Annotated in this window: 34 protein-coding genes and 1 pseudogene (1 of these 35 running past the window's edge); 17 read left to right on the top strand and 18 right to left on the bottom strand. The window is 70.6% G+C overall.

All coding sequences use genetic code 11. The features are described from left to right. The 3 genes from G4D86_RS42445 to G4D86_RS42435 form a co-directional block, all read right to left on the bottom strand. Positions 1 to 5,483, bottom strand: part of the annotated coding region (locus tag G4D86_RS42445) for a non-ribosomal peptide synthetase (RefSeq protein WP_164000318.1) (this coding region is incomplete at its 3' end). 833 nt of the annotated region lie to the left of the window's left edge; 5,483 of its 6,316 annotated nt are in view. A 4-nt stretch (positions 5,484 to 5,487) separates the two neighbouring features. Further along, positions 5,488 to 6,723 carry an MFS transporter gene (locus G4D86_RS42440; RefSeq protein ID WP_164000315.1) on the bottom strand — a complete coding sequence of 412 codons (1,236 nt, stop codon included), beginning with the start codon at positions 6,721 to 6,723 and terminating at the stop codon, positions 5,488 to 5,490. Between the two features lie 107 nt (positions 6,724 to 6,830). Continuing rightward, a complete protein-coding gene (locus tag G4D86_RS42435; protein ID WP_164000313.1) occupies positions 6,831 to 7,493 on the bottom strand; it encodes an iron-containing redox enzyme family protein in 663 nt (220 codons plus the stop codon). A gap of 176 nt (positions 7,494 to 7,669) precedes the next feature. On the opposite strand from G4D86_RS42435, the gene G4D86_RS42430 reads away from it, so the two are divergent. The 4 genes from G4D86_RS42430 to G4D86_RS42415 all read left to right on the top strand — a co-directional run bounded on the left by G4D86_RS42430 (position 7,670) and on the right by G4D86_RS42415 (position 13,694). Continuing rightward, a complete protein-coding gene (locus G4D86_RS42430; RefSeq protein ID WP_240360799.1) occupies positions 7,670 to 10,231 on the top strand; it encodes a carbohydrate binding family 9 domain-containing protein in 2,562 nt (853 codons plus the stop codon). A gap of 24 nt (positions 10,232 to 10,255) precedes the next feature. Continuing rightward, positions 10,256 to 11,407: an acyl-CoA dehydrogenase family protein gene (locus G4D86_RS42425; protein ID WP_164000311.1), complete on the top strand. Its 1,152-nt coding sequence runs from the start codon at positions 10,256 to 10,258 to the stop codon at positions 11,405 to 11,407. 182 nt (positions 11,408 to 11,589) lie between these two features. Beyond that, positions 11,590 to 12,666 carry an amidinotransferase gene (locus tag G4D86_RS54015; protein WP_164000309.1) on the top strand — a complete coding sequence of 359 codons (1,077 nt, stop codon included), beginning with the start codon at positions 11,590 to 11,592 and terminating at the stop codon, positions 12,664 to 12,666. Between the two features lie 29 nt (positions 12,667 to 12,695). Next, the gene (locus G4D86_RS42415; RefSeq protein WP_164000307.1) at positions 12,696 to 13,694 is read left to right on the top strand and encodes a fatty acid desaturase family protein; all 999 of its coding nucleotides are present in this window, start codon (positions 12,696 to 12,698) and stop codon (positions 13,692 to 13,694) included. 18 nt (positions 13,695 to 13,712) lie between these two features. Here the strand turns inward: G4D86_RS42415 and G4D86_RS42410 are convergent, their stop codons facing one another. The 3 genes from G4D86_RS42410 to G4D86_RS42400 form a co-directional block, all read right to left on the bottom strand. Then, positions 13,713 to 13,976, bottom strand: a complete 264-nt coding sequence (locus G4D86_RS42410; RefSeq protein ID WP_164000305.1) for a phosphopantetheine-binding protein — start codon at positions 13,974 to 13,976, stop codon at positions 13,713 to 13,715. A 123-nt stretch (positions 13,977 to 14,099) separates the two neighbouring features. After that, the gene (gene mgtA / locus G4D86_RS42405) at positions 14,100 to 17,582 is read right to left on the bottom strand and encodes a magnesium-translocating P-type ATPase (protein ID WP_205520268.1); all 3,483 of its coding nucleotides are present in this window, start codon (positions 17,580 to 17,582) and stop codon (positions 14,100 to 14,102) included. An 11-nt stretch (positions 17,583 to 17,593) separates the two neighbouring features. Continuing rightward, positions 17,594 to 18,955 carry a cytochrome-c peroxidase gene (locus tag G4D86_RS42400; RefSeq protein WP_164000303.1) on the bottom strand — a complete coding sequence of 454 codons (1,362 nt, stop codon included), beginning with the start codon at positions 18,953 to 18,955 and terminating at the stop codon, positions 17,594 to 17,596. Positions 18,956 to 19,324: 369 nt separating this feature from the next. Here G4D86_RS42400 and G4D86_RS42395 point away from each other — a divergent pair, with 369 nt between their 5' ends. The 3 genes and pseudogenes from G4D86_RS42395 to G4D86_RS54390 form a co-directional block, all read left to right on the top strand. Next, positions 19,325 to 20,404: an ornithine cyclodeaminase family protein gene (locus G4D86_RS42395; protein ID WP_240360792.1), complete on the top strand. Its 1,080-nt coding sequence runs from the start codon at positions 19,325 to 19,327 to the stop codon at positions 20,402 to 20,404. A 99-nt stretch (positions 20,405 to 20,503) separates the two neighbouring features. Continuing rightward, positions 20,504 to 30,877: a non-ribosomal peptide synthetase gene (locus G4D86_RS42390; protein ID WP_164000301.1), complete on the top strand. Its 10,374-nt coding sequence runs from the start codon at positions 20,504 to 20,506 to the stop codon at positions 30,875 to 30,877. 546 nt (positions 30,878 to 31,423) lie between these two features. Next, positions 31,424 to 31,528, top strand: a pseudogene (locus tag G4D86_RS54390) (hypothetical protein); the annotation flags it as partial. 32 nt (positions 31,529 to 31,560) lie between these two features. Here the strand turns inward: G4D86_RS54390 and G4D86_RS42380 are convergent. The 9 genes from G4D86_RS42380 to G4D86_RS42340 form a co-directional block, all read right to left on the bottom strand. Then, positions 31,561 to 31,920, bottom strand: a complete 360-nt coding sequence (locus G4D86_RS42380) for a hypothetical protein (RefSeq protein WP_164000299.1) — start codon at positions 31,918 to 31,920, stop codon at positions 31,561 to 31,563. A gap of 232 nt (positions 31,921 to 32,152) precedes the next feature. After that, positions 32,153 to 33,121 (bottom strand): SAM-dependent methyltransferase, encoded by a 969-nt coding sequence (locus G4D86_RS42375; RefSeq protein ID WP_164000296.1) that lies wholly within the window; start codon positions 33,119 to 33,121, stop codon positions 32,153 to 32,155. A 211-nt stretch (positions 33,122 to 33,332) separates the two neighbouring features. After that, positions 33,333 to 34,253: a transporter gene (locus G4D86_RS42370; protein ID WP_164000295.1), complete on the bottom strand. Its 921-nt coding sequence runs from the start codon at positions 34,251 to 34,253 to the stop codon at positions 33,333 to 33,335. 43 nt (positions 34,254 to 34,296) lie between these two features. Beyond that, positions 34,297 to 35,385 carry a branched-chain amino acid ABC transporter permease gene (locus G4D86_RS42365; RefSeq protein ID WP_164000293.1) on the bottom strand — a complete coding sequence of 363 codons (1,089 nt, stop codon included), beginning with the start codon at positions 35,383 to 35,385 and terminating at the stop codon, positions 34,297 to 34,299. 19 nt (positions 35,386 to 35,404) lie between these two features. Further along, complete coding sequence (locus G4D86_RS42360) at positions 35,405 to 36,298, bottom strand: branched-chain amino acid ABC transporter permease (RefSeq protein ID WP_164000291.1); 894 nt, start codon at positions 36,296 to 36,298, stop codon at positions 35,405 to 35,407. After that, on the bottom strand, positions 36,295 to 38,115 hold the full coding sequence (locus G4D86_RS42355; protein WP_164000289.1) for an AMP-dependent synthetase/ligase: 1,821 nt from the start codon (positions 38,113 to 38,115) through the stop codon (positions 36,295 to 36,297). The genes G4D86_RS42360 and G4D86_RS42355 overlap by 4 nt, the downstream gene beginning before the upstream one ends. Beyond that, positions 38,112 to 38,882 carry an ABC transporter ATP-binding protein gene (locus G4D86_RS42350; RefSeq protein ID WP_164000287.1) on the bottom strand — a complete coding sequence of 257 codons (771 nt, stop codon included), beginning with the start codon at positions 38,880 to 38,882 and terminating at the stop codon, positions 38,112 to 38,114. The genes G4D86_RS42355 and G4D86_RS42350 overlap by 4 nt, the downstream gene beginning before the upstream one ends. An 11-nt stretch (positions 38,883 to 38,893) precedes the next feature. Next, complete coding sequence (locus tag G4D86_RS42345; protein WP_164000285.1) at positions 38,894 to 39,700, bottom strand: ABC transporter ATP-binding protein; 807 nt, start codon at positions 39,698 to 39,700, stop codon at positions 38,894 to 38,896. Continuing rightward, complete coding sequence (locus tag G4D86_RS42340) at positions 39,687 to 40,985, bottom strand: ABC transporter substrate-binding protein (protein ID WP_164000283.1); 1,299 nt, start codon at positions 40,983 to 40,985, stop codon at positions 39,687 to 39,689. The genes G4D86_RS42345 and G4D86_RS42340 overlap by 14 nt, the downstream gene beginning before the upstream one ends. 225 nt (positions 40,986 to 41,210) lie before the next feature. Here G4D86_RS42340 and G4D86_RS42335 point away from each other — a divergent pair, with 225 nt between their 5' ends. From G4D86_RS42335 to G4D86_RS42320, 4 genes are all read left to right on the top strand, one after another. Then, positions 41,211 to 42,806 (top strand): acyl-CoA carboxylase subunit beta, encoded by a 1,596-nt coding sequence (locus G4D86_RS42335; RefSeq protein ID WP_164000281.1) that lies wholly within the window; start codon positions 41,211 to 41,213, stop codon positions 42,804 to 42,806. Between the two features lie 132 nt (positions 42,807 to 42,938). Further along, positions 42,939 to 44,795 carry a bifunctional acetyl-CoA hydrolase/transferase family protein/GNAT family N-acetyltransferase gene (locus G4D86_RS42330; protein WP_164000279.1) on the top strand — a complete coding sequence of 619 codons (1,857 nt, stop codon included), beginning with the start codon at positions 42,939 to 42,941 and terminating at the stop codon, positions 44,793 to 44,795. Next, positions 44,792 to 47,587, top strand: a complete 2,796-nt coding sequence (locus G4D86_RS42325) for a cation-translocating P-type ATPase (protein WP_164000276.1) — start codon at positions 44,792 to 44,794, stop codon at positions 47,585 to 47,587. Before G4D86_RS42330 ends, G4D86_RS42325 begins: the two co-directional genes overlap by 4 nt. Positions 47,588 to 47,744: 157 nt before the next feature. Next, positions 47,745 to 48,311, top strand: a complete 567-nt coding sequence (locus tag G4D86_RS42320) for a ferritin-like domain-containing protein (RefSeq protein ID WP_164000274.1) — start codon at positions 47,745 to 47,747, stop codon at positions 48,309 to 48,311. On the opposite strand, the gene G4D86_RS42315 is transcribed toward G4D86_RS42320, so the two are convergent. Then, complete coding sequence (locus G4D86_RS42315; protein ID WP_205520264.1) at positions 48,301 to 49,125, bottom strand: SRPBCC family protein; 825 nt, start codon at positions 49,123 to 49,125, stop codon at positions 48,301 to 48,303. The two genes, G4D86_RS42320 and G4D86_RS42315, sit on opposite strands and share 11 nt — an antisense overlap. 120 nt (positions 49,126 to 49,245) lie before the next feature. Between G4D86_RS42315 and G4D86_RS42310 the strand changes: the two genes are divergently transcribed. The 4 genes from G4D86_RS42310 (at position 49,246) to G4D86_RS42295 (ending at position 52,577) form a co-directional block, all read left to right on the top strand. Next, entirely contained in the window at positions 49,246 to 49,476 is a 231-nt protein-coding gene (locus G4D86_RS42310; RefSeq protein ID WP_164000272.1) for a CBS domain-containing protein, read from the top strand. Positions 49,477 to 49,518: 42 nt separating this feature from the next. After that, the gene (locus tag G4D86_RS42305; RefSeq protein WP_164000270.1) at positions 49,519 to 51,126 is read left to right on the top strand and encodes a phytoene desaturase family protein; all 1,608 of its coding nucleotides are present in this window, start codon (positions 49,519 to 49,521) and stop codon (positions 51,124 to 51,126) included. A gap of 78 nt (positions 51,127 to 51,204) precedes the next feature. Continuing rightward, a complete protein-coding gene (locus G4D86_RS42300; protein ID WP_164000268.1) occupies positions 51,205 to 52,056 on the top strand; it encodes a caspase family protein in 852 nt (283 codons plus the stop codon). Then, on the top strand, positions 52,056 to 52,577 hold the full coding sequence (locus G4D86_RS42295) for a hypothetical protein (protein WP_164000266.1): 522 nt from the start codon (positions 52,056 to 52,058) through the stop codon (positions 52,575 to 52,577). Before G4D86_RS42300 ends, G4D86_RS42295 begins: the two co-directional genes overlap by 1 nt. A 655-nt stretch (positions 52,578 to 53,232) precedes the next feature. On the opposite strand, the gene G4D86_RS42290 is transcribed toward G4D86_RS42295, so the two are convergent. Together G4D86_RS42290 and G4D86_RS42285 are read right to left on the bottom strand one after the other, a co-directional pair. After that, a complete protein-coding gene (locus G4D86_RS42290) occupies positions 53,233 to 55,335 on the bottom strand; it encodes a recombinase family protein (protein WP_164000264.1) in 2,103 nt (700 codons plus the stop codon). Beyond that, positions 55,322 to 55,507: a hypothetical protein gene (locus tag G4D86_RS42285; protein ID WP_164000262.1), complete on the bottom strand. Its 186-nt coding sequence runs from the start codon at positions 55,505 to 55,507 to the stop codon at positions 55,322 to 55,324. The genes G4D86_RS42290 and G4D86_RS42285 overlap by 14 nt, the downstream gene beginning before the upstream one ends. Positions 55,508 to 55,840: 333 nt before the next feature. On the opposite strand from G4D86_RS42285, the gene G4D86_RS42280 reads away from it, so the two are divergent. Together G4D86_RS42280 and G4D86_RS42275 are read left to right on the top strand one after the other, a co-directional pair. Further along, positions 55,841 to 56,431: a hypothetical protein gene (locus G4D86_RS42280; protein WP_164000260.1), complete on the top strand. Its 591-nt coding sequence runs from the start codon at positions 55,841 to 55,843 to the stop codon at positions 56,429 to 56,431. After that, positions 56,428 to 57,087 (top strand): hypothetical protein, encoded by a 660-nt coding sequence (locus G4D86_RS42275; protein WP_164000258.1) that lies wholly within the window; start codon positions 56,428 to 56,430, stop codon positions 57,085 to 57,087. Before G4D86_RS42280 ends, G4D86_RS42275 begins: the two co-directional genes overlap by 4 nt. The last annotated feature ends 584 nt before the right edge of the window (positions 57,088 to 57,671 follow it).

Below are 57,671 nucleotides of genomic sequence, written 5' to 3'. Positions count from 1 at the left end.
GGCACCTTCTCTCCACCGATGCCCACCACGCGCACCGATGGCGGCAGGCGCACCACGCCGCTGGTCAGCGAGGCCGTCAGCTCCGCCCAGAAAGCCGTGGGCAGGAAGAGCACGGTGAGGCCCCACTGCTCGCAGCGCTCGCAGAAGGCCGCCGGGTCCAGCATCGCCTCCGTCCGCAGCACCACCGTCCCGCCCGTGAGCAGGGCCGGGAAGATCTCCTCCACGCTCTGGTCGAAGCTGAGCGTGGAGAACTGGAGCACCCGGTCCGCGGGCGTCAGCCCGTAGATGCGCGCGTTGCCGAGCGCATAGGCCGACACCGCGCGGTGCGGCGTCATCACAGCCTTGGGCCGGCCCGTCGAGCCGGAGGTGTAGATGAGGTACGCGAGCGCCGCAGCCGGCACCGGCCGGCCCGGATTCGTGTCCACCTCACGCGCCATGTCGGCGCGGTTCGCCTCGACGTCGAGCACTTCGACGTCCAGCGCGCCTGTCCGGGCCAGCACCCCCGCGTGGGTGAGCAGTCGCGTGGCGCCCGAGTCCGACAGCATGTACTCCAGCCGCTCCCGGGGATACGCCGGGTCCAGCGGCAGGTACGCCGCGCCCGCCTTCAGCACGCCCAGCAGGGCCACCATCGCGTCCAGCGAGCGCTCCAGCAGTACGCCGACGATGTCCCCCATGCGCACGCCCCGACGGAGCAGGTGGTGCGCGAGCTGGTTCGCCCGGACATTCAGCTCTCTGTACGTGAGCCGTCCCGCCTCGGAGTCGAGCGCCACCGCGTCCGGCGTGCGCGCCGCCTGCGCCTCGAAGAGCGCGTGGAGGCACGATGCGCCAGCCACCTCCGTCCCGGGGGCGTTCCACGCGGCCAGCATCCGTCGCCGCTCTGCCTCCGTCAGCAGCGGGAGCGAGGACAGGCGCCGCGCCGGCTCCGCGCAGGCGGCCTCCAGCAGGCGCGCGTGGTGCGCCGCCATGCGGGCCACCGTCGCCTCGTCGAAGAGGTCGGAGTTGTATTCCCAGAAGCCCATCCAGCCCCGCGCCGTCTCGCGCATGTAGAGCGTGAGGTCGAACGTGGCGACGCCGGGGTCGATGTCCAGCAACCCCAGCGACAGCCCGGGCAGCGTCACCGTGGGTGGCGCGTCTTGAAGGACGAACATCACCTGGAACAACGGCGAGCGGCTCAAGTCGCGCACGGGCTGCACCGCGTCCACCAGCTTCTCGAAGGGCACGTCCTGGTGCGCGAAGGCCCCGAGGCTCGTCTCGCGCACCCGGCCCAGCCACTCGCGGAAGCTCGGGTCGTCGGAGGCATCCAGCCGGAGTGCCAACGTGTTGACGAAGAAGCCGACCAGGTCCTCCAGTTCGCGCTGCGTGCGGCCGGCGATGGGCGTGCCCACGACGAGGTCCGACTGGCCGCTGTAGCGAGCCAGCAGCGCGTGGAAGGACGCCAGCAGCAGCATGAACGGCGTGACGTCCTCGCTCCGGCACAGCTCTCGGATGGAATCCGACAGCGCCTCCGGCAGCGGCACCTGCATCAGCGCGCCCTTGAAGCCCTGCACCGGAGGACGGGGCCGGTCCGTCGGCAGCTCCAGCAGGGCCGGTGCGCCCGCGAGCTGGCCCTTCCACCAGGACAGCTGCGCGTCCAGCACCTCGCCGCGCAGCCAGTCCCGCTGCCAGCGCGCGAAGTCCGCGTACTGCACCGGGAGTGGCGCCAACGTAGCCGCTTCGCCCGCGAGCGCCGCCGTGTAGAGCGCCTTCAGCTCTCGCAGCAGCACGCCGAGCGACCAGCCGTCACACACGATGTGGTGCATGACGAGCAGCAGCACGTGCTCGCCCTCCGCCGCGCGCAGCAGCGTCGCGCGCACCAGCGGGCCCACCGCGAGGTCGAAGGGGCGTTGGGCCTCTTCGCGTGCGCGCCGCGCGAGCGTGGCCTGGCGCGCATCATCCGGCAGCGCCGCCACGTCCTCCACCGCCAGCCGCAGCACGGGCTCCGGTGCGATGCGCTGCACCGGCCGGCCTTCCACCTGCACGAAGGTCGTCCGCAGCACCTCGTGCCGCCGGGTCAGCTCGCGCAGGCCCTGCTCCAGCGCGGCGACGTCCAGCCGACCCTCCAGCCGGAAGACGAAGGGGACGTTGTACGAGAAGCCACCAGCGTCCAACTGCGCGATGAACCACAGCCGCTGCTGGGAGAAGGACAGGGGCAGCTCGCCGTCCCTCGGCGTGGGCTCGAGCGGCGGCGGCCGCGCGGCTGTCGTGCCCCGTGGCATCGCGTCCAGCCGCTCCGCCAGTTCCGCCACCGTGGGAGCCTCGAAGAGCACCCGCACCGGGAACTCCACGCCCAGCGCCGCGCGCAGGCGTGAGGCCACCTGCGTGGCCAGGAGCGAATGGCCGCCCCGCTCGAAGAAGTGGTCATTCGCGCCCACGCGCGGCAGCTTCAGCAGCGGCGCCCAGATGTCCGCCACCAGCGCTTCCGTCGGCGTCCGGGGCTCGACGTACGCTTCCTGCGCCTCCTGGCCAGGGTCCGGCAGGGCCTTGCGGTCCGCCTTGCCGCTGGGCGTCAGCGGTAGCGCGTCCAGGTGCACCCATGCGGTAGGCACCATGTACTCGGGCAGCCGCTCCTTGAGGAACGCCTTCAGCGCGTCCGTCTCCGGCGTCTCGCCCTCCACGCCCACGACCCAGGCCACCAGTCGCTTCTCGCCCGGGCCCTGCTCGCGCGCGGCGACGACGCAGTCGCGCACGGCGGGGTGCTTGGCCAGCGTGGCCTCGATTTCGCCCAGTTCGATGCGGAAGCCGCGCACCTTCACCTGGGTGTCGCGGCGTCCGAGGAACTCAATGGCCCCGTCGGCGCGGTAGCGGGCCTGGTCGCCCGTGCGGTACATGCGCGCGCCGGGCCGGGTGCCGAACGGGTCCGGGATGAAGCGCTCCACGGTGAGGTCCGGCCGTCCCCAGTAACCGCGCGCCACCTGGAGGCCGCCGATGTACAGCTCGCCGGGGACTCCTACGGGTACGGGCTGCAGGTGCGAGTCGAGCAGGTGGATGCTCGCGTTGGCGATGGGCGTGCCGATGAGGGGCAGGTCGGGCCACGGCTCGGGGTCTCCGGAGAGGACGCAGAGGGTGGCGAGGTGAGTCTCCGTCGGGCCGTACTGGTTGTGCAGCACGGCGCCGGGCAGCCGCTTCATCAACAGGCGCAGGGCCGGGGTGATGCGAAGCTGCTCGCCGGCGGTGATGATTTCCTTGAGGTGACGGGGCACCAGGCCGTCCTGCTCGGAGACCTCGGCGAGGTTCTGAAGGGCGACGAAGGGAAGGAACATTCGTTCCACGCCGCGGGCGTCCATCAGCTCCAAGAGGGCGTGAGCGTCGCGGCGGACGTCCTCGGAGATGAGCACCAGCTCACCGCCGCCGGCCCAGGTGGCGAGCATCTCCTGAAAGGAGACGTCGAAGCTGAAGGCGGAGAACTGGAGGGTGCGGCCTGAGGGGACGGAGGAACTCTGCCGCTGGAAGTGGATGAGGTTGACGAGAGCGGCGTGGTGCATGGCGACGCCCTTGGGGGCGCCGGTGGAGCCAGAGGTGAAGATGACGTAGGTGAGCGACTCCGGCCCCGCGGTGGGCACCGGGTCCGCGTCAGGCTCATGAGCGAAGGCGTTGGCGTCGTCGAGGATGAGCGCGGTGGCGGTATGGGACGGCAGCACGAGCTGGAGGTGGCGCTGGGTGAGCAGCACCCGAGCACCGGACACCTCGAGCATGGCGGCGAGGCGCTCAGCGGGGTAGGCGGGGTCCAGGGGGACGTAGGCGCCGCCGGCCTTGAGGGTGGCGAGGACGGCGAGGGGGAGGTGGAGCGAGCGGTCCACGCAGATGGCGACGCGCTCGTCAGGCCCGACGCCGAGGGCACGCAGGTGGTGGGCGAGTTGGTTGGCGCGGCGGTTCAGCTCACCGTACGTGAGGCGCGCGTCACCGAAGCTGGCGGCGATGGCGTCGGGCTGGCGTACGGCCTGCGCCTCGAAGAGGGCGTGCACGGTGCGCAGGGCGGGGTAGGGGACCGCCGTGTCGTTCCACTCGCGCAGTAGCTGGTGCCGCTCGACGTCCGTCAGCAGCGGCAGCCGCGACAGCGTCTCCATGGGGTTGGCGCAGGCGGCCTCCAGCAGGCGCGTGTAGTGCGCCGCCAAGCGGAGGATGGTCGCCTCGTCGAAGAGGTCGCGGTTGTACTCCCAGCGACACACCCAGCCACCTGGGTCTTCGTAGAAGAAGAGGGTGATGTCGAAGCGCGCAACGCCGGGCTCGTAGGTGACTTCCTCCACGGTGACGCCCGGCCACTTCAGCACCGCCAGCGGCGTGCTCACGTGGACGAACATCACCTGGAACAGCGGCGAGCGGCTCGCGTCCCGCACGGGCACGAGCGCGTCCACCAACTGCTCGAAGGGCATGTCCGGGCGGGCGAATGCGCCGAGGCACCCCTCGCGCGTGCGGCGCAGCAGCTCCAGGAAGGACAGGTCTCCTGACGCGTCCAGCCGCAGCGCCAGTGTGTTGGCGAAGAAGCCGATGAGCTTCTCCACCTCGCGCCGGCCGCGTCCCGCGAAGGGCGTGCCCACGACGAGGTCGGACTGCCCGCTGTAGCGCGAGAGCAGCGCCCCGAAGCCCGCCAGCATCGCCATGTACGGCGTGACGCCCGCCTTGCGCGCCAGCTCGCGCACGGCCGCTGGTAGCGTCGCGGGCAGGGGCACCGGGAGGATGACCCCGCGGAACGTCTGCGCCGGGGGACGCGGCCTGTCCGTCGGCAGCTCCAGCACGGGCGGCGCACCGGCGAGCCGCTCCGTCCACCACGCGCGTTGGGCCTCCAGCGCTTCACCCTGGAGCCACTCCCGCTGCCAGTGCGCGAAGTCCGCGTACTGCACCGGCAGCGCCGGCAGCCGGGGCTCCTCGCCGCGCGAGTGCGCGAGGTAGAGCGTGTTCAGCTCGCTCGCCATCCAGTAGAACGACACCGCGTCGCAGACGATGTGGTGCGTGACGAAGAGCAACACGTGGTCTTCGTCCGCCACGCGCAGCAGCGTCGCGCGCACCAGCGGGCCCGCCTCCAGGTCGAACGGGTGGCGCGCCTCCTCCTCCGCGCGCCGCCGCACGGCCTCCTCGCGCGTTTCCTCGGACCGCGGCTCCAGCTCCTCCACGGACAGGGGCAGCGCCAGTGTCGGGGTGGTGCGCTGCACGGGCTGGCCATTCACCTCGGAGAACGTGGTCCGCAGCGCCTCGTGCCGCTGGACGACATCCGCCAGGGCGCGACGCAGCGCGGGCACGTCCAGCGGGCCCTTGAGCCGGACGAAGAAGTGGACGTTGTACGTGGCCGCGCTGCCCTCGAGCTGCGCGAGGAACCACAGCCGCTGCTGCATGAAGGACAGCGGCAACATCTCCGTCCGCGAGACGGGGACGAGGGGCGGACGCTTGCGCCCCGGAAGGGCTTCCGGTTTCGCCCCCTGGGACTCGGGGGCGCGCTCGTGCTGGCTCATGGTGTCAGGTCTCCAGGACGGCGAAGGCGCGCGGACGGAGCGAGCGCAGCATCACCGCGAGGACGAAGAAGGAAAGCGCCGCGATCGCGGTGACCAGGCGCACGCCCAGCCGGTCCGCCAGCGCGCCCTGCAGCCACACGCCCGCGGTGAAGCCGGCGTAGAGCAACATGCCGCTGAGGCTGGCGATGCGGGCCCGCAGCTCGCCCGGCACGCGCGACTGGCAGAGGGTGGCCAGCCCCGTGTTCGTCAGCATGTAGAGGCTGCCCAGCCCCAGCACGGCGACGACGGCGAAGGGCAGCGAGGGCGACAGCCAGTACGCCGCCGCCATGAGGCCGATGAGCAGCAGGCACCACTCGAGCAGGCGCCCACGCCCGAAGCGGTCCGCCAGCGAGCCCGCCGCGAGCGCGGCGAGAAGCGAGCCCGTCCCCTGCGCTCCGACGAGCAACGACGTGGCGCCCGCGTCCAGGTTGAGGACTCGGATGGCCATCACCGGTGCCAGCGCGGTGAAGGGCGCGATGCAGAACGCGACGGCCAGCGTGCCCAGCAGCGCCAGCGCGATGCCCGGCTCCTCACGCGCCACCTTCACGCCCTGGGCGATTCCCGCCCACAGACTCTCGGAGCGTGGGGCCTCGGCGGGCGCCACGCCGCGCACGAAGGCCAGCGCCACCAGCACCGCGAGGAAGGAGAGGGCATTGACGAGCAGCGCCCACTCCACGCCCGCCAGCGACACCACCGCCGCGCCCAGCGCCGGGCCGCAGATGCGCCCCACGTTGTACTGCGCGGAGTCCAGGCTCAGCGCGCTGTGCAGGTCCTCCTTCGGCACCACGCTGGCGATGAGCGCGGTGAAGGCCGGCAGGAAGAGGCTGGTGACACAGCCATTCAGGAACGAGACGGCCGCCACCGCCCCCACCGTGAGGTTGCCGGTGAAGGCGAGCGTCGCCAGGGTGCCGGCCAGCAGGAACTCCAGCGCCGTCCCCAGCGCGACGTAGCGGCGCCGGTCGAACCGGTCCGCCAGCGCCCCACCGAACGGCGACAGGACGATGGCGGGGAGGAACGTCAGCGCGGCGATTCCTCCCGTCCACTCCGCACGGCCCGTGACTTTCGTCACGTAGACGCCCAGCGCCAGCACCTCCATCCAGGTGCCGATGTTGGAGAGCGCCGCACCGGACAGGATGAGGGCGAAGTCCCGGTGCCTCAGGGCGCGGAGCGAGGAGAGACGCGACAGTCGGAGCGCGGACACGGTGGCCCCGTTCTACCTCACCCCGGGACGGCCTGCCCGGGGCTTCCAGGGTTGTAACATCTCACCGCTGTTCCCCGGACTGTCAGTCATTGACGCATCGCGCGACATCAGGCGACGCGGTTGTGCAGCTCCTCGAAGAAGCCGACCCACAGCGTCCAGATTTCCTCGGCGCCGCGGACGATGGTGGCCATCTCGTCGTCCGTGTACTGGAGGCCCACGGTGTGGCCCGCCGTCTCGACGTGGTCCGGCTCCTGCTTCACGTGGATGTCCACCCACGGCAGCGACTTGAGGCCGGTGGTGCGGCGCAGCAGCTTGCCCAGCTTCGCCACCATGGTGAGGTCCGCCACCTCCGTGCCGTAGAGGAAGCCCAGGCCGATGAGGTAGTCGTCCGTGGAGCGCTTGTAGCCGTCGATGAGGCGCTTGGTCGCGGGCGTCATCTCCGCCTCGGACACCGCCGCGCGCGCCAGGCCCGCGTCCGTCATCGTCGTGATGAACAGGCGCTCGTGCGCGTTCGCCGGGTCCCCCTCGCCGACCTCCTGGTCGAGGATGTGGGACACAGCCGTCTTCATCTCGAGCTGCGGACACGCGGCGAGCAGCCGGCCGAGGAAGTTGGGAAAGTAGTGCATCGGGTGCCACCACTGCCCGAGCACCGTCTCCGCATGGTCCTTCGACAGCGCGCGCTCATCCACCATCTGGAAGAAGCGATGCTTGAGCAGCTGCTCGCGGTTGGAATTCTTGTTCAGCGCCGCCTCGATGGATTGGTTCCGCATGGCGTCTCCAGGGCTTTGAGGTCCGCAGTCTCAACGGCGCGACATCGTAGTCCTTGAAAATGGAGAAAACAATGTCAGGCCAGTGATTGCTGCTTACCGTGATATCAGAATTAGACCCGCTTTGCGTGTGCGACAAGAGAGCTGGTATCAATCCGCCCATGTTGTCTCATTTGAGGGTGACCGCAGCGCTGCTGTTGGCGCTGTGTGGGTCGGGGGCCTGGGCCGCGCTGGAGGGCCCTGGTCGGGAGCAGTTCCTCCGCGCGGCGCGCACGCCGGGCGCCATCGTCGTGGACGGGAAGCTGGATGAGGCGGTGTGGGGCACGGCGCCCGTGTTCGACGGCTTCGTGCAGCGCTTCCCCAAGGCGGGCGCCACGCCCACCGAGCGCACCGAGCTGCGCGTCCTCTACGACGACGACACACTGTACGTCGGGGTCTACGCGCACGACTCGGAGCCGGCGCTCATCGACTACCGGCTGGGTCGGCGTGACAGCCTTCCCCGCGCGGACAGCGTCCACCTGCTCATCGACTCGGCGCATGACCACCGCACGGCCATGGTGTTCTCGCTGAGCGCCAGCGGCGTGCAGAGCGACGGCCTCTACTTCGACGACCGCAACTACACGCAGAACTGGGACGGCGTCTGGGACGCGGCGGCGGGCCGCGCGCCGGACGGCTGGGTGGCCGAGTACGCCATTCCCCTCTCGCTGCTGCCGTTTCCCCAGGCGCAGGTGCAGACGTGGGGCTTCTCCGTGCGCCGCGACATCGGCCGGAAGAACGAAGAAATCGAGTCGGTGGAGAACCCGCGCACCACCAACGCGGTGGCGTCGCGACTGGGGCACCTCACCGGGATGGAAGCGCTGCGCCCACACGCGCGCTGGGAGGTGCGGCCCTACCTGGCGGCTCGCGGGGTGATGCGGCCGCAGTTCTCCTCGCCCAACCAGCCCACGCCGCGGCTGCTCAGCCCGGTGCTGGACGTGGGGCTGGATGCGAAGGCGGCCGTCACCAGTGACTTGACGCTGAGCGCCACGCTCAACCCCGACTTCGGCGAGGTGGAGGCGGACCAGCTCCTGCTCAACCTCAGCACCTTCGAGGCCTTCTACCCGGAGCGTCGGCCCTTCTTCACGCAGGGTCTGGAGCTGTTCGAGCCGGTGGGCATGACGTCGGACACGGCGCCGATGACGCTCTTCTACTCGCGGCGCATCGGCCTCGCGACGCCCATCCTCGGCGCGGCGAAGATGACGGGCACGGTGGGCAAGGGTGTGCAGGTGGGCGTCATGGAGGCGCTCGTCACCTCTCCCTGGCAGGAGCGGGACGAGACGACTCCTGACCGCGGGCTGCACCTGGACGCGAGCCGGCCGCTGCACCTGGGCCCGGGCGTGGAGCTGCCCGGTTCTCCCACGGCCACCACCAACTTCCTGGTGGTGATGGCGCGCACGAAGGTGGGGACGAGCTCTCGCGTGGGCGGCTCGATTGCCTCGGCGCAGCCCTTCGAGGGGACGTGCCGGCCGGAGGACCTGGCCCCCACCTCGGGGCCGCCGCCGGCGTCGTGCACGGCGCTGGGCTCGCTGGCGGGCGCGCTGGACTTCGACGTGAAGACGGGCGACAGCCAGTGGGGTGTGCTGGGCCTGCTGACGGCGTCGCGCGCCATGGCGGGGCCCCCGGAGCGGCTGCTGCGCGACGGCACGGTGCTGCGGCGCGGGGACATGGGCGCGGGCGGCTACGTGCGCGCGGGCCGCTTCGGCGGCAAGGGCTTCCGGCCGGAGGTGGGCCTGGACCTGGCGCTGCCGAAGCTGGAGCTGAATGCCATCGGCTTCCAGCGCACGCAGAACGCCACGGCGCCGCGCTTCCAGTTGATGTACGCGCAGCCGGACGGCTTCGGGCCGCTGAACGACTTCTTCGCCACCCTCACCGTGAAGCCGCAGTGGACGGCGGACGGGCGGGGCGTGTACCGCGGCACGTCCGCCAGCCTCAGCGTGGACTCGCTGCTGCCCTCCTTCGACGTGCTGGGTGTGCAGGGCAGCCTGGACGTGGGCGGCTACGACGTGCGCGAGCTGGCCGGCACGGGTGTCCCGCTGGAGCGCACGGGCGTGGCGTACCTCGGCATCTATGGCAACACGAAGTCCACGCGCCAGGTGTACGTGGGCGGCAGCGCGGGGGTGAATCGCCGCCTGACCACGGCCGTGCTGCCCGCCCACACGGACTGGGCGGCCAGCGTGTACGCCGTGATGACGCCGCACCCGGCGCTGCAGACGCGCGTGGAGGTGGGCAGCGAGCGGGCGCGGCACGGGCCGCGCTACGTGACCCAGCAGGACGAGAGCCACTTCCTCCTCGGCGACCTGGACTCGCGCTACCTGTCCCTCACGCTGCGGCAGCAGTGGATTGTCTCGCCGAAGCTGACGCTGCAGGGGTACGCGCAGCTCTTCACGGCGTATGGCGTGTACGGGCGCTACTTCACGGCGGACTCGGGGGACGGCCGCTCGCGCATCGACCTGGACACCCTGGAGCCGACGGTGCGGCTCGACAGCGCCAACTTCCATGACACGGCGCTGAACGTGAATGCCGTGGCGCGGTGGGAGTACCGGCTGGGCTCCACGCTCTTCCTCGTGTACTCGCACACGCAGCAGGGCCTGCCCACGCCCGTCGGAGAGGTGGCCCCCGCGACACTGGGGCCGAAGCGGTTGCTCGACGGCCCTTCGACGGACGCGGTGATGCTCAAGTGGAGCTATTACTGGGGCGCGTGAAGCGCCCGCTCCGGAGACAACCCCATGGATGCGCGCTTCACCCCGGAGCACGAGGCGTTCCGCCGCACGGTGCGCCAGTTCGTCGAGAAGGAGCTGACGCCGCACGCGCTGGAGTGGGACCGCGCGGGCCACTTCCCGCGCGAGGTCTACAAGAAGTGCGGCGAGCTGGGCTTCTTCGGCATCGACCATGACCCGAAGTACGGCGGCAGCGGGCTGGACTCCTGGTACGTCACCGTCTTCGCCGAGGAGCTGGCGCGCAGCCAGAATGGCGGCGTCAGCATGTCGCTGATGGTGCAGGGGCAGATGGCCACGCCCGTCATCAACGAGGTGGGCACCGACGAGCAGAAGCGCGAGTTCCTCGCCCCCGCGCTCGCGGGCGAGCGCATCGCCGCACTGGCCATGAGCGAGCCGGGCGCGGGCTCGGACCTGGCGCGCCTGAGTACCAAGGCGCGGCGCGACGGGGACGACTACGTCCTCAACGGCTCCAAGATGTGGATTACCAACGGCGCCCGCGCGGACTTCCTCGTCCTGGCCGTGCGCACCGGCGGCGAGGGCCCCACCGGCATCTCCCTGGTGACGTGCCCCACGGACGTGAAGGGCTTCCAGGTCTCGAAGAAGCTGGAGAAGGTGGGGCAGCGCTCCTCGGACATGGCCATCCTCTTCTTCGAGGACTGCCGCATCCCCGCGCGCTACGTGCTGGGCCGGGAGAACGACGGCTTCTCCCTCATCATGAACAGCTTCCACGCCGAGCGGCTGGTGACGGCCGTCAACACCGTGGCGGTGATGGACGTGCTGCTGCGCGAGGCCATCCGCTACGGCCGCGAGCGCAAGGCCTTTGGCGAGCGGCTGGTGGACTTCCAGGTGTGGCGCCACAAGTTCGTGGACCACCTCACCCTGGTGGAAGCGGCGCGGCAGCTCACCTACCACGCGGTGGACCTCTACGAGCGCAAGCGCCGGCAGAAGGTGAAGCCGGTGAAGGAGATTTCCATGGCCAAGCTCCTCACCACCGAGCTGGCCCAGCGGGTCGCCTACGACTGCCAGCAGTTCTACGGCGGGCTGGGCTACGTCGAGGAGACGCACGTCGCCCGCGCCTGGCGCGATGTGCGCATGCTCACCATCGGCGGGGGGACCTCCGAGGTCATGAAGGAAATCATCGCCAGCATGCTCGCACTGTGACGGTGCGTCGCTGGCGCGTCGCGCCACGAGTCACAAGAGGTGGAGAGAGGGAGGCCGCTTCACGTTAGGGCGGGTTTTCGTGGATGATATGTCTCACGGTCGAATCTTGATTCACGGGGATGTCTCGTGAGCCAGGGTCCAAGCATCGGCTCGCGCCCGGGCGCGAGAAGGGAACCCAGCCAATGTCCGCCACCGAGTCCGCGTGCCCTGTCAGCTCGTACAACGAGTGGGACCTCCTGGAAGAAGTCATCGTGGGCATCGTGGATGGGGCCACCGTCCCGCCCTCGCACATCGCGCTGAAGGCGACGCTGCCCGAGGACCAGCACGACTTCTTCCGGAAGCACGCGGGCAAGCCCTTCCCGGCCGAGCAGATTGCGGCGGCGAAGAAGGACCTGGAGGAGTTCGTCCACATCCTGGAGGCGGAGGGCGTGAAGGTCCGCCGCCCGGAGCCGGTGGACCAGCTCAAGGCGTACGGCGCGCCGGGCTGGACGAGCACCGGCCTGTACGCCGCCATGCCCCGTGACTTGCTGCTGGTGGTGGGCAACGACATCATCGAGTGCCCCATGGCGTGGCGCTCGCGCTACTACGAGACGTCCTCGTACCGGCCGCTGCTCAAGGAGTACTTCCACGGCGGCGCGCGCTGGAGCGCGGGCCCCAAGCCGGAGCTGAAGGACGAGCTGTACGACTATGACTGGACGGAGGCGCACGACGGCGGGCCGTTCCGCTCCGTCATCAGCGAGTTCGAGCCCACCTTCGACGCCGCGGACTTCATCCGCTGCGGCAAGGACATCTTCGCGCAGCGCAGCAACGTCACGAACAGCTTCGGAATCGAGTGGCTGCGCCGCCACATCGGCCCCGAGTACCGTATCCATGTCTTCGAGTTCGATGACCCGCACCCGATGCACATCGACGCGACGCTGGTGCCACTGGCGCCGGGCAAGCTGCTCATCAACCCGGAGCGCGTAACGAAGGTGCCGGAGCTGTTCAAGGGCTGGGACGTGTTTCGCGCGCCCAAGCCCATCATGCCGCCCGAACACACGCTCTACATGACGAGCAAGTGGATCAACATGAACGTCATCATGCTCGACGAGCAGCGCGTCGTGGTGGAGCGCTCCGACGAGCCGATGATTGCGTCGTTCAAGAAGTGGGGCTTCAAGCCCGTCCTCTGCAACTTCCGCAACTTCAACTCGTTCGGTGGCTCGTTCCACTGCGCCACGCTGGACGTCCGCCGCAAGGGCCACCTCCAGTCCTACTTCTAGGCCGTTCGCCCACGCTTGGGGTCCTCGCGATGAAGGTCTGGAAGAACTCCCCGCTGGACGCGGTGATGCTCGCGTTGAGCGTCGTGCAGACGGGGATGATGTTGTGGCTGGCCGCGGGCTGGGAGCACGCCTCCGTCCTTCAACGGGTGGGGGGCTTCGCGCTCCTGGTCTTCATGATGACGTACAACATCATCATCATCTCCCACCTCTTCACCCACACCCCGTGGTTCGAGTCGCGGTGGCTCAACGCGGCGGTGTCGATGCTCAACTCGCTGAACATCGGCCAGTCGGTGCAGGCGTACCAGCTCACGCACGTGCGCAACCACCACCGATACAACAACGACCGCAAGGCGGCGGACGGGCACTCGCGGGACAGGTCCTCCACCTTCGAGGACGGGCGGGGCGGCGAGCACGACAGCGTGTGGCACTACGCCTTCGGCGGGGCGCTCCACTCGCTGCTGGGCACCGCGCGCAACGTGCTGGCGGTGTGGCGGCTGTGGGGCGTGGGACCGCATGAGCAGGCCCTGCATGAGCTGGCCACGAAGGACCCGGTGCGGCGAGCGCGGGAGCTGCGGCAGGTGCGGCTGGACAGGGTGGCCCACGTCGTGGGGCTGGGCGTGTTCCTTGCCCTGTCCTGGAAGTGGACGCTGGTGTGCTACGTGCCGGCCTTCTACCTGTCGCTCGCGCTGGTGAACGTGCAGAACTACTACGAGCACTACGGCGCGGTGCCCGAGAGTCGGTACACGGACTCGGTGAGCCACTACGGGCGGCTCTACAACCTGCTCACCTTCAACGACGGCCACCACCAGGAGCACCATCTGCGGCCGCAGACGCACTGGAGCCGCATGCCGGTGGTGCGCCGCGAGCACGCCGCCGCGCTGGACTCGGTGGAGCGCGTCGTGTCCCCGGTGCCCGCCATCGTCGGCTTCCTGTACCGCCGCCGGCCCCTGCTGCACCGCAAGGCCACCGCCGCCGCGCCGCCGCCGCCGCCCGAGGAGTCCGCGGAGCGCAACCTGCTCGTGGGGTAGGGCCCCTGGGCGGAGCCGTCAGCTCGAGGCGTGCAGCGCCTTGAGCAGGGCGTCGCAGGCGCAGACGGCCTCTTCCAGGGTGCCGACCAGCTCGCCCATCTCCGGGCGCACGCCCAGCTCGTCCTCGATGAGGTTGGCCAGGTTGGTCGCGAGCAGCGAGTTGCCGCCCATCTCGAAGAAGTGGTCCTTCGGCGCCACGGAGTCCACGCCGAGCAGCTCGCACCAGTAGCCGGCGAGCCGCTGCTCCAGGGAGGGGGTCGGGGACGCGATGAGGGTGCTCAAGGGTGGCTCCTGTGAAGCTCGGACGCTGGAGGCTATCAACACCGGACTTGCGAGCAAATGTGGTATCCCAAGACACACCCGGAGTCTGGCGCGGCGAGCGCCATCGGTGGACCTCGGCCGGCCTCACGTCTCCGCGCGGAAGAAGCCCTTCTTCGCCTGCTCCGCCGCCGCGACGTAGAGGCCGGTGACGGCGACGATGGCGAGCAGCAGCGTCCCCGGAGGCCGCACGAAGCCGAGCGCTCCCGCGAAGGGGAGGAATGGCAGCAGGAACGTGAGCGCGATGACGGCCGCCGTGGTGACGAGCAGCAGCGTGCCGGGTCGGCTGCGGTAGAAGGGCCGCCGCGTGCGCACCACCAGCGCAATCACCAGCTCCGTCAGCAGCGACTCGATGAACCAGCCGGTGCGGAACAGCTCCGGGCTGGCCCGGAAGAAGCGCAGGAGCGCGCCGAAGGTGAGGAAGTCGAAGACGGCGCTCAGCAGCCCGAAGGCCACCATGAAGCGCCCGATGAGGCGCATGTTCCACCGCCGCGGCCGCTCCATCAGCTCCGGGTCCACGCTGTCCCCCGCCAGCCCCACGGCGGGGATGTCCGAGAGGAAGTTGTTGAGGAGGATCTGCCCCGCCAGCAGCGGGAGGAAGGGCAGGAACAGCGACGCCGCCGCCATGCTGACCATGTTGCCGAGGTTCGCGCTCGTCGTGGTCAGGATGTACTTGAGCGTGTTGGCGAACGTCCTGCGCCCCTCGTCGATGCCGCGCCGCACGACGTCCAGGTGGCGCTGGAGGAGCACGAAGTCCGCGGCCTCCCGGGCCACGTCCGCCGCCCGCTCGACGGAGATGCTCGCGTCCGCCGCGTGCATGGCCGGGGCGTCATTCACGCCGTCCCCGAGGAAGCCCACCACGTGCCCCTGCTTCTTCAGGGCGAGGATGATGCGCTCCTTCTGCGTCGGGTCCACCTCGACGAAGAGCTCCGCCCGCTCGGCCTGGTGCCACAGCGCCTCGTCGCTGAGCTGGTGCAGCTGGGCCCCGGTGAGCACCCGCGTGGTGCCCAGGCCCACCTCGCGGGCCACGTGCTCCGCCACCCGCCGGCTGTCACCGGTGATGAGCTTGATGTCCACCCCCATCCGCGACAGCTCGAGGATGGCCTCGCGGGCGCCCTCCTTCGCCTGGTCGGAGAAGGCCAGGAAGCCCACGAAGGTCAGCGCGTGCTCGTCCTCGCGCGCATAGCGCTCCCGGGGCTCGATGGGGCGCACGGCGAGGGCCAGGATGCGGATGCCCTGCGCTCCCCAGGCGTCGACGCGGCGCTGGAGCTCCGCCCGGAGCTGCGTGTCCAGCGGGGCCCCGTCCGTCATCCGGGTACAGGACTCCAGGACCTGCGTGAAGGCCCCCTTCGTGACGAGGCGGACGTCGTCGCCCCGGCGGACGATGACGGACAGGCGCTTGCGGACGAAGTCGTAGGGAATCTCTCCGAGCTTGTCGGCGGCGCCCGGCGCGAGCTGGCGCGCCCGGAGGATGGCCTCGTCGAGCGGATTCGACACGCCCGCCTGGAGCCCGGCGTTGAGCGACGCCAGCGCGAGGACGTCCTCGGAGCGCGCGCCCGAGGCGTCGTAGGCACCCTCGAGGCTGACGACGCCCTCGGTCAGGGTGCCCGTCTTGTCGGTGCACAGCACGTCCATGCTGCCCAGGTTCTCGATGGCGCTGAGCCTGCGCACCAGCACGCCTCGCGCGGCCATCGCCTGCGAGCCGGCGGAGAGATTCACGTTGAGGATGGCCGGCAGCAGCTCCGGGCTCAGCCCCACCGCGAGCGCCAGGGAGAACAGGAGCGTCTCCACGGGCGGCCGGTTCAGCAGGACGTTCGCCGCGACGACCACCAGCACCATCACCACCATGGTGGTGAGGAGCACATAGCCGAACTGTCGCAGGCCCCGGTCGAACTCCGTCTCGGGCGCACGCAGGGCCAGGCGCCCGGCGATGCCGCCGAAGGCGGTGCTCCGCCCGGTGGCGACGACGAGGCACCGCCCTTGTCCGTTGCGCACGTGCGTGCCCCGGAAGACGCAGTTGTCGCGCTCGGCCAGCGCCGCCTCCGGGGCGGCCACGCCGGGCCGCTTCTCCACGGGAAAGCTCTCGCCCGTCAGCACCGCCTGGCTGACGAACAGGTCCGTCGCCTCCAGCACCCTCGCGTCGGCGGGCACCATGCTGCCCGCGGACAGGAGCACGACGTCGCCGGGGACGACGTCCGCGAGCGGCACGGTGGACGCGTGCCCTCCCCGGAGCACCTTCACCCCCAGGGCGATGCGCTCGCGCAGCCGGGCGATGGTGGCCTGGGCCTTGTATTCGCGCGAGTAGCCGAGCAGCACGCTGCCGAGGACGATGGCCAGGACGATGACCGCGTCCGTCCAGTCACCCGTGAAGGCCGAGATGACCGCCGCGACGACCAGCAGGAGGACCAGCGGGCTCTTGAGCTGGAGCCACACCACCCGCAGGCGCGACGGCCTCCGGGCTTCCTCCAGCGCATTGTCGCCGTACAGCTCCCGCCTCCGCGCGGCCTCTTCCACCGTGAGCCCGTCAGGCGTCGTCCGCAGGGCGTCGAGCAGGGCCTGGGGGGAGAGGGCCCAGTACCGCTCGATGGCCGGGCCGCGGTCCGCCTCGCGTTGCTCGCGAAGCTCCCCCCGGGACAGCAGCAGGCCCGGCACCAGGGGCAGGTAGAAGCTGAAGCCCCGGAACAGCACCGTCGCGGAGAACGCCGCGGCCAGGGGCACGCCCATCAGCGCCAGCGTCCCGGTGGAGGCCGCCTCGAACGTGCCGAGCCCGCCGGGGACGACGCCCAGCGTCCTCGCCAGCGTGGACAGCATGAAGGCGGTGAAGACGCCGGTGGGCGCCGCGTCCACTCCGATGGAGCGGAGCAGGGCCCAGAGCGTCGCCGCGTCGAGCAGGTGGATGACGAAGTTGAAGCCGGTCGCCTCGGTCAGCACGCGCGGGCTGTGCGCGAGCCCGGGCGGCGCTTCGGAGATGGCGCGCAAAAGCGTCCTCGCGCCGGGGATTCTCGCGAAGCCGCGCGGCGGCCTGTCGGTGCGGGTGCCCCGGGACAGGCTCAGGAGGAAGGCGATGAGCGCGCCGCTGAGCGCGACGAGCACCCCCGTGGCCATCCACACCAGCGTCCGCGCCTCGCCGAGAAAGTCGGCCAGGCCCAGCGCGACGAGGAGCGCGAGGATCTGCGCGGTGTAGTTGGTCATCGTCTCCACCACCACGCACGCCATCACCGGCCCGCGCCCCACGCCCCGTCGCTCCAGGCCATGGACGATGAGCGCCGCGCCGCTGATGCCGGCGGAGGGGAGGGCCTGGTCGATGAAGAGCTTCGCGAAGCTCAGCGAATAGAGGGCGCCCAGGGGCACGCGGAAGCGCGTCCTCCGCAACACGGCGAGCCACACCGCCGACTGCGACAGGTAGGTCGCCGCCTGGAGCAGCGCGGCGACCAGCAGCCAGGCGGGGGCGGACTCCTTCAGCAGGCGCGCGAACTCGCGCTCTTCCGACGCGCGCGCCACCACCACGATGACCGCCGCCAGCAGGGCCAGCCCGAAACCCCACTTGCGCCAGTCCCGTCGAAGTGGCACGTGGCGCCCGCTCACTCCGCCGCGCGCTGGTAGTAGCCGTCCGAGAGCGTCCGCAGGAAGGCGACCAGGGCCTGCTCCTCCTGGAGCGTGAGCCGCAGGTCGCCCACCTCGCGGGTGTTGAGGTTCAGCCCCACCTCCGGCGTGGGCCAGCAGTCCACGCCGGGGATGCCCGGCGTTCCGGACAGGCACACCGGCAGCACGTCCCGCGTGTTGTAGAAGTGGACGATGGACTCGAGGCTCTTGAAGTAGCCGTTGTGGGCATAGGCCTTGACGAAGCCGGGGTAGGGCCGCTTGTCCACGTTGCGCAGCGTGGGGACCTTCACCTTGCCCAGGTTGGCGCGCGCGAAAGGCGCCCACTCCTCACGCGTGAAGAGGAAGGCCCCCAGCCCCAGGTCCACGTAGAAGGGCCCCTCGGGGTTGAACGGGAGCTCCCAGTACCAGGGGTTGAACAGGTTGCGCGGCACGCCCAGGTTCTCGAAGGTGTAGTCGGTGAAGAGCGGTGGCTCGCCGCGGCGGCCGGGCCGGCTGGTGTGGCAGGTGTCGCAGCGGGCCTTTCCCTCGAAGAGCCTCAGGCCCCAGCGCTCCTGGGCCGTGAGCGAGGCGCGGCCGGCCAGCCAGGCGTCGTACTTCGAGGAGAAGGCGTTGACCTCGCTCGAGCCCTCGTAGGCGGCGATGGCCCGGGCGATGGAGTCATACGCGCGTGGCACATCGGCGCAGATGCGGGCGCCGTAGACGGCGCGGAAGACGTCGCCGTAGGGGCCCCGGCAGACCTTGGCCACCACGACGGCCTCGCTGGGGTTGTTCTGCTCCACGGGGTTGAGGAAGGGGCCCTGCGCCTGGTCCGCGGCGGGGTTGCCCAGCTCCTCTCCGGTGGCGCGCCCGTCCCAGAAGTTGCCGCCCACGAAGCCCGCCTGTCCCGGCGCCTCCAGATGGAGGACGGGGGCCTGGGTGGCATAGGCGGACGAAGGCGGCTTGCGGTTGCCGAAGCGCCCCCGCACGGCGCCCTCGTAGACGGAGCCGGTGAGGTTGATGAACAGGTCCGGTCCCGTCCAGCCCACCTCGGGGCCATGGCAGACGGCGCAGGCCTGTCCCTGGGGCTCCGAGAGCCTGCGGTCGAAGAAGAGGAGCTTGCCGAGCCGCTCCACCGGCCTCAGCCCCGCGGGCTTCGACGACGCCTCCGCCGCCAGCGTCGCCTCGAAGATGGCCGAGGCCTGGACGTCCGCCGGGTGCCCGGGCGCGGAGGCTTCCGGAGAACTCGCGGAGGCTTCCGGAGGGCTCGCGGAGGCTTCCTGAGCGAGGAGCGCTGGAGCCCCGTAGGCCAGCGGGACACCCGCCGCCAGCGAAAGGAACAACCGCCACCATGACCGTGACATGTCGGCACCTCGGCTTCGAGCGGCGGCAAGGTTGGCCTTGCCGTCCGGCTCGGCCATGGGGCGGGAGCCGGGGCCCTGTGTCTCCTGGTGGCGCCGGGCCGTCCGACTTCCGTCCAGGTGACATGACTGCCGAGCGGCGGGGACCTGCGCGTCAGGGAGTGGGACGACTTCAAGTTTCCGACGGCGGCATACGTCCAGGCCCCGCCACACCGGGGCGCCCCCACGCCGGGTATGCGGTAAATCGCTACTTTCTGTCAGGTCCTGATTAGATGAACTCCCCGACTTAACAGTGACTCGTGGTTGGTGGCAGAGTGCGGACGCCTTCAACACCTCGTCGCCCCCAACCTCCTCCCCCCCAGGAGAGCGCGCGTGAAGACACTGCTCGTCACCCAGGCCGACCTGCGCAAGCTCGTGCACATGGAGGGAATCGACGCGCTGATGGACACCGTCATCGAGGCGCTGGAGCACGCGTTCCGCACCTTCGACGAGGAGCGCACCGAGCCTCGCAAGCGGGACGGCTTCACGCTGCGCAACGAGCGCACCGGCGTGCTGGAGTGGATGCCGGTGATGCAGCGCGGGGAGACCATCACCATCAAGGTGGTGGGCTACAACCCGAACAACCCCCACCGCTATGGCGTGCCCACCATCATCGCCACCAACAGCGTGTACGACTGCGCCACGGGACGGCTGCTGGAGTTGATGGACGGGGTGCTCCCCACCGCGCTGCGCACGGGCGCGGCGTCGGCCATCGCGAGCAAGTACCTGGCGGACCCGGACAGCCGCGTGGTGGGCATGGTGGGCTGCGGTGCGCAGGCCGTCACCCAGCTGCATGCCCTCTCGCGCCTGTTCCCCATCGAGCGCGTGCTCGCGTACGACGTGGACCTGGGCGTGCTGCGGACGTATCTGCGGCGCGTGGGCTTCCTCGGGCTGGATGTGCGCCCGGCCTCGTTGGAGGAGCTGACGGCGGAGTCGGACATCATCTGCACCGTCACCTCCGTGGGCGTGGGCGAGGGCCCCGTCATTCCGGACGGTCGCTTCAAGCCGTCGGTGCACCTCAACGCGGTGGGCTCGGACCTGCCGGGCAAGACGGAGCTGCCGCTGCCCTTGCTGGAGCGCAGCCTCGTGTGCCCGGACTTCCTCGCGCAGGCGCTCGTCGAGGGTGAGTGCCAGCAGCTGCGGCCGGAGCAGATTGGCCCCGGCATCGTCGAGGTCGTCCAGAATCCGGAGCGCTACGCGGACTGGCGCAAGCGCTCCACCGTCTTCGACTCCACGGGCTTCGCGCTGGAGGACCAGGTGGTGACGCGGGCCCTCACGCGGCGCGCACGGGAGCTCGGGCTGGGCTCGGAGGTCGAGCTGGAGAGTCTGTCGGGGGACGCGATGAACCCGTACGACGAGCTCCTGCCGACGCACGGCTCGCAGACGACCCTGCGCACGGCCCGCGTGGACTGAAGCAGCCGGTCCGTTTCTCAGAAGAACGCCCTTTCCACCTGGATTCCCCCCGGGCTCGCGGAAGCGCGCCCTGAGGGCTTGCGCGAGGTCAGGTGCACCATGACGCAGACACAGGCTTCCTCGAACGAAGGCACGCGGCAGCGGGGGGATGCACCGGGAAGAAGGCCACCGCTGACGCACCAGCCGCACGGGGGCGAGGCGGTGCAGTCCTTCGCGCAGCAGCGACTGTGGTTCCTCGCGCAGCTCGACCCGGGCGGCTTCGCGTACAACGCCCCGTTCGCCACGAGGCTGAAGGGCCCGCTGGATGTGGGCGCGCTGGAGGCGGGCTTCCAGGAAGTGGTGCGGCGGCACGAGTCGCTGCGCACCACCTTCTCGCAGGTGGAGGGTCAACCGGTACAGCGCATCCACGAGAACGTGGAGCTGAAGCTGGAAGTGGAAGACGTGGCCGAGGCGGACGTCATCGCCCACGCGGAGCAGGAGGCTCGCGCGCCGTTCGACCTGGAGCGGGGACCGCTGTTGCGCGTGCGCCTCTTGCGAGTGGCCCCCGCGGAGCACGTGCTGCTCTGGACGGTGCACCACCTCGTTTTCGACGGCTGGTCCATGGGCGTGCTGGAGCGCGAAGTGGCCGCGGTGTACGGCGCGCGGGTGAGGGGAGAGGCGCCCGAGCTCGAGCCGCTGCCCGCACAGTACGCGGACTATGCGCGCTGGCAGCGTGAGTGGCTGACGGGCGAGGTGCTGGAGCGGCAATTGGAGTGGTGGAAGGAGCAGCTCGCCGGGGCGCCTCCCGTGCTGGAGTTGCCCACCGACAGGCCGCGACCTCCCGTGCAGTCCTTCCACGGCGCGCTGCTGCGGGTCCCCCTGCCGGAAGACCTGACGTCCGCGCTGCGCGAGCTGAGCCGCAAGGAGGGCGTGACGCTCTTCATGACGCTGCTCGCGGGCTTCCACGCGCTGCTGGCGCGCTACAGCGGCCAGTCCGACGTCGTCGTGGGCTCGCCCTTCGCGGGGCGAAGCCAGCACGACCTGGAGGGCATGGTCGGCTTCTTCGCGAACACCCTGGCCCTTCGCGCCGACACGGAGGGCGCGTCCTTCCACGAGCTGCTGGGCCGGGTGCGAAAGGTGTGTCTCGGGGCCTTCGTCCACCAGGACCTGCCCTTCGAGCAGCTCGTGGATGCGCTCCAGTCCACGCGGGACTTGAGCCGCTCACCCATCTTCCAGGCCGCCTTCGCGCTTCAGGGAGAGCCCGGCTCCGAGCTGAAGCTCTCCGGGGTGAGCGCCTCGGACGTCGCCTTCGAACCCGGAGTGTCGAAGTTCGACCTCACGCTCTTCGTGCGCGAGACGTCCTATGGGCTCGAGGGCCTGTGGGAATACAGCACCGGCCTCTTCGATGAAGCCACCATCGCCCGAATGGCGGGGCACTACGCGCGGCTGCTGGCGGCGGCGGTAGCGCGGCCGGAGCAGCGTGTGTCGGAGCTGCCGCTGCTCTCCGAGGACGAGCGCCACCAGCTGTGGGTCGAGTGGAACGACACACGGACGGAGTATCCCCGCGACGCGTGCATCCACGGCCTTTTCGAGGCACAGGCGGCGCGCACGCCGGACGCCGTGGCGGTGGAGTCCGAGGGCGCGCGGCTGACGTACGCCGAGCTGAACGGGCGGGCCAACCAGCTCGCCCGGTATCTGCGGCGTCGCGGCGTGGTGGCCGGCACTCGCGTCGGATTGTGCACGGGACGCTCGCTGGAGCTGGTGGTGGCCACGCTCGCCATCCTCAAGGCGGGCGGCGCGTACGTGCCGCTCGACAGCGCCTACCCCGGCGAGCGACTCGCCTTCATGGTGGAGGACTCGGGCCTCCAGGTGCTGCTGGCGCAGCCCGCGCTCCTGCCCCGGCTGCCCCCGGACCTTCGCGTGGACGTCGTGCCCCTGGAGCCCATGGGGGAGGCCTTCTCGCGGGAGCGCATCGAGAACCTGGGCGAGCCAGGAGCCGCCGAGGGACTCGCGTACGTCATGTACACGTCGGGCTCGACGGGACGGCCCAAGGCCGTGGGCATTCCGCACCGGGGCGTGGTGCGCCTGGTGAAGGGCTCGCGCTTCGTGGAGCTGTCCCAGTGCGAAGTCCTCCTGCAGCTCGCCCCCATCTCCTTCGACGCGTCCACCTTCGAGCTGTGGGGCGCGCTACTCAACGGCGCGAAGCTGGTGCTGTTTCCCGAGCACGCGCCCTCACTGGAGGAGTTGGGCCGCGCGCTGGTGCGGCACGGCGTCACCACGCTGTGGCTCACCGCCGCGCTCTTCGAGCAGATGATGGCCTCGCAGCCGGAAGCCCTGTCGGGCGTGCGGCAGGTGCTGGCCGGCGGCGACGTGCTTTCACCTACTGCCGTGCGGGCGCGGCTCTCCCAGGGCGGGTTGCTCGTCAACGGCTACGGCCCCACGGAGAACACCACCTTCACCTGCTGCCACCCGATGACGGAGCCCAGGCAAGTGGGGCCCACGGTGTCCATCGGCCGGCCCATCGCCAACACGCAGGTGTACCTGCTGGACGTGGCACTGGAGTTGGTGCCCGTGGGCGTCTGGGGCGAGCTGTACACGGGCGGCGACGGGCTGGCGTGGGGCTACCTCGGCCGCCCGGAGCTGACGGCGGAGCGCTTCATTCCGCACCCTTTCAGTCCGCAGCACGGCGCCCGGCTCTATCGCACCGGAGACAGGGCGCGGTGGCTTGCGGACGGGCGCCTCGAATTCTCGGGCCGGCTGGACGGACAGGTGAAGCTGCGCGGCTTCCGCATCGAGCCCGGCGAGGTGGAGTCCGCCCTGCTGCGCCACCCCGGCGTGCGCGAGGCGGTGGTGGTGGCGCGCGAGGACGGGCCCGGCGGCAAGCGGCTCATCGCGTACTTCGTCCCCCATGGTGAGGCGCCCGCGACGGCGGAGCTGCGCGCGCATGCGCAGGCGAAGCTGCCCGAGTACATGGTGCCCTCGGCCTTCGTGTCGCTGCCGGCGCTGCCCCTCACGCCCAATGGCAAGGTGGACCGAAAGGCGCTGCCGGCCCCGTACGTAGAGGCGGCCTCCGGAGAACAGGTGGCTCCTCGCACCGCGATGGAGCAGGTGGTGGCCGGCGTGTTCGGACCCCTGCTGGGTCTGGAGCAGGTGGGAGCCGACAGCCACTTCTTCGAGCTGGGCGGCCACTCGCTGCTGGCCACCCAGGCTGTCTCGCGGCTGCGCGAGGTGGTGGGCCGTGAGCTGCCGGTGCGCGCGCTCTTCGAGGCACCCACCGTGGCGCAACTGGCCCGGCGACTGGAGGAAGCGGGTGGGGCGACGTCGGCACCGCTGACGCACCAGCCGCACGGCGGCGAGGCAGTGCAGTCCTTCGCCCAGCAGCGACTGTGGTTCCTCTCGCAGTTCGACGCGAGCGGCATCTCCTACAACATCCCGTTTGCCCTGCGACTGAAAGGCCCGCTGGAGGTGGAGGCACTGGAAGCGAGCTTCCAGGAAGTGGCACGGCGGCACGAGTCGCTGCGCACCACCTTCGCGGAGGTGGATGGCCGGCCAATACAGCGCATCCACGCGCGGCTGGAGTTGAAGCTGCGAGTGGAGGAGGCGGCCGAGACGGAGGTCGTGGCCCGGGCGGAGCAGGAAGCACGCCGGCCCTTCGACCTGGAGCGAGGCCCGCTGTTGCGCGTGCGCCTTTTGAGAGTGGCCTCCGAGGAGCACGTGCTGCTCTGGACGGTGCACCACATCGTCTTCGACGGCTGGTCCGTCGGTGTGCTGCACCACGAGCTCTCGGAGTCGTATTCGGCCCGGGTCCGCGGAGAGGTGTCGCGGCTGGACGCGCTGCCGGTGCAGTACGCGGACTATGCACGCTGGCAGCGCGAGTGGCTGCAGGGCGAGGTGCTGGAGCGACAGCTGTCCTGGTGGAAGGAACATCTCGCCGGGGCACCGCCCGTGCTGGAGTTGCCCACCGACAGGCCGCGTCCTCCCGTGCAGTCCTTCCGAGGCGCGCTGCTGCGCGTCCCACTGCCGGACGCGCTGGCGAGAGCCCTGCGCCAGCTCAGTCAGCGCGAGGGCACGACGCTCTACATGACGCTGCTGGCGGGCTTCCAGGCGCTGTTGGCGCGCTACAGCGGCCAGTCCGACATCGTCGTGGGCTCGCCCATCTCCGGCCGCAACTGGCGCGAGGTGGAGCCGCTGCTGGGCTTCTTCGTCAACACGCTGGCGCTGCGCGTCGACACCGGCGGCGGAGTGTCCTTCCGTGAGCTGCTGGGCCGCGTGCGCAGGGCGTGCCTCGGTGCCTTCGCGCATCAAGACCTGCCCTTCGAGCACCTCGTCGACGCGCTCCAGCCCACGCGTGACATGAGCCGCTCGCCGCTGTTCCAGGTGATGTTCGTGATGCCCGGGACGCCCAGGCCGCTGGCCCTGGAGGGCGTCACCGCCGACGAGCTCGTCTTCGAGCCCGGGGTCGCGAAGTTCGACCTCACCCTCTTCGCGTGGGAGCAGCCGCGGGGGCTGGAGACGTACTGGGAATACAACACCGACCTCTACGACGAGGCGACGGTGGCCCTCATGGTGGGGCACTACGTCTGGCTGTTGCAGGCCGCCGTCTCCGAGCCTGGACAGCGCGTGGACTCGCTGCCACTGCTGGGCGAGACCGAGCGCAACCGGTTGTTGCTGGAGTGGGGCTCGCGCGAGGACACCACCTACGCTCCGGGACTCATGCACCGCTGGGTGGAGGCCCAGGTGGCGCGCACGCCCGAGGCCGAGGCGGTGACGGACGGCACCAGTTCGCTCACCTACGCGGAGCTGGATGCGCGCGCCAACCAGCTCGCGCACCATCTGCTCTCCCTGGGCGTGCGGCCCAATGGCTCAGTGGGTCTGTGCCTGGACCGGGGCAGTCTGGACATGCCCGTGGCGGTGCTGGCCACGCTCAAGGCGGGCGCGGCCTTCCTGCCGCTGGACCCCACCTGGCCCGCCGAGCGCCTGGCGCTGATGCTGGAAGACACCGGCGCGCCAGTCGTGGTGGCGCACGGCCAGCTCGTCTCGGCGGTGCCTCCCGGCTCGGGCGCGCACCTGCTGCGTCTGGACGAAGCCGCGGACGCCATCTCCGCGTGCCCCACGCACGTGCCGGCGGTGGATGTGTCGCCGGAGACGCACTGCTACTTCGTCTACACCTCGGGCAGCACCGGCCGGCCCAAGGGCATCGTCATGTCCCACCGCGCGGTGGGCAACATGCTGTGGTGGCTGCTCCAGCGCTCGGTGAAGCCGGACGCCACCACGCTCCAGTTCGCCTCGCTCAACTTCGACGTCTCGTTCCAGGAGATGTTCGGCACCTGGTGCCTGGGCGGCCGCGTGCTGCTGATGACGCCGCCGCTGCGCCAGGACCCCACCGCCATGCTGCGCTACATGGTGCGGCACCGCGTGGAGCGGCTGTACCTTCCCTTCGTCGCGTTGCAGGCAGTGTGTGACGCGGCGCTCGGCGAGGCGGAGCTGCCGCCGCTCACGGAGGTGGTGACGGCGGGCGAGCAGCTCCAGGTGACTCCGGCGCTGGTGGCCTTCTTCGAGCGACTCCCCGGCTGCGTGCTGGAGAACCAGTACGGGCCCTCGGAGGCGCACGTCGTCACGGCGTGGCGTGCGTCCGGGCCTCCGTCCTCCTGGCCCGCGCTGCCACCGGTGGGCAGGCCCATCCCCAACGTGCGGCTCCACGTGGTGGACTCGCGGGGAGAGCCCTGTCCCATCGGCGTGCCCGGTGAGGTGTACGTCGCCGGCGCGAGCCTCGCGCATGGCTACCACGGGCGCCCAGACCTGACGGCGGACCGCTTCGTCCCGGACCTGCTCGGAGGCCCGTCGGGGGCGCGCACCTATCGCACGGGCGACCGGGCGCGGTGGCTGGCGGATGGCAACCTGGAGTTCCTCGGCCGCCTGGACGGGCAGGTGAAGCTGCGCGGCTTCCGCATCGAGCTGGGCGAGGTGGAGGTGGTGCTGCGCGCCTTCCCCGGCGTGCGCGACGCGGTGGCCATCGTCCGCGAGGACGTGCCCGGAGACCGGCGACTGGTGGCCTACGTGGTTCCGCAGGAGGGCCCATCGGTGGAGCTCGCCGGGCTGCGCGAGCACCTACAAGCGAAGCTGCCCGAGTACATGGTGCCCTCGGCCTTCGTGCCGCTCGCCACGCTTCCGCTGGCGCCGACCGGCAAGGTGGACCGCAAGGCGCTGCCCTTGCCCACGGCGGGAAGCACCCAGGCGGGGCGCGTGGCGCCTCGCACCGCGATGGAGCAGGTGGTGGCCGGCATCTTCGGGCCGCTATTGGGACTGGAGCGAGTGGGGGCGGACGACCACTTCTTCGAGCTGGGAGGCCACTCGCTGCTGGCCACCCGGGTCGTCTCGCGACTGCGGGACGTGGTGGGCCGCGAGCTGCCGGTGCGTGCGCTCTTCGAAGCCCCCACGGTGGCGCAGCTGGCGCGACGGCTGGAAGAGGTGCTGGAGGAGGAGCGGGGAGTGCCGCCACCGCCGTTGGTGCACCAGCCACACGGCGGCGAGGCGGTGCAGTCCTTCGCGCAGCAGCGGCTGTGGTTCGTCTCGCAGCTCGACGCGGGAGGCTTCTCCTACAACATGCCCAATGCCCTGCGGCTGAAGGGCCCGCTGGACGTGAGCGCACTGGAGGCGAGCTTCCAGGAAGTGGCGCGGCGGCACGAGTCGCTGCGCACCACGTTCGCGGAAGTGGATGGCCAGCCGGTACAGCGCATCCACGCGAAGGTGGAGCCGCGGCTCGAAGTGGAGGACGTGGCCGAGAAGGACGTCATCGCCCGCGCGGAGCAGGAGGCCCGCACGCCCTTCGACCTGGAGCGGGGACCGCTGCTGCGTGTGCGCCTGCTGCGCGTGACTCCGGAGGAGCACGTGCTGCTCTGGACGGTGCACCACCTCGTCTTCGACGGCTGGTCCATGGGCGTGCTGGAGCGGGAAGTGGCCGCGGTGTACGGCGCACGGGTGAGGGGAGAGGCGCCGGAGTTGGAGGCGCTGCCCGTGCAGTACGCGGACTATGCGCGCTGGCAGCGTGAGTGGCTGAAGGGCGAGGTGCTGGAGCGACAGCTGTCGTGGTGGAAGGAGCAGCTCGCCGGGGTACCGCCCGTGCTGGAGCTGCCCACCGACAGGCCGCGCCCCGCCGTGCAGTCCTTCAACGGTGCCCACCTGCCGATGCGGCTCCCGCCGGAGCTGGCCGGAGCGCTGCGCGAGCTGAGCCGCAAGGAAGGCGTGACGCTGTTCATGACGCTGCTGGCGGGCTTCCAGGCGCTGCTGGCGCGCTACAGCGGCCAGGCGGACATCGTCGTGGGCTCGCCCATCTCCGGCCGCAACTGGCGCGAGGTGGAGCCGCTGCTGGGCTTCTTCGTCAACACGCTGGCCCTGCGCGTCGACACCGGCGGCGGAGTGTCCTTCCGCGAGCTGCTGGGCCGGGTGCGCAAGGCGTGCCTGGGTGCCTACGCCCACCAGGACCTGCCCTTCGAGCACCTCGTCGACGCGCTCCAGCCGGCCCGTGACTTGAGCCGCACGCCGCTGTTCCAGGTCATGTTCGTCATGCCGGGAGCCACGGTGCCCATGCCGCTGCCGGGCCTCGACTCGGAGGAGGTGGCCTTCGAGCCGGGCATGGCGAAGTTCGACCTCACCCTCTTCGTGCGCGAGCTGCCGCAGGGCCTCGTCGCGTACTGGGAATACAACACCGACCTCCACGACGAGGAGACGGTGACACGCATGGCCGGACACTACGCGCGGCTGTTGCAAGGCGCGGTGTCCCAACCGGGCCAGCGCGTGGACTCACTGCCGCTGCTGGGCGAGGCCGAACGCCGCCGGCTGCTGGTGGAATGGAACGCCACCGAGGCGCCTCGGCCTTCCGAGCCCCACGTGCACGCGCTCTTCGAGGCGTGGGCCGAGCGAACCCCGGATGCGGTCGCCGTCCGCGCGGGAGACGCGCGGCTCACGTATGGCGCGCTGAATCGCAGGGCCAATCAGCTCGCCCACGTCCTGCGTGGCGCGGGCGTGGGCCCGGACGTACCGGTGGCGCTGTGCGTCCGGCGCTCGCTGGAGCTGGCCGTGGGCGTGCTCGGCATCCTCAAGGCGGGGGGCGCCTACGTCCCGCTGGACCCGGCGTATCCACAGGGCCGCCTGGCCATGATGCTCCGTGCCTCGCGCGCGCCGTTGCTCCTCACCCAATCCACGCTTCTTGACGTGCTGCCCTCGGACGAGGTGCGCACGCTGTGCCTGGACACGGAGACATTCACGGGCGCGAGCGACGCGAACCTCCCGGCGATGGCCGGACCGGAGGCGCTGGCGTACGTCATCTACACCTCGGGCTCCACCGGCGTGCCCAAGGGCGTGGCCATGCCGCACGGGCCGCTGCTCAACCTGCTGCACTGGCAGCTGGGCGCCTTCGTGCTTCCCCGAGCCAGGACGCTCCAGTTCTCCGCGCTCAGCTTCGATGTGAGCTTCCAGGAGCTGTTCTCCACCTGGGAGGCCGGCGGCGAGCTCGTGCTCATCTCCGAGGAGCAGCGCCTGGACGCCCGCGCGCTGCTGGAGCTGATGGACCGCCAGGAGGTGGAGCGGCTCTTTCTGCCCTTCGTCGCGCTCCAGAACCTGGCGGAGGTGGCGGACCGCGAGGCGCGCGTGCCCCGGCGGCTGCGGGAAATCATCACCGCGGGTGAGCAGCTCCGGGTGACACCAGCCCTGCGGCGCTTCATGAAGCGGCTGGACGGCTGCGTCCTGCACAACCAGTACGGCCCGACGGAGTGCCACGCCACCACGTTCCTCGTTCTCACGGGTGACGCCGGGGCGTGGCCGGACCTGCCGTCCATCGGCCGGCCCATCGCCAACGGCCGCGTCCACCTGCTCGACGAGCACCTGTCGCCGGTGCCCGTTGGCGTGCCGGGCGAGCTGTACATCGGCGGCGAGCTCCTGGCGCGCGGCTACCTCCACCGCCCGGAGCTGACGCCGGAGCGCTTCATTCCGGACCCGTTCAGCTCGCGTCCGGGCGCACGCCTGTATCGGACGGGGGACTTCGCGCGCTACCTGCCAGACGGGGCCCTCGAGTTCCTCGGACGCAGGGACGCGCAGGTGAAGGTGCGCGGCTACCGCATCGAGCTGGCCGAGGTGGAGGCGGCGCTGGCGCACCATCCGGCGCTGAAGGACTGCGTGGTGGAGGCGCGCGAGGATGGCTCGGGCCACAAGCGTCTGGTGGGCTACGTCGTCGGCGCGGGAGGGCCGCCACCCCAGGCCGCGGAGCTGCGGGCGTTCCTCAAGGAGCGGCTCCCCGACTACATGGTGCCCGGCCACTTCGTGCCCATGGACGCGTTTCCGCTGTCACCCAGCGGCAAGGTGAACCGCCGCGCGCTGCCCGCGCCCGAGGGCTCCCTGCACGACTCCACGCGAGTCCGCATCGCGCCGCGCAGCGCGCTGGAGCTGCAGCTTGTCCGTGCCTGGGAAGAGGTGCTGGGCCTGCACCCCGTGGGCATCCGGGATGACTTCTTCGAGCTGGGCGGTCACTCGCTGCTGGCCGTCCGCCTGCTGGGCCGCATTCGCGAGCTGACGGGCCGGGCCCTCCCCGTGGCGGCGCTCATCCAGGGCGCGACGGTGGAGCACGTCGCGAGCCTGCTGCGTCGCGAGCAGGGCCCTTCGTCGCCCCTGGTGCAGCTGCGCGGAGGCACGGCGAAGCGGCCCTTCTTCTGCATCCACCCTGTGGGCGGCACGGTGCTGTCCTACGCGGAGCTGGCGCACCTGCTCGGGCCGGACCAGCCCTTCTACGGCGTGCAGTCCCCGGGACTGGAAGGAGAGGCGCCGCCGTCCGAGAGCCTGGAGGAGCTGGCCGCGCTCTATCTGAAGGCGGTGCGCGCCGTGCAGCCTCGGGGGCCCTACCTGCTCGGTGGCTGGTCGATGGGCGGCAGCCTCGCCTTCGAGATGGCTCGCCAACTCGAGTCGCAAGGAGAAGAGGTGGGGCTGCTGGCGCTCATCGACACCTACGCGAAGGCCTTCCCGGGCGGCACGGTGATGCCGGAGTGGCTGGAGCCCGCGAGGCTGGGCGCGCTCTTCTACCGCGACCTGCTGCGTGCCACGGGGGCGGACCTCCCGTGCCCGGAAGAAGAGCTCTCACGGCTGGCGCCGGACGAGGCGCTGCGCGTGCTCGAAGAGGCGGGTCGCAAGGCGGCGGCGCTTCCCGAGTCGGGCATGCAGTCGCTGCACACGCTGCGGCGGGTGTTCGAGTCCAACCTCCGCGCGGCGTGGAGCTACGTGCCCCGGCCGTACGCGGGGACGCTGCTCTCATTCGAGGCGAGCGAGGCCACCAGGCCCCACGGCTGGGAGTCGCTGGCCCGGGGCGGGGTGGAGGTGCACACGCTGGAGGGGGACCACTACGCCCTGCTGCGCGGCCCGGGCGTCAAGGCGCTGGCCGCGCTGCTGCGGGGGGCCCTGGAACGGGCCCACGCAGGAGGTGCACGTGCGCCGCGGAGTGATGCTGTCTGAGAAAGGTCGGCGGAGGCCTCCTGCTGGCGTCGGGCCGGCAGGACATGCCTACGTCCCCGTGCCGCACGTTCGGAGCTCACACACCCAGCTGAGAAACGGAGGCTGCGGACCGGACCCGGAGACCGAGTCCGGACAGCGAGCCCGAACATCAAGCCCACGTGCCAGACCCCGGAGGCCCAGCCCGGGCAGCGAGCCTGAACAGCAAGCCCGCGTGCCGGACCCCGGAGACCAAGCCCGGAGACCAAGTCCGGACAGTGAGCCCGCATACCGCCCCCCGGAGCCAAGCCCGGACAGTGAGCCCGCGTGCCGGACCCCGGAGACCAAACCGGGGACAACGAGGTCACATACCGGTCCCCGGAGTCCGGGCCCGCACATCGGCCCCGACACGGGGTACCCCGCAAGGCGAAGACGCGCCGGCCTACCCAGAAGGGGGCTCAGCCTCTCCCAACCCACCATGTCAGCCCCCTCCGGTAGAAGGGAATGGTGGAAGTAATATTCCTTCCACGGGACGGCCGCCCCGGAAGGGGGGGCAGGAGGGGGTAGGGGATGGGGTTCGCGGAGCATTACCTCGCGGGGATGATGCAGAGCTCGGCGGAGGTGCTGGGCCGGCATGGCTACGAGCACGTGAAGGCCGAGGACCTGGCCCGGTCCGTGGGGATGTCGGTGGGCAGCCTGTACCGGCGCTACGGCAGCAAGCAGCACTTCGCCCGGACGGTGCGGACCTTCCACGAGGACACCTTCTGCCGGGAGGTGGACTGGGCCTTCTTCTGCAAGCACGGAGCGGACGGCGTCACCTTTCGCGAGGCCTTCTTCACCTTCTGGGATGCGCTGACGCACTGGGCGCTGGGGCTGCCCGGCCCGTTCGCCTTCGCCTTCCTGCACCGGCACCCGGACGTCGAAGGGCAGCCGGCGCCCGGCAGTGCGGCGCGGGCGCTGGTGCGCGAGGTGCTCTTGAAGGGAGAGCAGGACGGGGCGCTGATGCCCGGCTGCGCCCGGGTGGGCGAAGCGCTGGTGTGGGGCACGCTGGCGGAGTGGGTGCGCACGCTGGAGGAGCGAAACGAGGAGGTATACCGGAAGGACCTCCTCGCGTCGGCCGAGGCGCTCTGGCGCGCCCTGGCGAAGACTGAAAAACCCGGTGGCTCCCGCGAGGTCGGCCCTACTCCTGCCGCCGCTCCGCCAGGCTCTCAGCCGACGGGGGCGGGCACTGCTGACGCTTCCCAGGGCAGTGGAATGGCGCCTGCCGTTGTCCAGCCTGCGCCGCGGACGCAAACCCCGTCAGGGCTTCTCGGCGTAGACCACCGCGTACTCGTCGCAGTTGAAGAGGGTGGTCCACTGCGTCTGCTCGAGGGGTGTCAGCCGGGCCTGCTTCACGCTCTCGCGGACCTTGTCGACGGTGACGGCGCCGAGCTTGCGCTCGACGGCCGTCATCCCTCGCAGCGCCGTAATCGCGGTGTTGACCCCCGGGTAGACGTCCGCGGAGATGGAGTCCAGCCGCGCCTTCTGGAAGCCCGCCCGCTCCAGCTCCGAGACGTAGCGCTGCGTCGTCCAGACGTTGGCCTCCGGGAAGGCAATCAGGCCGCGCCAGTAGCGGTGGCGAAGGCGGCGGCGCAGTCCCACGCCGGCCTCGCGGTCGGTCTTCTGGCACATGTCCGCCATGACGAGCCGGCCTCCCGGGCGCAGCACCCGGAACGCCTCGCGCAGGAAGTCGCTGCGCGTCCGGAAGTGCATGGCGGACTCGAGCGCGAAGACGACGCTGAACTCACCGGCACCGAAGGGCAGCGCCGTCGCCGAGCCCTGCTCCAGGCGGATGACGCCGTCGAGCCCCGTGAGCTTCACGCGCTCGCGGCCGATGCGGACCTGGTTCGGGGTGATGTTGACGCCGGTGATGCGGGCGGGGCGGTACTGCTCGGCCCAGAGGAGGTCCTGGTCCGCGTAGCCGAAGCCGCAGTCCAGCACCGTGTCGTCCGGGCCCAGGCGCGCCGTCTTCGCCAGCAGGTGCGCCATCTGCTCCTGGGCGGTCTTGAACAGCTCGCCCACGCGCTCGCAGTTGTTCTCGTCGACGCGCTCCACGTCCCGCCAGTAGCCGAGGTTGATCCAGAAGGGCTCGCGCCCCGTGCTGACGCGAATCTCCTGCGGCGTGGGCATGCCGGTGACCCAGGCCCCCGTCTCGTTCGTGTAGAAGTGCTCCGGATCCGCCAGGACCGCGCTCTTGAGCTGCTTTGCCGCCTTGATGACGTCGAACATGGCGAGCCTCCTCGAGTCCGGCGGCCAGCATGCCACTGGGCGCGGATTCCCGGTATCACGGGTTACACGAGGATGATCTGTCAACAGTCCGGCGGCATCGGGGACGGCGCACTCGCAGTGCTGCTTGGTTCCGTTCCGAGGTGGCGAAGGCGGGAATGACGACCGCCGGCCGCCATGAGGCAGCCGGCGCTTCACCTGTTCCTCCGTCGTCCTAGAAGAAGACGTGCGTGAGGCGCGCCCCGACGAAGTTGCCCTTCGTCACGCCCGCCGAGCCGTAGATGTCCGGCTGGAACTGGAGCATGACGGTGGTCAGCTTCTCGATGCGCAAGCCCATCGTCAGGCGCAGCGAGCTGACGGTCTGCTTCGGAGAGACCTCCACCTCGCCAGCCGGAGTCTCGATGGTGCGCTGCCCGTTCCGGTCGATGTAGAGCGCCGCGCCCGTGAAGAAGCTCGCGGAAAGGTCCATGCCCGCCGCGAGGACGCCGCCGAGCGACGGCGTCTGGCTCAGCTTCAGCTTCGCGACCTCCGTGCCCGCCAGCACCGGGAACTCGTCGTTGTCGCCGTGGATGCCCACGTTGGCCATGGCCTCCAGCGTGAAGGCCTTCAGGAAGCGCTGGCCCACGACGAGCTGCGGACGCACCGTCCACCGGTTGCTGCCGATGTTCAGGAAGCGGTCGCTGCTGTAGCTGCCCACCGGGATGGTGACGTACGGCGTGAAGGCGAACCACGTATGGGTATTCGTCTCCGCGTTCTGGACGATGCCGTAGCCCACCGTGGGGATGTACGTCAGGTCACCCACGCCCGACGCACGGAGCGCCGACTTGGGCGCCGCCGGCGACAACGGGTTGGCCTGGAACACCGTGACGTCCACCACCGGCATGCTCACGTCGAAGGGAACGACGACCAGCCCGCTCTCGCTCTTGAGTACGTACGTGGCGCGGAAGGCCGCCTGCGTCTGCGAGAAGTCCCGCTCGCCCGACGCGGACGCATGGCGCAGGTACGTGTGCGCGATGACGCTCCGGTTCGGCACGAAGAAGCCCGCTTCATAGTCCCGGAAGTCCGCCTGCTGGGCCTGGGCACCGGTCGCCGATACGAGAGCTACGAACAGGACAGCGAGGAACGCGCGATTCATGGGGTTCTCCTCTGCGGGGTGGACGTCGTGTCTGGCGCGGCCTTCAGTAGCGGAAGGGCCACGCCTGGAAGTACCGGCGGATGCGCAGCCACACGCCGAACAGCCCCATGGGCTCGAGCACGAGCACGAGCACCACGACGACGGACAGGAGCACCGTCGCCTGCTGCGCGGAGGTGAGCTGCTGGATGAGGGGAAGGGCGTGCCCCACCGACTCGGCGAGGGGGCTCAGGAAGGTGAAGGCGAGCGCGCCGCTGACCGCTCCGAAGACGCTTCCCACCCCGCCCAGCACAATCATGGCGATGAACTGGATGGACAGGTTCAAATCGAACGGCGGCTCGACGGTGATGTACTGCTGCTGGAAGGCGAACATCGCCCCGGCGATGCCGGCCAGGAACGAGGAGACACCGAAGGCCTGCAGCCGGGCCTGCGTCGTGGAGACGCCGAGCACCTCCGCCGCGAGGTCCTGGTCTCTCACCGCCATCATCGCGCGGCCGCTGTTGGACCGCTGCACGTTCTTCGTCAGCCACACCGTGCCCGCGGCCAGCGGCAGGAAGAGGAAGTACAGCTTCCGCTCGAAGCCGAGCACCACCGGCCCGAGCTGCCACGTGTCACCCACCGAGGCCGCGCTGCCCACGTCGCCGCGGAACCACCAGTACATGGGGACGGACGTGCCGCTCAGCCCGTTGGTCACCTCCGGGTACGCGAGCAGCACGTGCTGCGTGAGGAACACCAGCCCCAGCGTGACGATGGCCAGGTACAGGCCCCTGAGCCTCAGCGCGAAGGCGCCGATGACCACCCCGACGCAGGCGGACACCGCGCCGGCCAGGGGGAGCGCCAGCCAGAAGGGCCAGCCCCACTTGTTGCCCAGCACCGCGACGGTGTACGCGCCCAGCGCGAGGAAGGCCGCGTGCCCCAGGCTCACCTGGCCCGCGAAGCCGGTGAGCACCATCAGCGCCGCCGCGCCGACGATGGCCACCAGGCCCAGGTTGCCGACGGTGAGCCACCGCTCGCTCGCGAGCCATGGGTAGCCCAGGGCGACGGCCAGCGTCAGCACCGCGCCGGCCTTGTGCCACAGGCCGGGGAAGAGCTGCAGGTCGTCCTCGTAGCGAATCACCAGGGGGCGGGTTGGCATGGTGTCGTCTCGCGGTCGTTCAGACCCGACGCACCTCGTGCTCGCCCCACAGGCCGCGCGGCCGGAGCACGAGGAAGAGGATCATCGCCGCGTAGGGGAAGACGGCGTGGAAGTTGTGCCCGAAGGCGCCCAGGTGCGGGTTGACGTACGCCTGGGACAGCACCTCCAAGAGTCCCAGCATGAACGCCGCCACCACCGCGCCCACCACCGACTCCAGGCCCCCGACGATGATGGCCGGGAAGGCCCGCAGCGCCACGTAGCCCAGGTTCGAGTCCACCGAGCGGGGGAACATCCCCAGGAAGATGCCCGCCACCGCGGCCGTGGCCCCGGCCAGGAACCAGGTGAAGGCCAGCACCCGGCCCACTGGAATTCCGAGCGCCAGCGACACCTCCTGGCTCTCGCTCGCCGCGCGCATCGCCACGCCCAGCGGCGTGCGCTGCACGAGCGCGTGCATGAGGACGAGCACGGCCGTCGTCGCGCCCAGCGACACCAGCGACGAGAGGAGCACGGTGGCGTTGCCCACCTGCACCTCCGCCATGGCGTCCCAGGGCGTCGGCATGCCGCGCGTGTCCGTGCCGAAGGCGATGACGATGCCGGCGCGCAACAGCAGCCCGAGAAACAGCGTCAGGATGATGGTGGTGAAGACGGGCCGGCCCACCATGCGCCGGAGCACCGTGCGCTCCAGCAGCGCCGCCAGCCCGCCGGTGAGGGCCGCGGCGGCGAAGAGCGCCAGCCACCAGGGCAGCACGTCCACCAGCGCCGTCATCAGGAACGCGCCGAGGCTCAGCAACTCGCCGTGCGCGAAGTTGAAGAGCCGCGAGGCGCGGTACACCACAGAGAAGCCCAGGGCGATGAGCGCGTAGCTCGCTCCCAACGCCAGGCCGGAGATGCTGAGCTGGAGCAGCTGCGTCATTCGCTTTTCCTCGCGTACATCGCTTCCACCAGCGGCGCGTGCAGCTCGAGCACCGCCTTGCGGCGGACCTTCAGCGACGCCGTCACCTCGCCCGCGTCCTGGGTCATCTCGCGCGCGAGGAGCCGGAAGGCGCGCACCTGCTCCACGCGGGCGAGCCCCTCGTTGGCGCGAGCCACCTCCTCCTCCACCAGCTTCAGCACCTCGGGCTGCGTGGTGAGGTCCGTGTACGAGGTGAAGGCAATCTTGCGGCGCAGGGCCCAGTCCGACACCGTGTCCGCGTCTATCTGGATGAGCGCCGTGACGAAGGCGCGCCGGTCGCCAATGGCCACCGCCTCCTTGATGTACGGGCTGTTCTTCAGCGCGTTCTGGATGCGCTCGGGCGACAGGTTCTTCCCGCCGGAGGTGATGAGGATTTCGCGCTTGCGGCCCGTGATTCGCAGGTACCCGTCGGCGTCGATTTCGCCCAGGTCTCCGGTGTGCAGCCAGCCGTCGTCCTGGCGCACCTCGGCCGTGGCGTCCGGCCGGTTGAGGTAGCCGAGGAAGACGTTGGAGCCGCGCACCCGCACCTCGCCGTCCTCCGCGAGCTGGCACTCCACGCCCGGCACGGGACGCCCGACGGTGCCGATGCGCGTGGCCCCGGGGATGTTGAGGTGGCTGGTGCCGGCGCTCTCCGTCTGCCCGTAGCCCTCGTAGATGCGCACGCCCACGCCGTCGAACCAGGTGATGAGCTCCGGGGAGATGGGCGCCGCGCCGGAGATGGGGAAGCGGCAGCGGCGCAGCCCCAGCCTTTCCTGCAGCGGCCGGTAGACGAGCACGTCACCCACGAACCACACCAGCCCGTCCCACCAGCGGCGCTGGCCGTTGCGCTCGCGCTCGCGAATACGTCCGCCCAGGCGGGTGAAGGTGTCGAAGAGGGTGCGCTTGAGCCACGAGGCGTCGCGCATCTTCACCATCACCATCGCGTGCATCTTCTCCCAGATGCGCGGCACCCCCAGGAACACCGTGGGCGAGACTTCCGCGACATCCGTCTGCACCGTCTCCAGCGCCTCGCCGAAGTGGACCTTGCCGCCCACGACGAGCGGCAGCAGCAGGCTGAACAGCTTCTCCGCCACGTGGCACAGCGGCAGGTAGGAGACGACGCTGTCCTCGGGCGTCAGGCCGAGCTGCTCCACGAAGGTGGCCGAGCCCTGGAGCATGTTGCGGCTGGACACCAGCGCGCCCTTGGGCGAGCCCGTGGTGCCCGAGGTGTAGATGACCATCGCCGCGTCATCCGGATTGCGCTGCGCCAGCTGCGTCCGGAGCCACGCGGGCTCCCGCTCCGCCAGCGCGCGTCCCTCCGCCAGGAAGCGCTCCCACGTGCGCAGCCGGGCGTCCTGGACGCCGCGCAGGCCGCGCGGCTCGAGGACGATGACGTGCTCGACGGAGGGCGTCTCGGCGGCGACGGTGGCCACCTTGTCGTACTGCTCCTGGTCCTCGCAGATGACGACCTTGCAGCGGGCGTCGTTGAGGATGTACGCGACGTCCGGCGGCGGGTTCGTCTGGTAGATGCCTACCGTCCGCGCGCCCACCACCTGGGTGCCCAGGTCCGCGAACAGCCACTCCGGCCGGTTGTCGCTGAGGATGGCGACCGAGTCCCCCGCGCGCACGCCCAGCTCCCACAACATCCGGGCCACGTGGGCGACTCGCTCCAAGTACTCGCGGAAGGACAGCTCCCGCCAGATGCCCAGCCGCTTCTCGCGGATGGCCACCGCGTGGGGGCGCTCCTCCGCGTGCTTCCAGAGCTGCGCCGGCAGACTCATGGGCAGGGCCGTGCTCATGCCGCCACCGTCCCGCCCACGTAGGCGCTCAGCACGCGGGTGTCGTTGCGCAGCGCGGACGGCGGCCCGTTCGCGATGACCCGGCCCCGGTCCAGCACCGTCACCTGCGTCGCCAGGTCCATCACGAAGCGCAGCTCGTGGCCGATGAGGACCTGCGTCACGCCCAGCTCGTGCCGGAGGTCGAGGAGGGTGTTGGCCATGTCCTCGGTCTCCTCCTGGTTGAGCCCCGCGGTGGGCTCGTCCAGAAGCAGCAGCTTCGGCTCCATGCACAGCGCGCGGCCCAGCTCCACGCGCTTGCGGATGCCGTAGGGCAGCACGGCGACGGGCATCCACCGGAAGTGCTCCAGGTCGAGGAAGTCGATGACCTCCTCGGCCTTCTCGCGGTGGCGGACCTCCTCCTCGCGTGCGCCGCGCGTCCAGAACAGGTTGCGCAGCAGGCCCGTCCGGTAGCGCTGGTGACGGCCCAGCAGGAGGTTCTCCAGCACGGTGAGGTGCTCGAACAGCGCCAGGTTCTGGAACATGCGCGACACGCCCAGGCGCGCAATCTCCGTGGGCTCCACGCCCGTGAGCTCCTGGCCGTCCAGCCGCACCCGGCCCTCCATGTGACGGTGGATGCCGCTGATGCAGTTGAAGAGGCTGCTCTTGCCGGCCCCGTTGGGGCCAATCACGGCGTGCAGCGCGCCCGCCTCGATGGAGAACGAGACGCCGTCCAGCGCCCGCACGCCGGAGAAGGAGAGGCCCACGTTGTCGAGCTCGAGCAGTGCCATGCCTTGAGTCCTCAGGACAGCCAGCGCCGCTTGCGGCGGTAGCGCTTCAGCTCGTGGTAGCCGCGTTGCCCCTCGCGTCCGAAGCCCAGGTAGAACTCCTGCACGTCCGGGTCGTCGCGCAGCCGGTCCGCGGGGCCGTCCAGCACCACCTTCCCCGTCTCCAGCACGTAGCCGTAGTGGGCCAGCCGCAGCGCCACGCTCGCGTTCTGCTCGACGAGGAGCACGGAGACGCCCTCCGCGCTGATGCGTTGAATCAGCTCCGACACCTCGCCCACCGCCTTCGGCGACAGCCCGAGGAAGGGCTCGTCCAGCAGCAGCACCTTCGGCCGCCGCATCAGCCCGCGGCAGATGGCCAGCAGCTGCTGCTCGCCGCCGGACAGGTAGCCGGCCTTCTGGCGCCGCCGCTCCCGGAGCACCGGGAAGCGGGTGAAGGCGGACTCGACGAGCTCCGCGCGCGCCTTCGCGCCCATGCCGAAGCCGCCGGCGAGCAGGTTCTCCTCCACCGACAGCTCGCCGAGGATGCGGCGGCCCTCCAAAATCTGCACCACGCCCTCGCGCACCCGCACGTCCGCGGGCAGGCGCAGGAGGTTCTGTCCGGACATCGCGACGCTGCCCTTGGTGATGGTGCCGTCGTGCAGCTCCAGCAGCCCGCTGATGGCGCGCAGCGCGGTTGACTTGCCGGCGCCGTTGGGGCCCAGCAGGGCGACCACTCCCTGCTGCGGCACCTCCAGGGAGATGCCCCGGAGGGCCCGCACCACCGAGTGGTAGACGACCTGGAGGTTGCGGACCTGGAGGAGGGGAGGACTACTTGCTGTCATCGCTGGCCTTCGCGGCGGAGGCGTCCAGGGCCTTCGGCTTCGCGTAGCCGGCGACGACACGCCAGCCGCCCTGGTCCATCACCGGCTTGAGCACCCGGACGCTGACGGACGTCTCATAGGGGAACCGGGACAGGTCCACCGGCTCCGCCGCCATGCCGCGCGCGGTGGTGCCCGTGATTCCCTTGAGCGCCTTGAGATAGCCCGCGCGGGTGACGTCCTTCGCCTCGATGGCCTTCTTGAGCGCCTCCACCTGGACGAGTCCCTGGACGTAGGACGACAGCGTGTAGAAGTCCTTCGGCATGTCCGCGTGCTGGCCATGGAGCGCGATGAAGTCCTTCATGCCCGGGACGTCGTCGCCCCAGTAGGTGAGCCCCGTGGCCCAGTAGAAGTTCGTGAAGACGGCGGCGGGGATGACCTTGGGGTCGAAGAAGCGGTCCACCCAGGCCGGCGTCTGGCCTACCCAGGTGGGCAGGTACTTGAGCTGCGCCGCCGTGCCAAGGATGGGCCCCGACGCGCTGGGGAGCACCGTGAGCAGCACGTAGTTGGCGCCCGACTGCTGGAGCGCCGTCACCACGGCGGCGAAGTCCTTCTGGCCCGGTGCCACGGTTTGTTGTGACACGACGGTGACGCCGTGGTGCTTCGCCGCCTCCGTCCAGCCGTCGATGCCATCCTTTCCGTAGTCATCCCCCTGGTAGACGATGGCTGCCTTCACCTTGGCCGCGCCGCCCGCGTGCTCCACGGCCCAGTCCATGGCCCGCATCGCCTCCATCTTGTAGGAGGCGCCAATGGGCGGCGTGTACTGGTTGCGCGCCATCTCCGAGGACTGCGATGCCGGGAAGGCCACCATCCCGTCCGCCGCCAGCTTGTCTCGCAGGGGCAGGGTGTTGGGCGTGCCGAAGCTGGTGCCCAGGAAGAGCACCCGGTCGTGGATGTCGCTGTAGGCCTGGACCGCGTTCTGCGGGTTGTAGGCGTGGTCCTTCTCGACGAGCTCCAGCTTCCAGCCCTCGGGGAGCAGGCCGCTGTTGCCGGCGTTCACCTGCCTGGCCAGCAGCCGCTTCCCGGCGGCGAATGGCTTGCCAATGGCCGCCCCCGGACCGCTCTCGTCATTGAGCGCGCCGACGTAGACGACCTTCTTCTCCACGTCCACGCCCTTGTCTGTCTTGATGTCCGAGACAGGCCGAGACTGCGATTGCGAGCCTTCAGCTCCAGGCGCCGCGGATTCTTCCTTCTTGCACGCAGTCAACCCGAGAGCCGCCGCCATGAGCCCGAGTACGAGCCGTCGCATCGCATCCTCCCCGCTGGATTGGTGGCGGCAGCTTTGCCACAGACTAAAGGGCCTGAAAAGATATCAAATACGAATTCCTTGACTGGGTTTCGCAGGGCGGAATGTGTCGGTGAATTCTTTGGCTGTGTTTTGCAGGGCGAAACGACACACGCCAATGACACATTGCGCAACTCGGTTGCACTGCACGATGACCGCAGGACTGCACCGTGGCATCATCCCGCGCGCATGAGCGACACGAATGGCGATGGCGGAAGTCCCCCTCCCGGCGAGGTCCGCCCGGAGCTCGCGGCGCTTCGCGAGCGGCTCGCGGCCACCACGGACGCAGGCCGTCCGGAGGCGGTGGCCCGGCGGCGGAAGACGGGCCAGCGCACGGCGCGGGAGAACATCGCCGACCTCGTGGATGCGGGGAGCTTCTCGGAATACGGCGGGCTCGCGCTCGCGGCGCAGCGCTCCACGCGCTCCATGGACGACCTCGTCCGGGCGAGCCCCGCGGACGGCCTCATCTGCGGGACGGGCACCGTCAACCGCGCCCTCTTCGACGAAGAGCGCGCACGCACGATGGTGCTCGCCTACGACTACACCGTCTTCGCCGGCACTCAGGGGCTGGTGGGCCACCGGAAGCTGGACCGCATGCTCGCGCTCGCCGCGCAGTGGCGCGTGCCGGTGGTGTTCTTCGCGGAAGGGGGCGGCGGGCGGCCCAACGACACGGACACGCACACCGTGTCGGCGCTCGACACGCCCAGCTTCCTGGCCTTCGCCTCACTGTCGGGGCTCGTCCCGCGCGTGGGTCTCGTCTCGGGGCGGTGCTTCGCCGGCAACGCGGCCCTGCTGGGGAGCTGCGACGTCATCATCGCCACCGACGACAGCAACATCGGCATGGGTGGCCCGGCGATGATTGAGGGCGGAGGGCTCGGCTCCTTCGCGCCGGAGGAGATTGGCCCCGCGGACGTGCAGACGCGCAACGGCGTCATCGACGTGCGCGTGCGCGACGAGGCGGAGGGCGTGGCCGTCGCGAAGCAGTACCTCTCCTATTTCCAGGGGCCCGTCGCGCCGGGGGCCTGCGCGCCGCAGGAGCGGCTGCGGGATGCGCTGCCGGAGAACCGCCGCCGCGCGTACAAGGTCCGCCCCATCATCGAGACGCTGGCGGACACGGGCTCCGTGCTGGAGCTGCGAAAGGACTTCGGGCGCAGCCTGGTGACGGCGCTGGTGCGGCTCGAGGGGCAGCCGCTCGGACTCATCGCCAACGACACGTTCCACCTCGGCGGGGCCATTGACGCGAGCGCCGCCGACAAGGCCGCGCGCTTCTTCCAGCTCTGCGACGCGTTCGGCCTCCCCATCGTCTCGCTGTGTGACACGCCCGGCTTCATGGTGGGCCCCAAGGCCGAGGAGACGGCGCTGGTGCGCCACGTCTCGCGCATGTTCGTGGGGGCCGCCAGCCTCTGCGTGCCGTTCTTCTCCGTCGTGCTGCGGCGGGGCTACGGGCTGGGGGCGCAGGCCATGGCGGGCGGGCACTTCCACGCGCCCGTGTTCAACGTGTCCTGGCCCACGGGCGAGTTCGGCGGGATGAACCTGGAGGGCGCCGTGCGCATCGGCATGCGCAAGCAGCTGGAGGCCATCGAAGACCCGGCGGCCCGGGAGGACATGACGAAGGCGCTGATTGCCGAGGCCCACCAGCGCGGCACCGCCCTCAACATGGCGTCGCTGCTGGAGCTCGATGCCGTCATCGACCCCGCGGAGACGCGCGCCTGGCTTCTCCGGGGTCTGCGCTCCGTCCCCAAGCCGGTGCGCGAGGGGCGGCGCCGGTTCATCGACACCTGGTGAGGCGTGGTGGCAGGCAGGGAGCAGGGCGGTGCAACGGTTGCGTGGCCGCGGCTGCCGCCGCGCAGGGACTGCGCCTCGTGGTGCCAGGCCGCCACTCGGGCCGTCGGAACGCGCGATGCTTAACGCAGGGGCATGCACGAGCAACAGGACTGGCGCCAGCGGTACGCGGACAGGGTGGTGACGGCCGAGCAGGCGATTCGCGGCATCCTCCCGGGGAGGCGCATCCTCATCGGCTCGGGGGCGGCGGAGCCGGTGACGCTGGTGCGGGCCCTGGTCGAGAAGGGTGAGCACCTGGCCGACAACGAGGTGGTGCACCTGCTCACGCTCGGCCCGGCGCCCTATGTGGAGCCCGAGCACGCGCGGCGCTTCCGCCACACCGCCTTCTTCATCGGCTCCAACGTGCGCCAGGCCGTGCAGGAGGGCCGCGCGGACTTCATGCCGGTGTTCCTGTCGGAGATTCCGGAGCTCATCCGGAGCCGCCGCGTGCGCATCGACGTGGCGCTGCTCCAGGTGAGCCCGCCGGATGCCCACGGCTACGTCAGCCTCGGTGTGTCCGTGGACATCGTGCGCGGCGCGGTGGACGCCGCCACGCTGCTCATCGCGGAGGTGAACCCGAACATGCCCCGCACGCACGGGGACTCGTTCCTGGACGTGCGCCGCATCCACCACCTGGTGCCGGTGGACTCGCCCCTGCTGGAGGCGCACCCGGAAGCAGCGGACGAAGTCTCCCGGCAGATTGGCGCGCACCTCGCGCGGATGATTCCGGACGGGGCCACGCTTCAGACTGGCATCGGGAAGATTCCGGACGCGGTGCTGGCCCAGCTGGGCGGCCACCACGAGCTGGGTGTCCACACGGAGATGCTGTCCGACGGCGTCATGCGCCTGGTGGAGGCGGGCGTCATCACCGGGCGGAAGAAGACGCTCCTGCCGGGCAAGCTGGTGACGTCCTTCATCATGGGCAGCCGCGAGCTCTATGCGTGGGCCCATGAGAATCCGGCCATCGAGATGCGGCCGAGCGACTTCACCAATGACCCGCTGACCGTGGCGGGCAACGACACCATGATTGCCATCAACGGCGCGCTGGCGGTGGACCTCACGGGCCAGGTGGCGGCGGACACGCTGGGCGGGTGCTTCTACTCGGGCATCGGCGGGCAGGTGGACTTCCTGCGCGGGGCGCGCCGGAGCCGGGGTGGAAAGCCCATCATCGCGCTGCCCTCGACGGCGAAGGGCGGCACGGTGAGCCGCATCCAGGCGGCGCTGGAGCCGGGCACGGGCGTCGTCACCAGCCGGGGCGACGTGCACTACGTGGTGACGGAGTACGGCGTGGCGGACCTGTGGGGGAAGAACATCCGCGAGCGCGCGCTGGCGCTCATCGACATCGCCCACCCGGACTTCCGCGGCGAGCTGATGGCGGCGGCCAAGGGCCGCAGGTGGGTGCTGCCGGACCAGGTGGTGCCCCGCGCGCGCTACCCGTGGGCCGAGGCGCGGCTGGAGCACTCGCTGTCCGGGGACGCGCTGCTCATCCGCCCGGCGCGAATCACCGACGAGCGCGCGCTGCAGGAGTTGATGTACGGCCTGTCCAGCGACAGCTGCTACCGGCGCTTCCTGGAGCTGAAGAAGACGCACCCGCACGAGGAGATGCAGCGGCTGGTCGACCTCGACTACGAGCACAGCATGGCGCTGGTGGCCTGCCCGCCGGGGACGGACGAGGTGGTGGGCGTGGTGCGCTACGACGTGGACCCGGCCACGCGGCTGGCGGACGTGGCCTTCGTGGTGCGCGATGACTGGCAGGGCCGGGGCGTGGGCACGGTGCTGATGCGGCGCATCCGCGAGGCCGCCGCCGCGCGCGGCATCCCCGGCTTCCAGGCGGACGTGCTGGTGACGAACAAGCCCATGCTGGACGTCTTCCAGGAGAGCGGCCTGCCCATCCGCACGCTCCGCGAGGACGGCGTGTACCACCTGGAGCTGCGCTTCCCGACGGGCCCATGAAGATTCATCACCTCACGGTGGACGAGAGCCTGCGCAGCCTGGACAGCCGCGCCGAGGGGCTCGCCACCGCGGAGGTGGAGCGCCGCCTGCGCGAGTTCGGGCCCAACCAGGTCTCCCGTGCCGAGCAGGAGTCGCTGGCGCGCCGGCTCCTGCGGCAGTTCACCCACTTCTTCGCGCTCGTGCTCTGGGTGGCCGCGGCCCTGGCCTTCCTGTCGGCGTGGCGGGAGCCGGGGCAGGGGATGGGGACGCTGGGCTTCGCCATCCTGGGCGTCATCGTCATCAATGGGCTGTTCTCCTTCGTCCAGGAATACCGGGCGGAGCGGGCCCTCCAGTCGCTGCGCCGGCTGCTGCCGGACGCGGTGAAGGTGCTGCGCGACGGCGAGCTCTCACTGCTGTCGGCCGCCGCGCTGGTGCCCGGGGACGTGTTCGTGCTGGAGGCGGGGGACCAGGTGCCCGCGGACGCGCGCGTGCTGGAGGCCCACGCCGCGCAGGTGAACAACGCCACCATCACCGGCGAGTCCGCCGCGGAGCCTCGCGAGGCCGGGCCCAGCCAGGAGGAGCAACTGCTGCACAGCCCCAACGTGGTGCTGGCGGGCACCTTCCTCACCAGCGGACGGCTGCGGGCGCTCGTCTTCGCCACCGGCATGCAGACCGAGTTCGGGAAGATTGCCCACCTCACGCAAGCGACGACGGCGGAGCTCTCCCCGCTGCAGCGGGAAATCGTCCGGCTGGGCCGCATCGTCGCGGTGCTGGCCACGGTGCTCGGCGGCGCCTTCTTCCTCATCGGCCGCGCGCTGGGGCTGCCGACCTGGGAGAACGTGCTGTTCGCCATTGGCATCATCGTGGCCAACGTGCCCGAGGGGCTCCTGCCCACCGTCACCCTGTCGCTGGCCATGGCCTCGCAGCGCATGGCGAAGCGCAACGTGGTGGTGAGAAACCTCGTCTCCGTGGAGACGCTGGGCTCGGCCACCGTCATCTGCACCGACAAGACGGGCACCCTCACGGAGAACCGGATGGAGGCGCGCGCCGTCTTCGTCGACAGCGGGCGCCACGCTACCTCGCCCGAGGCGCTGCGCGCGCTGGTCGGCCCCCACCGGCGCCTCTTCGAGGGGGCGCGCTCGTGCCACACGCTGCAGGAGGTGCGCCGGAATGGCGAGCCGACGCTGGTCGGCGACCCGATGGAGCTGGCGCTGGTGCACCTGGGCACCCGCGCGCTGCCGGGGCAGCCAACGGCGCCGCGCGAGGACGAGCTGTCCTTCGACCCCGAGCGCAAGCGCCTGTCCACCCTGCACCGCCTGCCCGCGGGCCGCGTCCTCCACACAAAGGGCGCGCTGGAGGCGGTGCTGCCCCTGTGCCGGGAGGTGGAGACGGAGGACGGTGTGCGGCCGCTGACGCCCGAGGTGGCGGAGCGCTTCCGGAGCGCGGGCGAGGTGCTCGCGCGCGAGGGCCTGCGCGTGCTGACCTTCGCGTACCGCCCCCTGGCGGAGGGCGTGGAGCGGGAGCACTGGGAGGAGGGACTGGTGCTTTCGGGGCTGGTGGGAATGGAGGACCCCATCCGTCCCGCGGTGCCGGGGGCCCTCCGGCGCTGCCGCGAGGCGGGCATCCGCGTCATCCTCGTCACCGGGGACCACCCGCGCACGGCGGAGGCGGTGGCGCGGCAGGCGGGGCTGGTGCGCACGGAGCGGCCGGTGGTGCTCACAAGCGAGGAGCTGCGGCGGCTGTCGGACGTGCAGCTCCAGCTCGCGCTGGATGCGCCCGAGATTGTCTTCGCCCGCGTGGCCCCGGTGGACAAGCGGCGCGTGGTGATGGCCCTCAAGCGCAAGCGGGAGGTGGTGGCCGTCACCGGAGATGGGGTGAACGACGCGCCCGCGCTGAAGGAGGCGCACATCGGCATCGCCATGGGGCTGTCGGGCACGGATGTGGCGCGCGAGGCCGCGGACGTGGTGCTCACGGACGACAACTTCGCCAGCATCGTCGCCGCGGTGGAGGAGGGGCGCGCCGTCTACTCCAACATCCGCAAGTTCCTCACGTACATCCTCTCCTCCAACGTCCCGGAAATCGTCCCCTACCTGGCCTTCGTGCTGCTGCGGATTCCCCTGCCGCTGAGCATCCTGCAAATCCTCGCGGTGGACCTGGGCACGGACATGCTGCCCGCGCTGGCACTGGGGGCGGAGCCGCCCCATGCCCGGGTGATGCGCCAGCCGCCCTCGGACTTCCGGAAGCGGCTGCTGGACGCGCCGCTGCTCTTGCGCGCCTATCTCTTCCTCGGGGGGATGGAGGCCACGGCCGCCATGGCCACCTTCTTCTTCGTGCTGGAGCGCGGCGGCTGGCGCTACGGTGCACCGCTGCCGTGGAACTCCCCGCTGCACCTCCAGGGGATGGCCGCGTGCCTGGGCGCCATCGTGGTGATGCAGGTGGCCAACGTGCTCCTGTGCCGGACGGAGCGCGCGCCCACCTTCCCCGTGCGGCCGCGCGACAACCCGCTGCTGCTGCTGGGCGTGGGGGTGGAGCTGCTGCTGCTCCTCTTGCTCGTCTACACGCCGTGGGGCAACCGCGTCTTCGCCACGGCTCCGCTGCCAGGGGGCACGTGGCTCTTCATGTTGCCGTTCGCCGTGGGGATGCTGGCGCTGGAGGAGGCGCGCAAGGCGTGGGTCCGCCGCTCCCGGCCCCGCGCGGGTGGGCGGGCTCGGGACGGGTTGCCGGCACCCGCTGCTCCGGGGAAGGGCGAGCGGAGTGCGGCGGGGCGGACGGCGCCTCGGCTGGTGGTGCGGGAGGGCCGTCCTCCGTCGTGAGGCGGGAGCGGCGCCCGGGCGTGCGGCGGCTCGCGGAACGCGCGTGCCTGCTGCGTCCCGCCTTCCGCCTCCCCAGTTTCTTCCGAAACCCTTCCCGGACTTCCGGCCCGGCCGCGCATCCGCCGGCCCGGGAGGGCGGGGACGCTCGGGAGATGCCATGGCCGACCAGCTTCAGAATCCCTTCGTCACGGACATCCAGGAGATTCGCCGTCGCGCACGCGCGCACCTGGAGGAGGGCTCGCTCACCTCGGGCTACGAGGGCGACGTGGCGGCCACCATCGCGCTGCTCAACGACGCGCTGGCCACGGAAATCGTGTGCGTGCTCCGCTACACCGCCCACTACGTGGGCGCGGTGGGCATCAACAGCGAATCGGTGAAGCGGGAGTTCGGCCAGCACGCGCGCGAGGAGCAGCAGCACGCCCTCATGCTCGCCGAGCGAATCAACCAGCTCGGCGGCAAGGCGAACTTCAACCCCGACGGGCTGCTGACGCGCAGCGCGAGCGAGTATGCCGAGGGACAGAACCTGGTGGAGATGATTCGAGAGAACCTCGTCGCCGAGCGCATCGCCATCGAGACCTACCGGGAGATGGTCCGCTACTTCGCCAACCACGACCCGACCACGCGGCGGATGCTGGAGGAAATCCTCGCCAAGGAGGAGGAGCATGCCAATGACATGCATGACCTCCTCGTCGCGCACCAGGGCCGCCCCATGCTCAACAGCTGAAAGGGCTCGCCCGCTCGGCCCGCGCCTTCAAACCGAGCAGCATCTTCCGCTCCATGACGAAGTGCGGGAGCTCGATGAGCTGGCCGAGCGCCCTCGCCACCCACCTTCGCGGGTCCGCGCCCGCCCGCCCGCGCACGAGCAGACGCGTCCTTCCCTCACCCACGGGTTCGAGCACGAACGCCCAGCTCGACATGCCCCAGGCCGGGGCCTCGTCGTCAATTGCCGACCGCAGGACGAGCGCGCGCGCGGGCTCCAGCTCCACCACCTGCATCCCCGTCCAGCGACTCATCGGAATGACGTCACCGACCTTCAGCCCCTGGAGCTGGGGAAGCACGTGGTCCGCGGAGTGGCCCTCGACGAACCGCGCGGCCCCCGCGGCCTGCTCCAGCACGTCGTAGCTGTACCAGCCCCCGCGGCCGTAGCCGAGCTGCACCAGCCACGGCCACACGTCCTCGGGACGGGCGTGGATGGTGACGGCGCGCGTGCTCCCGCCCACCGGGTTGGGGACGAGCCCGTCTCCGGGCAGGGCGCGGGTGACCTCCTCCGCGCTCGCGCCCCAGTACAGCATCCACGGGCGAAGCAGCAGCCAGCTCCACGGCATGAGCGACGCCACCGAGGTGACCACCCGGAGCAGCCGGCTCCGCGGGCGCCCGCCGAGCATGACCGCCGTCATCGCCGAGGCCCACGCGAGGTCCAGCACCAGCGAGGGGCCCATGGTCACCCCCGCGCCGAGGGCCGGCCCCAGCAGGGACGTCGGCCGCTCCAGGGGAGGGTGGGGGGCCCGTGGCGCCTCGCGTGACGGTGTCGTCTCCATGCGCTGTCTCCTCGGTTGCACGGCTCCGCCGTCGTGCCTCATCCAAGGTAGGTGCGCCGCCCGCCACCCGGCACGGCGCAGGTCCTTTCCAGTCCCCGAGATGGAGGGGCAGCGCTCCCCATGCCCCCTGCTCCGGCGGGTTGCATCCCGGCGCGGGGGTGCGCTGCATACCTGGAAGGAGGACGTGCGCGGGGAGTCCCCGCCATCGGGCCGTGCGGCGTGCGCCGCCTGCCCATCGTCGACGGGCAGGGCCGCGTGGCGGGCCTGGTGTCCCTGGACGACGTGTTGGTGCTGCTCTCCGCGGAGCTGGGCCAGACGTCCGCCGCCGTGCGGGAGAACCAGGGGCCTTGAGCTTCGGCGTTGCGAAGCCCGGAGAGAGTGGGGAGCCGGAACATGGATGGGACACTCAAGGCGGTGGTGATTGGCACCGGCGCGGGAGGACTCTCGGCGGCGGCCTGGCTGGCGCGCTCGGGTTTCGAGGTGACGGCCCTGGAGCAGCGGCAGCAGCTGGGCGGCAGCCTGGCGCCCTTCGAGCGCGAGGGCTTCACCTTCGACGTCGGCATCAACTACGTGGGCGGGTGCCGTCCCGGGCAGCTCATGTATGAGCAGCTCGCGGGACTGGGAATCGACGCCTCGGCCCTCTTCAGCGAGTTCGAGCCCGACGGCTTCGACATCTACCGCTTCCCGGACTTCGAGGTGCGCAACTGCGCGGGGCTGGAGCGCTTTCGCGACCGGCTCCAGGCCCTCTTCCCGGCGGAGGCCGCGGGCCTCGCCGAGGTCTTCGAGACGCTGTCGGGCGTGCGGGACTTGATGGCGCTCGCGTCGCGGCCACGGGGCGCGGGGCACCATGCCTCGGACCTGCGGCCGCTGCGGGTGCTGCCCACGCTGTGGCGCCTGAGCCGGGGCACGTGGGGCGACTTCCTCCGGCGACACCTGGAGGACGAGCGGGCGCGCGCGGCGTTGTCCGCGATGGGCGGTGACTGGGGGTTGCCTCCGGGCCGCGCGGCCGCGATGGCCGCGCTCGCGGTCATCGCGGACTACTCCGAAGGGGCCTTCTTCCCCCGGGGTGGGGGCGGGGCCCTGCTCGCGGCCCTGGTGGAGGCCGCCCGTGCCCGGGGCGTCGCGTTCCGCACCGGCGCGGCGGCGCGGCGCATCCACCTCTCGCGGGGCGTCGTCACCGGCGTGGAGTTGGAGGACGGAGAGGCCTTCGAGGCCGATGTCGTCGTGTCCGATGTGGACCCCACCGTGACACTGGGCCACCTCGTGGGCCCCGAGAGCCTGCCCGCGGCGCTCCAGGCGCGCGTGTCCCGCACCGTGCCGTCGACGGGCATGGCCGTCGTCTACCTCGGCCTGCGGCGTGACTTGCGCCGGTACGGCATGAGCGCGGCGAATCTCTGGAGCTACCCCTCCACGGACCTCGACGGCCTCTTCGCGCCGCTGGAGCGGGGCTTGCTGCCGCCGGAGCTTCCGCTCTTCCTCTCGTCCAACTCGCTCAAGGACACGGCGGGACGCCTGGCGCCGCCCGGTTGTTCGACGTTGGAGGTGAGCACCTTCGTGCCGGAGGCGATGTTCGAGCGCTGGGCCTCGGTGCCGCCCCAGGCGCGAGGGGAGGGCTACCACGCGCGGAAGGAGGCGCTGGCGGACCGGATGCTGTGCGAGGTGGAGGCGCGCCTGCCGGGCCTCGTCGGAGACATCGCCGTGCGCGAGGTGGCCACGCCGCTGACGTGGGTGGACTCCCTGCGCGCGCCGCATGGCGGCCCCTACGGCCCGGCGATGACGCCGCGGCAGACGGGTCGCTTCCGCTTCCACACCCGCACGCCGGTGCCGGGGCTCTTCCTCGCCGGACAGGGGGTGCTCTCCATGGGCATCTCTCCGGTGCTGCTCTCCGGGAGGCTCGCCGCCCATGCCGCCGAGCACTACGTCGAGCGGCGCGCCAGGCTCCGCCACCACCTGGGCTGGGGCCGCTCCTGGAGCGCCGAGGCGGATGCGCCGCCCTTGTGAGCTCCGGGGCCGAACCCCCGGCGCTCCCCGCACAACCCTGCTCCTGGACGCGGGCCAGGACACGAGAGGAGGCGCTGCATGCCCAGGGGAGTCGCACTGACCATCGGCTTGAATACCTTGAGCCAGGAGCACTACGCCGGCGCCATTCCTACCCTGCGCGCGGCCGAGGCTGATGCCACGACGTTGGCGGACATCGTCCGGGCCGAGGGGCTCGAGACCACCTGTCTGGTGGGAAGCGACGCAAGCCGCTTCCAGGTGCTCACCGCGCTGCAGGCCGCCGCGGATTCCCTCCAGGGCGGCGACCTCCTCTTCATGAGCTACTCGGGCTTTGGAGGTCAGCTCCCCGACGTGACTGGTACGCGGGCGAGCGGACTCGTCGAGACGTGGTGCCTCCATGACGGCATGCTTCCCGTCCAGGCCGTCTACGCGAAGCTCGCGCTCCTCCGCGAGGACGTCCGGGTGTTCCTCCTCACGGACACGTGTCACACGGGAACCGTCGCGCGGATTCCCTACGAGCTCCTTCGCTCCACGATGGAGCTGGAGAAGGAGGCGGCACCGCGACCGCCGCCGCGTCGGATGCCGGTCTTCCGACTCCTGCCCATGCCGGTCGTCCAGCGTACCTTCTCACAGCATCGTGCCGACTACATGGCGCTGCTCTCGCAGCTTCCCCGGGAGCCGGACGCGGACATCCACGCGAAGGTGATTCACCTGTCGAGCTGTCGGGACGCACAGGTCGCCGAGGATGGCGAGCAGCACAGTGCCTTCATCACCCGGCTCCTGGAGGTGTGGCAGGACGGGCGGTTCAAGGGGAACTACCGGACGCTCTCGCTGCGCATGGTGAAGAGGATGCCCCCCACGCAGTCTCCCGCGTACGAGGTGCTGGGCGCCAGGGCTCCGGAGTTCGAGCACCAGAGGCCCTTCACCGTGTGATGCGGGAGTGCCGTGACGGACGGCCGCTGATGGAGCCCTTCTGGGAAAAGCTCATCCTGATGTTCCTCGACAAGGGGCTGCTCGCCCTGGTGGCCGGCGTCTTTGCCTACTTCGCGAGCAGGGCGCTCGAGCGCTACCGGAGGAACCAGGCGGTCACCCTGGAGCTGGGCAAGGCAAGGGTGGCGGCGTTTCTCCGGGTTCGCTCGTGCCTGGGAGCCTGCGACTTTCTGGTGGCCTGCCTGGAGGTCGAGGGAGGCGGCATCGACTCGGAGCGGTCCCGTGAGCTGCTCGGACAGCTCGAGACGGCGAGGGCCGCGTTGTGGGCGCAGCTCACGAAGGACTTCGGCCTGTTGGATGACGAGACGGGAGCCGCCGCCTTGAAGTACCAGCGAGCGTTGACTGCCGGCTACGTCATCATCTCGAAGGGCGGCTCCATGCGTGGAGGAGGGGAGGAGGCGGAGCTCGACGAGGCCCGGCAGGAGCTGGAGCGGCTGCTGCCGCCCCTTCGCCCGTCCGATTGAGGAGGGGGCCTGGCCCCTGTCGCGCCTGGAGCCGCATGGGCACCTTGACCCCAGAGGAGGAATCCCGATGACGACCAGCGCCGCGCCGCATCCGGACGAGCGGTTCGTGAGCGCGCCGGAGTCGAGCGGAGCCGGCAGGTGGTTCCCGTCCCGGGGCGTGCTCTGGGCGAAGCTGCAGGCCATGGAGTCCACGCTGCGCTTCCTTCAAGTGCAGGGCTCGCCAGAGGAACAGCGGATGCTCGAGCAACTCCTCTACCGGCTCGGGTTGGCGAAGTCGTGCATCGCGGGTCCCCGCAAGCGCCCGCGACTGCGGAGGGATGACCCGCAGTTCTGGGGGCTCGTGCACGGCGTGTCCGCGGACCTCCTGATGCTCATGCCGCCAGGCATGCTGGCCCCGCAGGCGCTGGAGGTGGAGGAGCAGTTCCGCCGCAACATCCAGGAGCCCATCTCCCGCCAGACCTGGCTGGGGCCCGACGGCAGCTCCGGCCCCCTCCCGTTGGCGGTGAAGCAGGTGCTGGAGTCCTCCAGCCGGCCCGGGGCAGCGGGCCCCGATGGCGACCGGAGCCTGGTGTTCGCCCGGAACGTGCTGCGCGGTGCGTTGCGCCTGGTGAACGAGCAGTCCGAGCAGCACTTCCGGCAGCTCGCAATGGGGGCTTCATTGTGCATTACCTCTTCGGGTTGTTGTCGGCCTCTTCGCGCGGCGGCGAGGCTTGCGGGCGCCCCGCGGGCTCGTACGACGCTTCTGGACTGCCTCAAGCACGTGCGGGGTTCGCAGGTCCTCCACTCGAATCTGCCACGGCGCATCCGGCATCACCTGCTTGGCGGGCAGCAATCCACACTGGATGAGTTTGCGAATCACCTGGTCCGGCACGCCGAGGGCTGCAGCCGCATCACGCATCGTGAGCCAATCGCTGTCATCACGAGCGGGGGCGTAGGCTGGAATCCGGGCCGTCCGCCGGTACGCGGCGACGCGACACTCGGTCCACTCAAGGCCCTGACCAGTTCGGTGGCCCTCCTGGTTGAGACGCACCGCGATGGCCGCGTCAGACTGCTCGCCAGCCATCGCACGAATCAGCGCATCCGCGTCGGCGGAGGCGCGCCTGCGGTGCTCTCCCGTGGCGGGCTTGCGTCCCCGCACCTCCGAATGTTGCCCGCCCCGCCAGTGGATGAGGAGCACCAGCTCACGGCGGGTATCGTCGACGTCGACGACTATCTCCTCAATCAGGGTGCGCACCAGGCGCTGCTTCAGGGCGGAATCCGTCCCCGGGGCGTCCCATGCCACGCGCAGGTCGCCCGCCAATCGCAACAGCACTTCGCGGTCAGGGACGGCGGCAGGCGTGGGCTCCCCCTCGCTGATGCGCTGCTCACATGCACGCAGCTGGGTGAGCGCCGCATTCCACCGCGCTTCCAGTTCCGCGGCAACGAGTCGGTTGTCCGGGTCGACGGCCTCGTAGCGACGCTGCGCGAGGCGCACCTCATAGTGTGCCTGCTCCCTCTCAAGCTCGAGCGCGCGACGCCGCTCGGCTTGTTGCTGCTGGGCGAGGTCCATTGCGGCTATCGCTGCCTCCACGGCGACGGGAGAGACGGCCCGCAGCACCTCGGCCGTAATGAGGTCATCTGGCCGAGAGGCACCGAAGGAGATGCAGGGCGCGGTGCCGTGGGCCTCGTGGCCTTGGTGACAGAGGTAGCGCGCCCGGCGCGGCAGACGCCCGGTGTACGCCACGAAGAGCATGCGTCCACAGCGGCGGCAGCGCAGTAGGCCCGAGAGCAGCGCCTTTCCGCCTCTTGCCGCCTTCGCGCTGCCAGCGGGGCGGCGGTGCGCGTTTCGCCGGAGGAGGTCTTGGTTGTGCTCGAATTCTTCCCAGCTGACGTAGCCTGCATGGTGGTCTCGCAGCAGCACCGTCCATTGCTGCATGGGACGGGGATGCCCGTAGCTCTTCGCCAGACGCCCCTCGACGAGCTGGGTGTGCTGGGCCGACTTCCCATACGCATAAACGCCCGCGTAGAACGGATTCTCTAGCACGCTGATGATGTTGCGGTAGGTCGGCGGCGTCCAGCACCGTGGCGCGCCCAACCGCTTGCCGTCGCTCGGCCGTGGGAAGAGGTTGCGCTCGCGGCACATGTGCAGATGCACCTGCCGCGCACTTTCCAGGCGCCCGAAGAGTCGGAAGACTGTACGGATGGCTTCCTGCACGCGACGGTCCGGGTCCATCTCCAAGGCTGTGTCATGGGACCACAGGTAACCGACCGGCACGGGAATATGGAGTTCTCCGCGCCGTGCCTTGGCCTGCGCTCCTTCGACGAGGCGGCGACGCATCAGGGTCAGCTCGAATTCGCTGATAGTCCCTTTCAATCCGAGAAGCAGTCGGTCGTTCGGCACACTCGGGTCGTACACACCATCGCCGTCGACAACGCGCGCATCCACGAGACCACACAACTCGAGGAGGTGATGCCATTCGCGGCCGTTGCGAGCCAGACGGGAGGCCTCCAGGCAGAAGACAGCTCCGACGCGGCCCTGGCACAGCTGGGCTACCAGCGCCTCGAAGCCCGGACGGGCGGTAAGGCCGCTGGCCGAGCGGCCAAGGTCGTCATCAATCGTGACGACGTCGCGGAAGCCGTAGTCGCGAGCCAAGTCCGCGAGCGCATACTGGCGGCGCTGGCTCTCCATGTTGTCCTGGACCTGTGCGACGGTGGATTGGCGGACGTAGACGATGGCGCGCCGCTGCAGGACCGATTCTGGCAGCTCAGCGCGGTTCATCGCCGGCCTCCGCTGCGGCGCCGCCGCCGCTTGCCGGAGGCACGGCGCTCAGCAGGAGTTGCGCGAGCAGCAACACCACCTGCTGGTGCTGCGCTTCGGTGAATCGGGGACTCGCCTCCCTTGCGAACGGTAGCGATAGTTGCTGCGGCTTCCTTGCCTGGTGGTTGGCCATGCGCGCCCTCCACCACCAAGCCTGTGGTGGATGCCGACGCGTGCTCGGACGCCAGCGCGTCGAGCAACCGGCGTAAATCGCGCAGCGCCTCGAGAGAACACTGCGGAATGCCGAGCGTCAGGGGCGCACAGGTCGCCCGCTCCAGCATCCATGCCGGGACGACCGCGCGCGAGCCATCGGGTAGCTCGCAAATGGCAACGTGCTCCCCTTTGCGATGTTCGCGGTACAGGACGGGAACCTGCTGGCCAACCAGTGGGTGCCATCGGTAGTGGACCTGGGCAACTTCCGCAATGCCTGCGGCAGAATGAACGGGGCGTTGCCTTCGCCCTGCTGGTGCGCAGCCTGAGCGGCGCGCTGCTGGTGCTGCTCTTCGTAGCGGCCTTCTTCTTCAACCTCGACGTCTGGCTGCCCCCGCCCCAGGGCGCGCTCACCCCGGCGGTGCTCCGGTTGCCCCTGCCGCTGGTGTCGCTCGTCCTGCTCGGTGCCGGGGGGGCCATCGTCGCGAACATGACTTCCGACCCGCCGGTGCTCGCCGCGCGGGGGCCCGTATGGCGGCAGTTCTTCTATTACCTCTTCGTCCGCCCGGCGATTGGCGCCTTCGCGGCGTTCCTCTTCTACCTGCTGGCCAGGTCGGGGCTGCTCTTCAGCATCGAGTCGGCCACCGGGCAGACCTCGGCGGCGCAGCCCCCCGCCATCCGCATCGTGCTCGGAAACCTTCGGGCCGTGGATTACGCCTACGCCATCGTCTCCATCGCGGTGGGCTTCTCCGCGGACCGCGTCCTGGGCTCGACGATGGACCAGGTGCTCAATCGGCTGTTCCGCATGGCGGACAAGAGCTTGCAGTCGCCCGACGTACCGGCTCCGGTACCCACGCAGGTGCACGCGCCGCGCGTGACGGTGGCGGAGGGTGGTCCTTCGAAGTGACACCGGGAGGGGTAGCCCGGGCCCCGGGCTTCAACCGCGTCCGTGCGTTCACGGCGGCGCTGGGCCTGTGCTCCGCGCTGCCCGCGTCCGCGGCGGATGCCTCCGAAGAGGAGGAGCTTCCTCCGGTGTCCGTGGGGGCCGACACCCTCTACTTCCGCCCGCGCGAGGGGTGGGACTACCTCTACGGGAGCGTGCGCGCGGAGGCCGGCGTCCTCCACCTGGAGGTCCGCTACAACTACGAGGACCTGCACACCGGCTCAGCCTTCGTGGGGTGGAACCTGGGCGTCGGCGAGCGGCTCCGGCTGGAGCTCACGCCCATGCTGGGCGGCGTGCTGGGAGCGACACAGGGCGTTGCTCCCGGATTGGAGCTGGCGCTCTCGTACGGGAAGCTCGCGCTCTGGTCGGAGAGTGAGTACGTCCTCGCGCGCTCGGACGCGGACTTCTTCTACACGTGGACGGAGCTGTCCCTGTGGCCCGTGGAGTGGGCGCGCGCCGGCGTCAACCTCCAGTGGACCCGCTCCACCGGCGCGCGTCCCGTGGCCGAGCGCGGCTTCCATCTCGGGCTCGCGTACCGGAACGTCTCCGTGGCGGCGTACGTCTTCGAGCCGGGCGGGGACGACGCCTCCACCATCTTCCTCTTCGGCCTGGAGCTGTAGGCTTCGCCCGCGCGGACTCATCCAGGGCGCGGAAGAGTCCTGCAAAGCATGGGCGTTACCCAGCCAACTGGCACCGGGGCCGCATGTCGCCCGCTCCGCGACTCCAAGCGCAAGCGTCACACCGTCCCGTGGGCGCTCGGTCTATTACAGGAACTTCAAGCGGCCTGAATCAGTCAGGCACGGCGCGTGCCGGGAGAACCCACCGCCATCGCGCGCACTCCAAAGCGTCAGGAGGCGCTCGAACAAGAGTTGCTCGCTCCAAGGCGTCAGGAGGCCTCGTCGGCCTCGCGGCCCTGAATCACGAGGACTCAGCGGACCGCACTCGCGATGCGTGCGGAGCACGGAACGGTTCATCCCCTGTGAGCGTGGCGAAGCGGGAGAAAGCAGGTCAGGCGTCGGCAGCCGGGGTCCCAGCCGAATCGGCGAAGCGGGAGAGGTAGGGTTCGCCCACGAGGGCCTACCTCCAGGGAGGAGCGTCCCCTGCCTACCCGCCATGTCAGCCCCCTCCGGTAGAAGGGAATGGTGGAAGTAATATTCCTTCCACGGGACGGCCGCCCCGGAAGGGGGGCAGGAGGGGGTAGGGG

This window comes from Pyxidicoccus caerfyrddinensis (genome assembly GCF_010894405.1).
GTDB classification, from domain to species: Bacteria; Myxococcota; Myxococcia; order Myxococcales; family Myxococcaceae; genus Myxococcus; species Myxococcus caerfyrddinensis.
This window is presented reverse-complemented; position numbering and strand designations above follow the sequence as displayed.

Excerpts from the sequence above, each read along its gene's own strand:
- G4D86_RS42415 (WP_164000307.1), top strand. The coding sequence starts at position 12,696 with ATGAAGGTCTGGAAGAACTCCCCGCTGGACGCGGTGATGCTCGCGTTG.
- G4D86_RS42290 (WP_164000264.1), bottom strand. The coding sequence starts at position 55,335 with ATGAACCGCGCTGAGCTGCCAGAATCGGTCCTGCAGCGGCGCGCCATC.
- G4D86_RS42355 (WP_164000289.1), bottom strand. The coding sequence starts at position 38,115 with ATGAGCACGGCCCTGCCCATGAGTCTGCCGGCGCAGCTCTGGAAGCAC.
- G4D86_RS42370 (WP_164000295.1), bottom strand. The coding sequence starts at position 34,253 with ATGAATCGCGCGTTCCTCGCTGTCCTGTTCGTAGCTCTCGTATCGGCG.
- G4D86_RS42360 (WP_164000291.1), bottom strand. The coding sequence starts at position 36,298 with ATGACGCAGCTGCTCCAGCTCAGCATCTCCGGCCTGGCGTTGGGAGCG.
- G4D86_RS42330 (WP_164000279.1), top strand. The coding sequence starts at position 42,939 with ATGCACGAGCAACAGGACTGGCGCCAGCGGTACGCGGACAGGGTGGTG.
- G4D86_RS42315 (WP_205520264.1), bottom strand. The coding sequence starts at position 49,125 with ATGGAGACGACACCGTCACGCGAGGCGCCACGGGCCCCCCACCCTCCC.
- G4D86_RS42335 (WP_164000281.1), top strand. The coding sequence starts at position 41,211 with ATGAGCGACACGAATGGCGATGGCGGAAGTCCCCCTCCCGGCGAGGTC.
- G4D86_RS42340 (WP_164000283.1), bottom strand. The coding sequence starts at position 40,985 with ATGCGACGGCTCGTACTCGGGCTCATGGCGGCGGCTCTCGGGTTGACT.
- G4D86_RS42400 (WP_164000303.1), bottom strand. The coding sequence starts at position 18,955 with ATGTCACGGTCATGGTGGCGGTTGTTCCTTTCGCTGGCGGCGGGTGTC.
- G4D86_RS54015 (WP_164000309.1), top strand. The coding sequence starts at position 11,590 with ATGTCCGCCACCGAGTCCGCGTGCCCTGTCAGCTCGTACAACGAGTGG.
- G4D86_RS42375 (WP_164000296.1), bottom strand. The coding sequence starts at position 33,121 with ATGTTCGACGTCATCAAGGCGGCAAAGCAGCTCAAGAGCGCGGTCCTG.
- G4D86_RS42320 (WP_164000274.1), top strand. The coding sequence starts at position 47,745 with ATGGCCGACCAGCTTCAGAATCCCTTCGTCACGGACATCCAGGAGATT.
- G4D86_RS42390 (WP_164000301.1), top strand. The coding sequence starts at position 20,504 with ATGACGCAGACACAGGCTTCCTCGAACGAAGGCACGCGGCAGCGGGGG.
- G4D86_RS42325 (WP_164000276.1), top strand. The coding sequence starts at position 44,792 with ATGAAGATTCATCACCTCACGGTGGACGAGAGCCTGCGCAGCCTGGAC.
- G4D86_RS42300 (WP_164000268.1), top strand. The coding sequence starts at position 51,205 with ATGCCCAGGGGAGTCGCACTGACCATCGGCTTGAATACCTTGAGCCAG.
- G4D86_RS42350 (WP_164000287.1), bottom strand. The coding sequence starts at position 38,882 with ATGGCACTGCTCGAGCTCGACAACGTGGGCCTCTCCTTCTCCGGCGTG.
- G4D86_RS42435 (WP_164000313.1), bottom strand. The coding sequence starts at position 7,493 with ATGCGGAACCAATCCATCGAGGCGGCGCTGAACAAGAATTCCAACCGC.
- G4D86_RS42345 (WP_164000285.1), bottom strand. The coding sequence starts at position 39,700 with ATGACAGCAAGTAGTCCTCCCCTCCTCCAGGTCCGCAACCTCCAGGTC.
- G4D86_RS42365 (WP_164000293.1), bottom strand. The coding sequence starts at position 35,385 with ATGCCAACCCGCCCCCTGGTGATTCGCTACGAGGACGACCTGCAGCTC.
- G4D86_RS42305 (WP_164000270.1), top strand. The coding sequence starts at position 49,519 with ATGGATGGGACACTCAAGGCGGTGGTGATTGGCACCGGCGCGGGAGGA.
- G4D86_RS42310 (WP_164000272.1), top strand. The coding sequence starts at position 49,246 with ATGCCCCCTGCTCCGGCGGGTTGCATCCCGGCGCGGGGGTGCGCTGCA.
- G4D86_RS42425 (WP_164000311.1), top strand. The coding sequence starts at position 10,256 with ATGGATGCGCGCTTCACCCCGGAGCACGAGGCGTTCCGCCGCACGGTG.
- G4D86_RS42285 (WP_164000262.1), bottom strand. The coding sequence starts at position 55,507 with ATGGCCAACCACCAGGCAAGGAAGCCGCAGCAACTATCGCTACCGTTC.
- G4D86_RS42295 (WP_164000266.1), top strand. The coding sequence starts at position 52,056 with ATGCGGGAGTGCCGTGACGGACGGCCGCTGATGGAGCCCTTCTGGGAA.